A 57,671-nucleotide genomic window follows, 5' to 3' on the forward strand; every position below is an offset into this window, starting at 1 on the left:
GGTGGGCGCCGTGCTGGTGCAGGGCGAGGAGATCATCGGTCTGGGCTGGAACCGCAACATCACCCTCAACGATCCCACCGCGCATGCCGAGATCCAGGCCCTGCGCGCGGCAGGCGAAAAGCTGTCCAACTACCGTATGACCGGCGCCACCCTCTACGTGACGCTGGAGCCGTGCGCCATGTGCGCCATGGCCTTGGTGCATGCCCGCATCGGGCGCGTGGTTTACGCCGCAACCGACCCCAAGACCGGCGCCGCCGGCAGTGTGTTCGACACGCTTATCTCCGAGCGCCACAACCACCGCATCCAGGTAGACGGCGGCCTGCTCGCCGAAGAATCGTCGACGATGTTGCGCGAGTTTTTCCGCTCGCGTCGTTGAGTCCACGCATCCCGCCGATGGGGAAAGCGAGCGCTCTGCAGTCGCTATAAGCGCTAAGGGCTAGAGCCGCAGGACCGGGCGACAAACGCAAGCACACCCGGGCCACGGGTCTTTGTCCATCTCACCGAAAAGTGTCAGACGGCTGGGCTATGCTTGGCAGTCATGGACGATGCTGCCAGGGGGCGGAAGCATGGGTGTTGCGTTGACTACGGAGCAGGTGTTGGCGCTCGCGCCGGACGCCGCTTCGGCCAAGGCTGCGGCAGGGCTGACCGGCACAAATCATTGGGTCCTGCTCGGCGGTGACGACGATGCGGTGTGGGGAGAGTGCAAGGGTAGCGGCGCCAAGCCCTACCAGACCCAGGTCGATCTGGCCGCGTTGCTGTCGCGTTGCACCTGTCCCAGCCGTAAATTTCCCTGCAAACACGGCTTGGCGCTATTGCTGCTGTACGCACAACAGGCGGCGGGATTGCCGCGCGCCGATCGCCCCGCGTGGGTTGGCGAATGGCTGGCGTCTCGCAAGGAGAAAGCCGAGAAGAAGGAGCAGGCGGCCAAGGCTCCGGTCGATCCCGTCGCTGCTGCTGAGGCGGCGCTCAAGCGCGAAGCAGGGCGCTGGAAGCGGATCGAATCCGGCTGTGCCGATCTGCAACTCTGGATCGCTGATCAATTCCGTCGCGGCCTAGCTAGCTTCGGGCCCGAACAGCGTAAAGAGTGGGCCGCGATGGCCGCGCGCATGGTGGATGCGCAAGCGCCAGGGCTTGCACAGCAGCTGCAGGACGCGCTGGACGCCATGAGTGCCGGTTCGAGCCGTCAAGATGAAGCGATCGAACGGCTTGGCTTGCTGCAATTGATCAACGAAGGGGTGAGCCGACGCGAACAGTTGTCGCCCGAACGCCTCGCTGACTTGCGTGTCGCATTGGGCTGGCCGCACGACAAGGAGGACGTCGTCGCCGGATCGGATACCGTCGAGGACGACTGGCAAGTTTTGGGACAGCTGGTGATCGCGCGGGACGAGCGCTTGAACGAGCGCCGCATCTGGCTGCATGGCCGCGAAAGCGGCCGTTATGCGCTGTTGTTGGACTATGCCCACAACAGCAAGGGTTGGGAGTCTTACTGGAGCGAGACGAGCTACCGGGCCCGGCTCAGCTTCTATCCCGGCACGATGCCGCTGCGCGCCGTGGTGACCGCCCAAGCGCCATCACCGGCGCAGGCCTGGCCCGGCGTGTCGCTGGAGCATGCGATCGAGCAGGCTTCGCATTGGTTCGCCGCCAATCCCTGGCAGCCGCAGGTGCCGATGCTGCTGGCTTCGGCTACGCCGGTGCTGCAGGAAGGAGGCTGGATGCTGCACACCGCCGCCGGCACGCTGTCCCTGCGCACACACGAGTCGTCGGCATGGTCGCTGCTCGCCTTCAGCGGCGGACATCCGGTCAGCGTGATGGGTGAATGGGACGGTCGGCGGCTACGCCCGCTCGTCGCCCAGCATCCTGTCGAGCCGACGCGCCGCTGGGCGTTGGTCGGCGAGGAGGTTGCCACATGAGCGCGCCGTGGATGAAACAAGCTCTGGTCGGCGTGGATCGCGCGCCATCGTTTCAGGTCGATAGCGAGGTTGCTGGGCTACTCGATGCGGTGCTGGCACAGAGCGACGATCCAGCGCTCGCTTTCAGCCGTGCCGCGGGAATCATGACGGCCTGCAGGTTGGCCGCGGTGACACTCGATCCCGCAGTAACTCCGCCCGTGCCGGCTGTCGGCGATGCCGGTGAGCTGACCCAGGAACATCCGTGGTTCCCCCTGCTCGGGCCGTCTTTCGTCGAAGGCCCGGTGCGTCTGCAGCATGAGATCTGTGAGCGCGTGGCCGCGATCCGTGCCTGCCTGCCTGCGCCGTTGCTGCCGGTGGCACTGGATGCCGGCAAGCGCAGCCAGACGCTGCGGACCGCGCTGCTTGCCGCGATCGGTCAGCGCGGTCGCTGGCTGGCGCAGTTCAATTCCGCCTGGCAGTTCGCCGTGGATGGCGCAGGCGAAGTCGACGCGTCGAATGATCGCCGTCTGTGGGACGAAGGCAGCCTCGCGCAGCGGGTGGATTACCTGCGCCGTCAACGCGCCATCGATGCTGCGCAGGCGCGCGATCTGCTGCAAGCGCAGTTCGGTGAGCTGCCGGCGAAAGAGCGCCTGGAACTGGTCGCGGTGCTGGCGCAGGAGTTGGGCAAGGCTGATGAAACACTGCTGGCTTCGTTGTTGTTGAAAGACCGCAGCCGCGACGTTCGGCAGCTCGCCGCCCGCCTGTTGGCGCAACTGCCGCAGTCGGCGCACGCACAGCAACTGGTGGCGTGGCTGCAGCCTTTGCTAGCGCAGAAGCGCGGATTGCTGGGGCGCAGCTGGCAATGCGATGCGCCCACGCAGGCCGATCCGGCCTGGGCCTCTGCTGCTATCGACGCCACGCGTCCGCAGCACGATTCGCTCGGCGAGCGAGCGTGGTGGCTCTACCAGCTGGTTCGGCAGGTGCCTCTATCGTGGTGGACATCGCACACCGGAATGAATGCAGCCGAGCTGCTCGCCTGGGCGGCCAAGGGCGACTGGAAAGCGGCGCTCTACCGCGGCTGGCACGAACGCGTCGACGCGGCGGATCGCGACTGGATCGAGGCGATGCTGGCGTCCCGGGATCGCGAGTTCGGCTACGAGATGTCCGGACTCCTCGCGATGCTGCCGATGGCTGCGCGCGAAAAACACTGGCCGCGCACATTGGATCAACTGTCCAAGGACGGCACGCTTGTCGAGATCGTCGCCTCCTGTGCGCTTGGCGAAACCCTTTCCGCCGACTTCTCGCGTGCGCTGCTCGCGGATCTACACACCTGCGTTGAGAATGATCGCCTGCGCTACGACTTCGGGCTGCGCGCCCAGCTGCCCGAACTCGCGGCGCTGATGCATCCCGACGCCCTGGCGGAATGGCGCTCGCCGTCGCTGCGCGGGGACGAAACGCCGGCCCAAGCCGAAAGCATCCGTGAATTCGAACGCGTCGCCGCCGTGCGCCGCACGCTGCATGCCCACCATGCACGCCCACCCATCCTGATCGATCCGATACCGGAGCCGCGATGAGCACTGCCGTACTGCGCCAACATGCCGAGCACCAATTCGCCGAAGAACTCGATGCCATCAAGAAGGTGGACAACCGCCAGCGTCCGGCCAACTGGCATCTGTCGCCCTGGGCGGTGGTGACCTATCTGATGGGTGGCCGCCTCGACAACGGTTTCGAGGTCAGCGCCAAGTACATCGGCAATGCACGCCTGATGGAGATCGCCGTTGCGACGTTGGCCACCGACCGGGCGCTGCTGCTGTTCGGTGTGCCGGGCACGGCCAAGTCGTGGGTATCCGAGCATCTCGCTGCGGCGATCAGCGGCGACTCGACACTGCTGGTGCAAGGCACCGCCGGCACCAGCGAAGAGCAGATCCGCTACGGCTGGAACTATGCGCAGCTGCTCGCCAATGGCCCCAGCGAAAAGGCCCTGGTCGCCAGCCCGCTGATGCAGGCCATGCGGCTGGGCAAGATTGCGCGCATCGAAGAACTCACCCGCATTCCCGCCGATGTGCAGGACTCGCTGATCACCGTGCTGTCCGAGAAGACCTTGCCCATTCCCGAGCTGGGCTCGGAGGTGCAAGCCACGCGCGGCTTCAGCGTAATCGCCACCGCGAACAACCGCGACAAGGGTGTCAACGAACTATCTAGCGCGCTCAAGCGCCGCTTCAACACCGTGATCCTGCCGGTGCCGTCCAGCGAGGCCGAGGAAATTTCCATCGTGGTCAAGCGCGTCGCCGAGCTGGGGCGCGCGCTGGAACTTCCGGCGGAGCCGCCGGCGCTCAAGGAAGTCGCGCGCATCGTGCGCATCTTCCGCGAGTTGCGTAACGGCCAGACCGAAGACGGCAAGGCCAAGCTCAAATCACCCAGCGCCACGCTGTCCACGGCGGAGGTGATCTCGGTGATCAACAACGGCATGGCCTTGGCCGGCCATTTCGGCGACGGTGTGCTGCGTCCGGCCGATATGGCCTCGGGCATGCTTGGCGCCGTGGTCAAGGACCCGGTGCAGGACCAGGTGGTGTGGAACGAATACCTCGAGACCGTGGTGAAAGAGCGTTCCGAGTGGAAGGACTTGTATCGCGCCTTCCGCGAACACGCCTGAGGCGTGGCTATGTCCGACGGGGTTTCCATCTACGGCATTCGTCATCACGGGCCGGGCTGCGCGCGCAGCCTGCTCAAGGCCTTGCAGGCCGCGCCGCCGGAGTGCGTGCTGATTGAAGGGCCGGCCGGTTGCGAGGTTTTGCTGGCGCATGTAAATGACGCGCAGCTGCAACCGCCGGTGGCTTTGCTGTCGCATGCCGTCGAGGATCCCCAGCGCGCCGTCTTCCATCCCTTCGCCGTGTTTTCGCCGGAATGGCAGGCCATGCAATGGGCCGTGCGCGCCGGTGTGCCAGTTCGCTTCATGGACGTGCCGCCCAGTGTGACGCTGGCTTGGCAGCGCCAGGCCAAGGCTGCCAGCGAAGATTCCGCACCATCGGCGCCGACAACGGAAGAGGGCGATGACGTCGCAGCCCCTGAGATCGGTGACGACGCTGCAAGAGTAGCGACACCGGACGCCAGCGACGACGTGCCGCACGACCCGCTCGACTGGCTCGCCCGCGCCGCCGGCTACGAAGACGGAGAAAGCTGGTGGAACCACATGGTGGAGGAGCGCGGCGACGGCGAAGGCCTGTTCGAGGCGATCGCTCAAGCCATGACCGAACTGCGCGAGAACGCGCAGCTCAAGACGCGGCTCGATGCAGGGCAGGAAGCCATCCGCGAGGCGCACATGCGTAGCGTGCTGCGCGAGACGCGCCAGCAGGGGTATCAGCGCATTGCCGTAATCTGCGGCGCCTGGCATGTACCCGCGATCGCCGCCAAGACCACGGCTGCCGCCGATCAGCGCCTGCTCAAAGGTTTGGAAAAACTCAAGGCGCAGACCACCTGGGTGCCCTGGACCTACCGTCATCTCAGTATGCGTAGCGGCTATGGCGCGGGCATCGCATCGCCCGGCTGGTACGACCATCTCTGGCACAACGGCGGCGCCGACATACGCGCCGTGGCTTGGTTCGCCCGCATTGCGCACTTGCTTCGCGAGCACGAACTGGATTGTTCGTCGGCGCACTTGATCGAAGCCTCGCGTCTCGCCGACACGTTGGCTGCCTTGCGCCAGCGACCGGCGCCCGGGCTGGACGAACTCAATGAGGCGACCCGCAGCGTGATCTGCAATGGCGACGACGCACCGATGCGCCTGATCGCCGAGCGCCTCATGCTTGGTGACGCGCTAGGCAGCGTGCCGAGCAGCGTGCCCACCGTACCGCTGCAGCGCGATCTGGAAGCGCAGCAGAAACGCCTTCGGCTCAAGCCCGAGGCGTTGTCGCGCAAGCTGGATCTCGATCTGCGCAACGGCACCGATCTGCAACGCAGCCATCTGCTGCATCGCCTGAACCTGCTTGGCATCGGCTGGGGCGGGCAGACCGTGTCTGGCCGCTCCGCGCGCGGCACGTTCCACGAAGTGTGGGATCTTGCCTGGGAACCGCATTACGAGGTCGAACTGATCGTCGCCAGTCGTTACGGCCATACGCTGGAACTGGCCGCGACAGCGTGTGCGGTGGAGCGGGCGGGCAAGGCTGATCGCTTGCCCGAGCTGGCTGCGCTGATCGATCGCGTGTTGCTGGCCCATCTCTCCGGCGCGGTGCAGGCTGTGGCCGCTCAGCTGGAGGCGCGCGCCGCCACCGATGCGGACCCGCTTGCTCTGCTCGGTGCGCTGCCTGCGCTGGCCAACGTGTATCGCTATGGCAACGTGCGCAAGACGGACGTGGCGCAAGTGGCGCATTTGTTCGACGGCATGCTGCTGCGCGCTGGCCTCGGTCTGCCACTGGCGCTGGCTGATCTCGACGGCGAAGCAGCGGAAGCCGCACGTACGGTCGTGTTGGGCGCCGACCGCGCCGTCGAGCTGCGCCAGGGCGAAGCGCAGACGCAGGCGTGGCAGCGTGCGCTGCGTGTCGTCGCCTTGGCCGAGGGCGGTACGCCCCTGCTGCGCGGCTTGGGCACGCGCCTGCTACTCGATGCCGGCGTCTTCTCCACCGATGAAGCGGCACAGCAAATAAGCCTGAATCTTTCAGCAGGCGCGGAACCGCTGCAGTCCGCGCAATGGCTGGACGGCTTTCTTAACCGCAACGCCGCCGTGCTCCTGCATGGCGATGTCGTGTGGCCACTGATCGACGCATGGATCTGCGGTCTGCAGGACGAACACTTCATGCGCGTCGTGCCACTGGTGCGGCGCTCCTTCGCGCAGTTCGAGGCCGCAGATCGGCGCGATCTCAGCCTGCGCGTCAAACAGCCCGCTGGGCAGCGCGCCGCCGCGGCCTCCGTGACCTGGGACGCGGCGAGAGCCAACCGAGCCCTGCCCATGCTGCGCGAACTGTTGGGGATAGCCGATGGACGCTGAAAACCGAGATGACCAAGTCGTGACGACTACCCGCGCCGAACGCTGGCGACTGGTGCTCGGCAGTGAGGCCGAGCAAGGCTGCGGCGCGCTGGGCGGCACGCTGCGGGAGATGGATGCGGCGATGGCCGCGCTCTACGAGCCGGAAGGCGAGCATGGCTTGAAGCGCCGCGGTGGTCGCGGCGCGTCGTCGCCGAACGTGGCGCGCTGGCTGGGCGACATCCGCAAATACTTCCCCTCGTCGGTTGTGCAGGTGATGCAGCGCGATGCGCTCGACCGCCTCGACATGCGCCAGCTGCTGCTCGAGCGCGAGATGCTCGAAGGCATACAACCCGACGTGCACATGGTCGCCAACCTGGTGTCGCTGGCCAGCGTGATTCCTGCCGGCACGAAAGAGACGGCGCGCATGGTGGTGCGGCAAGTCGTCGACGAGCTGATGCGCAAACTGGAAGAGCCGATGCGCTCTGCCGTCACCGGCGCGCTCGATCGCGCGCGCCGCAATCGCCGTCCGCGCCATGCCGAGATCGACTGGCAGCGCACTATTCGCGCCAATTTGCGCCACTGGCAGCCGAGCCATCGCACCATCATTCCGCAGGAACTGATCGGCTTCGGGCGCAAGGCACGCCGGCCGCAGCGCGAAGTGGTGCTGTGCATCGACCAGAGCGGATCGATGGCGGCCTCGGTGGTGTACTCCAGCATCTTCGGCGCCGTGCTGGCATCGCTGCCCGCCGTGTCCACCAAGCTCGTAGTATTCGATACCAGCGTGGTCGACATGAGCGAGCAGCTGGACGATCCCGTCGATCTGCTCTTCGGCGTGCAACTCGGCGGCGGCACCGACATCAACCGCGCGGTGGCCTACTGCCAGGAGCTGATCCGCGAGCCGCGCAACAGCATCCTCGTGCTGATCTCCGATCTCTATGAAGGCGGAGTCGAGGAAAAACTGCTGGCGCGCGCGCAGGAACTGGTCGCCGCTGGCGTGCAGTTCATCACTCTGCTGGCGCTTAGCGACGAAGGCCGCCCCGCCTACGACAAGGCGCTGGCGGCGAAGCTGGCCGCGCTCGGTGTGCCTTCGTTCGCCTGCACACCCGACGCCTTTCCAGGCCTGATGGCGGCGGCCATTCGCCGCGACGACATCAACCAGTGGGCATCGAGCCGCGGCATGGTGCCGACGCGGCCGCAGGAATAGCCATCTGCGGCCCGAGCGAAGAGCTGTTCATCCCTATAGGGCCCGATCACTCACTATGTGGATCATGACGCGAATTCCACCTGCCTAGGTGCCAAATAGGCTCAGTGTCGCGCCGATGGAGAGTGTCGAGTGAGCGTGGCCCAGCCAAGGGTGGGCAGGGGACGGATCGTCGCCCAGCGATTGTTCGATATCGCCTACGCGATCGACCTCGATCGGGCCGCTCTTCTCTGGCGCGGCCCATCGGATGGCGAACCCGCACGGCGCTCGGCACACGGGGCTACACCGGCGAAGACCATCGCCTTCGATGTGCCGCCACTCCAGCTATCGCTCGGTGCTGTTGCGGTGACCATCGATGGACAGCCTAGAACGGCTGCGGCGACCGCGCGCCTTTACGACTTTGGTGCCGTCACGTTATCGGTGTCGCTTGTCATCGCCGACCTGCCATGGCCGGATGTCGTGCAGTTGATTAATGCCGTGGATCACGCGATCGGCCTGGGTGCGTCGACGGATCTGTGGGCTCGATTGCTGGAGGATCTTTGCACGCACCTTGCGCCTGCGCTGACGCGGCCTAGCCAATCAACGGTTGAGGAAGACTATCTGCTCGCTATCGTCAATGGCTTCGATCAGCCGTTGACTGCCACGGAGTTGCAGGAGCGAGTGGACCTGGTGCCCCTGCTATCCGGCGAGTCCCGCGCGCTGGCGGATTCGACTCGAAAGGAGTTGCTTGGACAACGATTTTCCTATTACGCGGATGACTTGGTGGTGCTTACCCCGGATCGAGCGTTCATCTATGAACCTACGGGTGATCCAGGCGTCGTGGATGTGCTGGAAGTGGCCAACGCGCAACTGCTTGAACTTCGTTACTACGATGCTTTGCTCAACGATGAGCTGCCGCGCATGTACGACCTCGTGGCGCAGACGCGGCGGGCGCTCAACCTGGTGGCCCCGCGCCGGCTGGCGGACCTGGCGCGCATGCTCTACACACTCGTCGCGGAAGTGACGGAACTGACAGAAAGGGTGGACAACGCGCTACAGGTGACCGAGGACGCTTATCTGGCTCGGGTCTACACCGCGGCGCTGGAGCTTCTGCGTGTACCGGCGATGGGGGCCTCGGTGGATCGCAAGCTAGCGATCATCCGCGACACCTATGCGGCCCTCTACGACGAGGCGTCAGCCAGCCGGGCCGGTCTGCTTGAGCTGACGATCATCTTGTTGATCGTGGTGGAGATCGTGCTGGCGGTCATACGCCCCTGAGCAAGCCCTACGCAATAAACGCAAGCGCCTCAGCACAAGACATCTCGACCTTGAGCTGGAGCAGAGCATCCGCCCGCGTGCGCCCCAGGTTCACGGCAGCCACCGGTTTGCCTTGGCGTGCGGCTGCGTTCACGAAGCGGTAGCCCGAAAACACCATTAGCGAGGAACCCACCACCAGCACGGCATCGGCGGCGTCCATGCCGCTCATCGCCGTGGCCACGCGATCGCGCGGCACGTTCTCGCCAAAGAACACCACATCAGGTTTCAGCAGGCCATCGCAATGAGGGCAGGGAGGTATGCGGAAGCGAGAAAAATCCTGTCCTTCCAGGTCGGCATCCCCGTCCGGTGCATCAGCCGCGTCCAGATGCGCCCAGTCCGGATTCAACGAGAGCAGCCGTTCTTGGAATTCGGCGCGCGGAAAGCGCTGCTCGCAGCTCATGCACCGCACCAGGTCAAGGCGTCCATGCAGATCGACCACGTTCCGGCTGCCGGCCGCCTGATGCAATCGATCCACGTTCTGGGTCAGTAGCAGCTCGACCTTGCCAGACTGTTCCAGCCGCGCAAGCGCTTGGTGCGTCGCGTTGGGCCTGGCACGGCCAAAGCGGCGCCAGCCGACCATGCTGCGTGCCCAGTAACGCTGGCGCGTGCTCGCTGCGCCCATGAAGGCTTGATAAGTCACCGGCTGCGCCCGCTTCCAGCCGCCGTCCGCATCGCGATAGTCCGGAATGCCCGAGTCGGTGCTGCAACCCGCGCCGGTCAACACGAACAGGCGTCGATGGGTGTGCACGAAATCCTGCAGGTAGGCATGGGCGGTATCGAAGGTAGGGATGTGCTGCATAAGCGGTTTGAGTCTGTTCAAGGTTCCCGAGACGATACGCCGTGCAGGCGTTGGTAGGAGCGTAGCCTACGTCGCCGCACTCAGGCGTTTTCGCGGTGGCTGGGACACTCATTGTTCGGCAAGCATCACCCGATTGCGGCCGGCTTGCTTGGCTCGATAGAGCGCCTTGTCCGCGAGCACGTAAATATCATTCGAAGAACTCCCGCCCCGATACTCCGCGATCCCGCAACTGAAGGTAGCGGTGAACTCGCGCTCGATGCTCGCGTACTGACGTACTTGAGAAAAGGCATCACGCAGTTCGTCCAGCAAAGCCGCCGCACCCGCTGCTTTGGTGTTAGGCAGGATAATGCCAAATTCTTCGCCACCGATACGGCCGACGATGTCCCCCCGGCGCAAGCGTCGCTTGAGCAACTCGGCAAGGCTCTTCAAGACGCGATCGCCGATCAAGTGTCCATACGTGTCGTTGACCTGCTTGAACAGATCCAGGTCGAGTTCGGCGAAGCAACAGAAACTCCCCTGCCTTGTAGACCGTGCGATCTCCGTGGCCAGGCGGTCCTTGGTCGCGGCATGGTTGAGCAGGCCTGTGAGACTGTCCCGTTCGACGTGCGCGCGCAGCACGCGATAGCGCCGCAGGCGGATAGAGACGGCAGAGATCAAATGCTCCGGTGCAATGGGCTTGGTGAGAAAGTCGTCGCCACCGAGCCGCATGGCCGTCAATTGCCTGCTGGTGTTGCTTTCCGTCGACAGGAAAACGATCGGCACCAGAACGTAGTTTTTCAATTGACGGACCACCGCGGCGAGTTCCGCACCGGTGCACCCGGGCATGTACATGTCCATCAACACAAGATCCGGCTTGAAGTCATCCAGGTGGGCCAGGATGGCCATGGGATCGGTAGCCACTTCCGTGCTGATCCCCGCCGATTGCAAGGTAAAGGCGTGGTGTTCGGCCAAGGGGCCGTTATCGTCCACGATCAGTACCCGGTAAGGCTCGGGGGGGTGATCCCTGACCAGTTCGTCCAGCTCGCCGACCAGGGCGCCGATGTCGATCGGCTTCATTAGGTAAGCGGCCGCTCCGGCCCTGGTCGTTGCAAGTCTTGCGGCCAGATCGTTGCGTACCGAGAGAAAGATCACCGGGGCCTGGAGTCGCTTGGCCGCCGACATCTTCACGATGGCCTCGGGGCCGGCTAGTTCACCTTGCGGAAACACGATGTCCATCAGTACGACCGCCAACGAATCATCGGCGGGGGCCTCAAGGAGTTTTTCCGGCGTTTCGAAAGTCCTGACCGTGTACCCGAAGTGGCCAAGCTGCAGTGCCACATCGAGCGCCAGCTCGGTATCGTCCTCCACCAGATAAATAAGCTTCCTCGCAGCGTCCGGCGTCACTCTCGCAGGCAGTGCTGGGGTGGGTATCCACTCAACAGGGGTGCGCGTCTCATGGCCGAGAGCCTCGACCAGCTTTGCCGCGGTGTGGTTCTCTTCGGTGTTCAGCACTCTCCCGGCACAAAGGGCGCCGTCGACGAGTGTCTCCAGCTGTCGTGCCGCGGCAGACAATCCCGGATAACCGAAGGTGGCGCCGGAGCCAGCCAGTCCGTGAGCGAGAAAGCGCAAGTTCTGCAGTTCACCGTCGACGTCGCCGTTGCGAAACGTTTGCTCTATCAAGGCGAGTTTATCGGGAAGTTGGCGCGCGTAATTTTCCCGCAGCACGCGCAACTGCTGGGCAATATCAGGCGTGGTGCTCATGGCCGCGCCTCGTCCAGATACGTCTTCCAGATGCCATGCAACGTGGTGGACAGAGTCATCGGATCGAAAGGTTTGGCGATGACATCCACCGCACCGAGCTGCCGATAGTGCGCCACCTCGGCGTTCTGCACTTTGGCCGTCATGAACACCACCGGTGTTTTGCTGAGCGCTGGTAACTCACGCAGCGCGCTGAGCGTGGAGGGGCCGTCCATGCCCGGCATCATCACGTCCAGCAGGATCAGATCGGGATCGAACGAGGGCGCGGCGTCGAGCGCCTCCTGGCCGGAATTGCATACATGCAGCTCGAAGCCCCCCACCGCCTCAAGTGCAATACGGGCTACCGCCTGGATATCCGGTTCATCCTCCACATAGAGGATGCGCTGCAGGGATTTATCGGCCACGTCTGTTCTCCGTCTATCGGGTCCCGTCATGGGTCTTGCTGGCCAGGCTCTGGATGACAGCCAGCAGCTCTGGGTTCGTGACATGAGACTTCACCAGCGTCGCGGCGACCCGGCCGGACTCCGCAATGGAAAGCTCGCTCGCGGAGAACACCAGCACCGAAGGTCGCGGCACCAATTGCTCGATGAGCGGCAGCAAGTCCCAACCGGAGCGATCCGGCAGCGTAAGATCCAGAACCACCAGATCGTATCGAGCCGTGGTCAGCAACAACGACGCCTCCTGGAAGCTGGCAGCGCTGCTGAACTCGGCCACCTCCGCGCACAGCGACGCCACAATTTGGCGCAGATCCGGATCATCTTCGACATGAAGCACGCGGCTCTTTCCACTGGTGCTGCCAGTGATTCCTTGATGGACGGCTTTGAGCAGCCGCTCCTGGTCGATCGGCTTGGCGATCCAGTCCACCACGCCCAACCCATCGCCCTCATTGGGTCGGCGAGTGCGGCGCAAATGGCCCGACACCACCACCACGCACAAATCCTGAGTGGCGGGATCGGCACGCAGCTCGCGCAAGAACGCCCTGCCATCGAGGTCGGGCAGCTGGATATCGAGAGTCAACACGGCGAAATTCTGTTCCGCGAGCAGCCGTCGGGCGGTCGTCCCGTCATGAGCGGCCACGGCGTCGTAGCCGGCCTGATCGAGCATCATGCAGAGCAGGTTGGCGACATCATGGTCGTCCTCGCAGACCAGGACTTTGGGGCGCAGTGAGGCGACCTTCGGGATCGGGGCGAGCGGGGCGGGGGCGACTTCGGTCCATTCCGGCAGATCGACATGGAAGGTGGTGCCTTCTCCCACCTGCGTCGTAAATCCGATGGCGCCGCCCATGGCCTCCGTGATGGCCCTGGAAATGGACAGCCCAAGGCCTGTACCGCCCTTCGTGCGTGTGTCGGACGAGTCGGCCTGGGAAAACTTTTCAAACACCTTGTGATGGAACGATTCGGGGATGCCCGGCCCACGATCAGTCACCGTGACGCGGATCGATCCGCTTTCACGCACTATCTGCATATCCACACTGGCGCCGTGCGGCGAGAACTTGGCGGCGTTGCCCATCAGATTGGTCAGCACCTGCATCAAGCGGTCGGCATCGACCCGAACCCGTGCGTCTGGCAGCGGTGCCGTCAGCGCAAAAGACACACCGAACTTCTCCGCATAGGCACGATTGGCCACCATGGCCTGCTCGACCAGCGGTTGCAGCTCGTGCGGCTTCAGGTCGAACTGCATATGGCCGGACGCTATCTTTTCGATGTCGAGGATGTCGTTGATCAGCCGCACCAGCCGTTCGCTGTTCTTGCTGGCGAGATCCACCAACGTCTTGGTCTGACCGGAAAGGGCGCCGCCCACGCCGCCCGAAAGCAGGCCCAGCGATCCCATGATGGAGGTCAACGGCGTGCGCAGTTCGTGACTCACGGTAGAGATGAACTCGTTCTTCATGCGCTCTACCTGCTTGCGCTCGCTGATGTCCTCCAGCGTGCCCACGTAGCCGAGCAACTGATCGCCATTGCGCATGGCGGCGGTTTTGCAACTCACCCACGTGGTTGAGCCGTCGTTGCGCAGGAAATGGCAATCCGCCGTAAACGTAGCGTTTTGCGCGACCGTCTCTCGCCACTGCGACATGACGCGGTCCTGGTCGTCCGGATGGATGCCCGAATTCCACGGCTTGCCGCGCATCACGTCATCGGAGTAGCCGGTAATCTGCTGGTACATCTGGTTGACATGCAGGCAGTGTCCCTGTGCGTCCGTAACGAACGTGCCCAGCGGAGAAGCCTCATCCATTGCTGAGAAGCGTGCAGTGCTCTCCATCAGGCTTGCCTCGACCTGCCTGCGTTCCTCGATCTCCTCAGCAAGCCCGCGGGCATATCGGCGCTGCTTGCCCAGCACCAGGCCAACCCCTGCAAGCCCCGTCAGGGCGACGAAAGCCAGCAAGCCGAACGCTTGCAGCAGCGACTGTCGCGACGCCGCGGCTAGCGGGGTCACCGGGCGGATCACTTCCAGCACGCCGCGCACATCGCCCACCTTCCAGTCTTTCTTGGGGCTGGCCGGATGAGAGTTATGGCAAGCGATGCACTGCGGCAGCATGCGGTCGGCTACCGCGTAGCGAAACACCTGTTGGCCCTGGTAGACATCGAAGCGCCCGATCGGCCGGCCGGGATCGCGCAACAGCGAACTGAGCGCGTCGCGTTCGAAAGCATCGTGAGGTCCGCCATCCTTGCGCCAGGGGAAGGGGTAGTTGCTATAGAGCCGCACCTTCAAGCCCGAAGCGTGCTGGCTCAGGCGCTGGCCCAACTCGATCGTCAGCGTGGCCGGAAGCGGGATGGCGGCGTCTTTTTGCTGATAGTCGTGAGTTACTTCGATACCGTGCCCACGCACCCGCTCCACCACATCGGAGGTATACAGAGCACGCAATTCCGACATCGTTTCGGACTGTAGCCGCGCGCCTTGCTCGGCCAGGGTGGCAACCAGCTTCTCCTGCAGGTGGCTCAAGTACCAGAACGTCACCCCGGTGACCGCGACCACAAGCGTCGTCAATACCAGCACGATGTGTTCGAAGACGAACCGGACGACGACATTCTTCCCAGCGGTCTGAGAGCGTGCTTGTGCGTCCAATTCAGCCCCCTTGTTGCAGGAATTGGCAATCGACTCAGTTCGCTTGGCCGGCCGACGTCTTCAATGACGACATGCTCATCCGACGGTTCCGAGAGCAGCACATGCCTAGCGAGCAATCTCCCCTTTAGGACAGATCGCTTCATGCGAGGGTTTCCCGCCAAGAGAACGCGGTAAGGCGCCTTAGGTAAGGTCTGAATAACGTTCGATCGTCTTCCGGCGAACGCCGGAATCAAGTACCTATGACGCGTCATCCAGTCACTGGATGACCAGCTTCGAGGTTGCCGGGACGACGAGCTATTCAGGCCATCCTTGGTTCCTTGCATTCTTTGCATAGCCCAGGTCGAGGCTTTGTGAAGGTAGCTTGCACAAAGCTTTCGATGGCTGTGCGAAAGAGAGATGGCAACGAACATCCAACGCCGCACCTTAGCGGCGAATCTCAGCTGTGCGAGTTGTTTGCTCCCTCCTCTGCTTGCGACGCAAGCGAGTCCCGTGGGATAGGGGAGGGTCGGGGAGGGGTGAGTACTTGAGAAAGCGCCGCGGGAGAGGTTTTCGCGAGGGCTCCCCCTCCCAGCCTCCCCCAGCCGGCAAGGGGAGGAGAAAGCCGCGCCAGCTGAGACGCGACGCGAATCAGAACGCAGCATGACCGATGACCCATAGCCACCACTGCGAGGCAATGGCAACGTGTGCGCCCGCTGGTTGCAGGATCCTGTTCAATGAAACGGTTTTGCGCGTGGGTCATGCTTGCGGCTTCAGGTCTTGCTCTGGCCGATGGCCGGCCACCACTCTTCGATGCGTTCGACATACAAGTGCCATGGTCGCCGGCACCGGTGACGATCGCGGGGAAGACGCAGCTTGTCTATGAAGTTCATCTGTCGAGCTTTGCGGAAGACTCGTTGGTGCTTGAGCGCGTCGACGTCGTCGACAAGGACCATGGCAAGACCGTTGCCAGTCTTGAGGGAGAGGCGCTTCGGCAGGCACTGAGGCGTCCGGACCATCCGGCGAAGGAAAGCGATCTGGCGCAGATCCCTGCAGGCGTACGCGCACTGGTTTATCTGTCCGTGCCGGGCGATGGTCTTGCAGGGCATCGCATCGAAGAGCTGATTACCTACCGCATGCCGAGCGGTAACGAAGCCACCGTGCATGGCGGTGCGTTCACTGTCGGCGAGGTAGCGCCTGTGAGGCTTGGGCCTCCCTTGCGCGGCGGTCCGTGGACGCCGATTTACAGCGCTGACTGGCAACGCGGGCACCGTCGCGTGCTGTATGCCGTCAACGGCAAGGTCCATGTTCCCGGACGATTCGCCGTCGACTGGATCAAGGTCGACGATTCGGGAAAACACGCCCGCGGCGATGGAGCGAGGCCAGCCGACTGGTTCGGTTACGGTGAAGACGTGCTCGCGGTCGCCGACGCCACCGTGGTCGATGCGAAAGACGGCATGGCCGAACCGGAGCGCGTTTCCAGTAGCAACAAAGTGCCCATGGAAAACGCGAGCGGCAACTTCATCGCGCTGGATCTCGGCCAGGGTCGCTACGTGTTCTACGAGCACCTGAAACCCGCCAGCATCAAGGTTCACTTGGGCGACAAGGTCAAGCGCGGACAAGTCATAGGGTTGCTCGGCTATACCGGCAGCACCACGGGTCCGCACCTGCATTTGCATGTCAGCGACGGCAAGACGCCTCTCGACGCGGAAGGGTTGCCCTATGCCTTCGATGCGTTCGATCTGCTTGGCGCTTACGCTTCGCCGCAAGCATTTGGCGATGGACAGCCGTGGGTGCCCATTCGCGAAAAAATCGAGAGACGAACGGCCGAATTGCCCGCGCCATTCTCGGTGGTCAACTTTACCGCTGAGTGAGCGTTGTCAGCTCGACGGCCGTGCCAAGACACAGCTGTTGACGAGGGACTTCGAACTCGAAGCCGGAAAACATGCCGATGGCAATGCGCCGGCGATCGAGAAATTCAGCGGTATGACAATCAGGTCTAAAGGAATGGCTAATGGGTAGTCGAACGTTGTTGAAGATGGGTGCTTTCCTGCTGGCCGCTGGCATAAGCCTGGGCGCTAGTCAGAATGCCAGTGCGTGCAATGTGCCGGCGCCATTGGGCACGATCGATCCCCCGGGGTTCTATGATGACCCTGCGGGTTATGCGCAAGCGGTCAAGCCGATGCGCGCTTTCATCTCGCAGTTGAATCAAGCGGCAGATGCAGGCCAGTGGTCTTGCACGCTCGACCTGCTGCAAGGCTGGGCCGGCGGCAACGCGCTGATGGGGCCCATCACCGGATACCAGGGCTACTACGAGCGCTCCTGGGCAGGGACGGATTTTGCATTGGTGCTTCTGCGCATGCCGCAGGGTGTTCGCAATGCGAATGCGAGCCGGGTTGCCGCCATTACGCCGTGGCTGGAAAACATCGCCGTCGCCACGCGCGATGCGGACGCGATCAATCACCTGCACAACAATCTCGTGTACTGGGCTGGCCTGAATCTGACGGCCATCGGCACCATTGCCCAGAAGCCATACCTGATCGACGCCGGGCTTGCACGCGCACGCGAAGGCATCAACGACATCCAGCCGAACGGTTCGTTGACGCGTGAGGTGGCACGTGGCGATCGTGCGCTCCACTACCATACGTTCGCGCTGATCCCGCTGGTCTTCACCGCCGAACTTGTGAAGGGGCAAGGCATCGACCTTTATCAGGAGAACGGTAACGCCATTGCCCGCCTGGCCAATCTGGTAACCAATGCCGTTATCGATCCTTCCAGCTTCGCCAAGATCACCCCGATCCCGCAGCAGCTATTTCCCTGGACGTTCCAGGACGAGCTTTCGTGGATGGAGCCCTACTATGCGCGCACCAAGGACCCGCGACTGCCGGCGCTTATCGCACCGCGCAGGCCCTTCAGCGAGTGGCGTCTTGGCGGTAACGTGACGGCGACCTGGGGTGTTCCGCTGTCGCCGTGAGTTTCAGGTTAAGAGGTGAGCTGGGGTGCGTTCGCGAACCCCAGCTTACCGAAGCTCGGGTACATGGTTCGTCGCATAATGGCTTGTCATTGCCGTAACGCCTCGGAGGCGTAAGCGCCATGATCAAGCACATCATCCAGAACATCACGTTCAACGCCATCTTCATCTTGTTGCTGTTTGTTCCAGCGGGCACGCTGGCTTGGCCGCAAGGGTGGATCTTCCTGATCCTTTTCGATGGATGCAGCATCGCGACCGGCATCTGGCTTTCGAAGGTCGATCCGGCGCTGCTCGCCGCACGAATGAAATCGCCTTTCAGCCCCGAGCAGCGGCCACATGATCGTCGGATCATGGCCGCACTGATGGTGGTCTTCTGTGCCTGGCCGGCCTTCATGGGGCTGGACGCGCGCGGCTTGGGCTGGTCGCATACGCCGCTATGGGCGCAGGCCATCGGTGCGGTGCTGATCCTGATCGGCTTCTGGGCATGGAGCCGTGTCCTTCGCGCCAACAGTTTCGCGGCCGTCACGATCCAGTTGCAGCCAGAGCGCGGCCAGACCGTGATCTCCACCGGCCCTTATGCCTACGTACGCCACCCGATGTATGCGTTCACCTTGTTTCTGCTGGTAGGGGCGCCGCTGCTGCTCGGGTCGCTATGGGGCCTCATGGGCATCGTGGTCACCATGCCGCTGATGGCCCTGCGGGCGCTGGGCGAAGAAGCCATGCTGATGGACGGGTTGCCGGGCTATCGCGCATACGCTGAAAAAGTGCGTTATCGCTTCGTGCCCGGTATCTGGTAGCCGAACCCGCATCGTTCCCCGAATGCATTGCTGGCCTTGGTCACGGCGATGACGACGGCGTTCGTCTTGTCAGTATCTGCGCAATGAATACGTATGCATTCACTGGTTGCTGCAGCGCGATGCTACCTACGATGCGATGCACTTCCAACCGAATGAGGCAGGCCCGAATGAAACGTTCGAAGATCCTTGTCGCACTGTTCGCGTGGGCCGGCCTCGCTGGAATGCCCTTCATGCCGGCCCGGGCGGCCATCGACAGCATGAGCCTTGGCGCGAGCTACAACGCGCAGAAGACCAGCATCACCTTTCGCATCTATTCTTCGCAGGCTACGCGCATCGCGCTCTACCTTTATGCGAGCGGTTACGGCGCGCAGGAGTCGGCCACCTATGTACTGACGCCGGTCGGCGGCGGTGTGTGGTCGGTGACGGTTCCGGTGTCGGCGATACAGGCGGCGGGCATCACCGGACCGGTCTACTACGGCTATCGCGCCTGGGGACCGAACTGGCCGTATGACGCGAGCTGGGGCAAGGGCTCGGCGGCCGGATTCATTTCGGATGTCGATGCCAATGGCAATCGCTTCAATCCGAACAAGCTGCTGCTGGATCCTTATGCGCTGGAGATGAGTCAGGATCCGCTCAATACGTCCAACCAGAACGGCAACATTTTCGCCTCGGGCCCCGCCAACCGGAACACCGACAGCGGCATGTATGCCCCCAAGGGCATCGTGTTGTCGGCGAGCGGGCAGGGCACCGGCATCAAGCCGACCCGTGCGCAGAAAGACGATGTCATCTATGAGGTGAACGTCCGTGGGTTCACCAAGCAGGACACGAGTATTCCGGCGGCCTATCGTGGCACGTATTACGGTGCGGGGCTCAAGGCGGGTTACCTGGCCAGCCTCGGTGTTACGGCCGTGGAGTTCCTGCCCGTGCAGGAAACGCAGAACGACGCGAACGATGTCGTGCCCAACTCGAGCGCAAACCAGAATTACTGGGGCTACATGACCGAGGACTACTTCGCCCCGGATCGTCACTACGCCTATAACAAGGCAGCAGGCGGTCCGACCGCCGAGTTCCAGGCGATGGTGAAAGCGTTCCACGATGTCGGCATCAAGGTGTACATGGACGTGGTCTACAACCACACCGCCGAAGGCGGCACGTGGGCCAGCAACGATCCCTCCACCGCAACCATCTATTCGTGGCGCGGGCTGGACAACGCGACGTATTACGAACTGACTTCGGACAACCAGTACTTCTACGACAACACCGGCATCGGCGCGAACTTCAACACGTACAACACCGTCGCGCAAAACCTGATCGTCGACTCCATGGCCTACTGGGCCAACGCCATGGGCGTGGACGGATTCCGTTTCGATCTCGCCTCCGTGCTAGGCAACAGCTGCTTGAACGGTGCCTATCAATCGGCTGCGCCGAATTGCCCAAACGGCGGGTACAACTTCGATGCGGCCGATGCCAACGTGGCGATCAACCGCATCCTGCGCGAATTCACGGTGCGTCCGTCGACGGGTGGTAGCGGGCTCGACCTTTTCGCGGAACCTTGGGCGATCGGCGGCAATTCCTATCAGCTCGGCGGTTTCCCGGTGGGCTGGTCCGAATGGAATGGTGTCTACCGGGACACCTTGCGCCAGGCGCAGAACGATCTGGGCACTATGCCCGTATCCATCGGACAGGAGGCGACGAACTTTGCCGGATCGTCCAACCTGTTCCAGGGCAGCGGTCGCTCGCCGTGGAATTCGACCAACTTCATCGACGTGCATGACGGCATGACGCTCAAGGACGTCTATGCCTGCAACGGCTCCAACAACCATCAGTCGTGGCCTTACGGTCCGTCCGATGGCGGAACCAGCACCAACTACAGCTGGGATCAGGGCATTTCGAACGGCTCGGGCACGGCGTTCGATCAGCGCCGTGCCGCGCGCACCGGCATGGCATTCGAAATGCTGTCGGCGGGCACGCCGCTGATGCAAGGCGGCGATGAATACCTGCGCACGCTCCAATGCAACAACAACGCCTACAACCTCGACTCCACCGCCAACTGGCTCACCAATAGCTGGACCACCGATCAATCCAACTTCTACAACTTCGCGCAGCGACTGATTGCGTTCCGCCGGGCGCACCCGGCGTTTCGTCCGGCGACCTGGTACACCGCCAGCCAAGTCGTGTGGTATCAGCCCAGCGGCGCGGTCGCTGACAGCAACTACTGGAGCAATACCGGCAATCACGCCATCGCCTACACCATCGACGGGCCTTCGCTGGGCGATACCCATGCCATGTACGTCGCGTACAACGGCTGGTCGGGCAACGTCACCTTCACCTTGCCGGCACCACCTTCCGGAACCCAGTGGTACCGCGTCACCGATACGTGCAATTGGAACGATGGCCCCGATACGTTCGTCACTCCGGGCAACGAGGCGCTGATTGGCGGTGCGGGCAGCACGTATGGGCAATGCGGGCAATCGTTGTTGCTGTTGATTTCGAAGTAATCGCCGAGTTGCGAAGCAACAACTCCCTCTCTTTGCCTTCGCCTCCTCTCCCTTTCGGGGAGAGGATTGAGGTGAGGGGCGGGTGCTCGCGATAGCACTCCTACTTCGTCACCCCTGCGAAGGCCGGGGTCTAGTGGCGTTGCCGCTTCGATGCTCCATTGTCGCGACCTGGCCGCTTATGCAGCGGGCATTCCGACTCGCTGCCGCGAGCCGGGTCACTTTCTCTTTGCTGGCCCACGCACCCGCAGGAGCGGGTGCGAACAGCGCAGCTGGCCCGAAGGGCGGAGGGCATGGATGCCCGGAGTAAAGAGAAAGTAACCAAAGAGATAATGGCCTCAGAGCAGGCGGTGGGCTCTGTAGCTGCGCGTTTTCCAGTGTCAGGCGTCTAGATGGCTTCTCCCTTTTCATGCTCTTCCTCAAAGGGGAGAGGCGTGTCCTGTGTATTTCGAGGCGTCGATGTGAGCATCGGTAGGAGCGCACCCTGTGCGCGAAACGCGCCCGATAGGGCGCGCGCTTGGGAAGCAGCACCGCTTCATAAGCGGCCAGGTCGCCATGGCGCATCGATTGTCGCGAACACAGAACACATCCCTCAGCAACCACGCCCTCTCGAGCTCCTCAAACACCTTGAAGGGGATGGCTCTTAGCCCACGTGTGCGTCCCCGTCATCACTGGATACAGGATGGGCCTGAAGGAAGTGAACGTCTTCGCATAGGTGTCCGTCGAAGCGCTTGAGTATCCGGCCATGGGCGGCAATGACAGCCTCGACCTACCCTGTAGAGAACGGATGTTTCCTGCGTTCACAATTTCATCACCAAGCGAACATTACGTTTGCCTGACGAGATGATTCGCGATAGGGCCGTTCTCTACACGCGCCATTCGCATCTACCGCGGCACTATCTCGCCTTTGCACGTCGAAGCATCTACGGGGGCGTTCAGATGCGACATTCGGCGGGCTATCGATCCTTGCTGCATTAGCCCCGTCATGGCAGGCGATTATGTCGCTCGCTGTGGTGTTTTCCTTGTTTTCATCGCATTGAGCGTGCATTCGCGATGAGCGGCGCGGTTGGTGCGATGGCCGGACGGCATAACACCGTTGATCCAGGGTGTTGGTTGGGAACATATCGCAGATAACCCACTGAGCAGGAGTAAATCGCATGAGCAGCACAGAGCAGGGGATGAGCGGCCATAAGAGCAACGTTGGCGCGATGGGTGGCAGCATCAGCCCCCAATACAATCAATTCATGAACATCGTTTTTACGGTGAGCGGCTCTACAACGGGGCCGCAGGTCACCATCAATCTGGCCTCGAAGAACGCGGGTTTCCCCATCGCTTTTACCACGGGGAATGCGGACGATCTTTCGAACGGCCTGATGGTTTCCATGAACACCCCGGGTGCTCTTCCGATCTCACAGGTCAACGTATTGCCGCAGAGCCTCGTGTTTCAGACGGCGTCCAGCGGCGGCGGCAATCAATGGTCGTTCCAATTGCAATGCTTCCTGGCCGGCGAGTCGGGTTTGCAGAATTTCACGTTGGCGGCGAATACTGATCCGAGCGTGACGATTTCCGCTTCACTCAACGGCGGCGCGTCAACGCCAGTCACCAAAACGCCCGCCCTATTCCAGTGGAAGCCCCTGCAGAGCTGATAGCGGTTGCGCGACAGCTCGATGACATGGGCCATGGATGGCCCTTCACGAAGCATGCGCAGCAGGTGTTCGTTTCGACAGTCCAGTGCGCAACAGAAGGCCATACCCGAACAGGAGTACATGGCATGAGCAACACTGAGCAGGGTTTAGGCGGCGGCAAGAAGATTGACGTCAGCGCGGCGAACGTGAATGCCAGCACCGAATACGAGCAATTCAAGCCCATCCAGTTCGTTGTGAGCGGTACGCAGGAGGGGTGCGAGATTGCCGTCAATTTGACCGACCTGGGCCAGGGCTATCCGGTCGAATTCAGTTTGGGTGGTCAGAGCGGATACTCGGCTGGACTGCATCTCTCGATGACTTCCCCTGGGACACTTCCGCTCGCAGACGTCATGGTCGTGCCGAACCAACTCACTTTCCAGACGGGTTCCAGCGGTCATGGCAAACCATGGTCGTTCCTATTCAATTGCTTTCTGGCCGGCGAAGCTGGCGTGCAGCAATTCGCGCTGTCCTGCTTTGCCGATCCGAGCGTGACCGTTCTCATGGAATTCGAGGGTCAGAAGAGCTATACGCTCTCCAACGTGCCCACCATTTTCTCTTGGAATTAATGAAGGTGTGCCTGTTCGCACGGCCAGCGTGTCTCGCCGTGACGGAAGGCGCCACGTGGATACAGGAATGCCTCGGGGGGATGCCATGCAAGCTGCGCCGACGTATCAGATTGCCTTCAAATTTCAGTTCAAGCAGGGCTTCACTCAGCCTCAGCAGGTACAGATAAACATCGTCGACTCGAACAATTTCGTGATGGTGAACGGGGAGCAGGTGCAATTGCAGCCCTATCTGGCGCTCTATACGCCACCTCTGTCGAACTTCAACATCTCGAAGCAGCAGATGTTCCTCAATATCGCCAATGGCGAAGGGGGCGAGGGCATGCAAGGGCTGGCCTGGGCCACGTTCACGAGCGGAAGCAGCGCCCAGACGTTGACCCTCAATCTGCAAGCGCAAACCGGTCTGATCAGCACAACTTATGCGGTGCTTGGCACCTCATCGAGCGGGGTGTTGAGCGCCGGCCAAAACATCATTTCGGTGAGCCAGTGACCGTCATGGGTGACCGCAATAGAGGGCCGAAGCACAAGGCCATACCCAAGGTGGATGAGCCTGCCGACGTAGCGAACTCGTCGGCTGCCGTCACCGCGGCTTCAGCCATGCCTGAGCCGGTCGAACCATCGCCCGACCAAGCGACTGCCGTGGGTGATGCGCCGGTGGCCGAGGCGGCTGAAACGGGCGCACCTGCTTCGATTGCGGCGGCCTCGACCGTGTCGGATCAGGGCCCACCGCTGCTCGACCGGGTTACTGCGGTGCACGCCGCGAAGATCGCCACGAAGATCGCTACGGCAGTGCGCGATTTTCCGCCGCTGACGAGGGCGCAGAAGGAGCATCTTCGCTCGCAGTTGGGAGAAGACACGCTGGACGCCAGTCTCTTTCAGGCCGACACGGCGGTTCCTTTCCAGCCATTGAGCATCGTGCTGCAAAACGTGCGTGCCAACAGCAAGGTGTTTGTCACCATCCGCGGCGATCAGACCGCGGTGTGGAGCGGAGGGGATGGCAGGGGCCTGGTCGGTCTCAGCTTTTCGTCGACGGGCGACCCAGCGTTGTACCTGCGCAATTTTTTGATCAATGCGCGGGAGTTTTTTGTGCAGACCTATAACGATAGCCAGGAGATTCGCGTGCAGCTCTACGTGAGAACCGCGCAGCCCGATTTGCGCGGGCGCGTGGATCTTCCTCCTGGTGCCGTAGCGACTCTGCAATCGAGCACCGACCGAACGAGTGTCGTGGGCTTGAGTGCCTTCGCCATCGATCTCTGAGCGAACAAGGACCGAGGATCGTGTCCCACACCTTGATTCCCGTCATATTGCAATTTACCAACGTAGCGAACAACTCCAATCTCAGCTTCACTTTCACCACGCCGGGCGTTCGATGGTCGCTGGGCAAGGGCATCGGTGACAGTCTGGGCTTTTCCTACAACGTGACACCGGACGGCGTTTACCAGCCCGTTCCGTGTTTGCAAGATGTGTCGTTCAACAACGACGTGCTGTCCCTGCGCACGTCCAGCCAGGCGCCGACCTTGTTCGGCTTCACCCTGACGCTGTTCCTTGAGGTCGCCGACGATGCCTCGTTCCTGACCGGGTATTGCACGCTCAATAATGAAGCGGTGGTGTACGGCTACCTGGGCAACGAGCGCCCGGTGCTGTGGCGCAACGGACGCATCAGCGCGGTGATCCAGCCGCCTTCAGTCAGTTACCGCAGCGTGCTGTTCAATATCGAGGGACTCAAGCCTGGCAAACAGGTGGATATCGAGCTCAATACCGACCCCGACTACGGCAAGGTGTCCTGGGTGCTGGGGCCGGGACATGGCAATGCGCTGGGCATTGATTTGAGCAGCAACGATGGCGGCAGCGTGCCCTTGTCTATGCTGTCCTACACCAAGAACCACATCGTGATGCAATCGCCGACGACCGATGGGGGAGGCGGCGCGACCAACCTGGTCTTGCTGGCCTACGTGTCATGGCAGCCCGATGACGTGCGTTATCTCTATTTGAGAGTGGTCGGCGACCCGGATGTTTCGGTGTACGCACAGGTCGGCACGCGCCAGCCGCAATGGGTGAGTCCCGGCTACACCTTGTTCACCCTGTAGCCGGGCCGCTGATGTCGATGCCGCCAAATCCATCTTCGCCAAACGCCGAAGCAGCGCCGCCGCCGACCAACGACAGCGGCCAGGTGGTGCGCTGGGTGAGCGAATCCTTGCGCAGCCTGGTGCGCAACAACATTCCGTTGTTGTCGGCTGAATCCGCCGTGGTATTCGATTCGCCGGCCGAGATCGAAGCTGTCGGCGAAAACAAACTGTCGCTGTACCTGTATCAGATCGAACACAACGTATGGCTGCGCAACCTGCCGCCCAGCCTGAGCGGTCGCCAGCTGCAGCCTCCCCGCACGCAAGTGACGCCCGCCCCGATGGTGGTCGATCTGGTCTACATGCTGGTGCCTTACGCGAAGTCGGCGGAGACCGAGCTGGTGCTGGCCGACCAGCTGTTGCGTCTGTTCCACGACATCCCGATATTGCAAGGCCCGTTGCTGCACCCCGGCTTGCGGCAGACCGGCAACGAGCGCATCGATATCGTGCCTCGCGACAACTCCATCGAAGCGCTGCGCGATCTGTGGGCGGGCTTCAGCGGCAAGTCCTACAAGTTGACCAAGCTCTACATGTTGTCGCCCGTACGCATCCCGACTGGCCGGCCGTTCGAGACGGACATCGTCACCGAGACCGAGTTGTCCATCGTCAATACACGGCCGTTGCCACCGAACTTCAACAGCGGGGCACCATGTACCACCGTCTGAACCGTCTGAGCGCCGTCATCGAGCTATGGGATAGCCACCGCGACCAGCCAGCACTCGGCGCCGCACCGCGTTTTCGTTTGAATGGCGTGCCCGCCGATCCCATCGCCAAGCCCGATGAGCGCTATGTACTGCTGGATCTCGCACCGGGCCGTTATGCGCTCGACGTGCTGACGAAGGCATTCAAGCCGCTCCAGATCCCTTTCACGGTGACTGCTGCAGGGACGCCGTTTGAAGCATGGCTGTCGTGCGCGCTCGAGCCGGGGCCGCTTTATGTTTACCCGGCTTACACGACCCTGATTCGCGGCCGGCTCGGCTCGGCGGCGCCCGGTGAGGTGACCATCAGCGCCGAGTACCGCTCGGCTCGCGGACTCCCGCGCCAGGTGGCGACACGCTGCACGCGCGATCAGGTTTACACGCTGGCATTGCCGGGCAAGCTCGCCAATCCCACGCAGGTCAGTTTGCGCTTCGTGGCGGCCGGCGGCGGCAGCCGCGAGCAGACCATCGCGGTAACGCCGGGTACTACGCAGCGGGTCGATGACATGTTTGCGAGCTGACAGCGCAGGTCTATGGGACGGGCGCCTCGAGAAGCTCGAGGTTTCCAGAGATTGAATCAACCATCGCGAGGAAGAGGATCGTGCCCAACTACCAGCATCCCGGTATCTATATCGAAGAAGTACCGGGCACCCGCAGCATCCAGGGTGCATCGACCTCCGTCGCCGCCTTCGTGGGTGTGACCGAGAAAGCACCCACCACCACCTTGCCCACGCCGACGCCGACACTGGTCACCAGCTGGAACGCCTACACGCGCCTGTTTGGCGGCCTCATCTGGTACGGCATGACGCCGTGGGCGGTGTATGAGTTTTTTCTTGAGGGCGGCACCGCCTGCTACATCGTGAGCGTCAACCAGACCAGCACCGGCAACGGCGCGCAGGCCACGGCCACCGTGGACAAAACGACGTTCAATGCGGCCAGTTCAGGCCTCTGGGGCAACAGCTTGCAGGTTTATATCTGCAACAACACAGCCACTCCCAGCAGCAACGGCAAGACCACCTCGACGCCGGTATTCAACTTGCAAGTAGTGGTGGCGGCCTCGGTCATAGACGGTGCCAGCAGCACGTCCAGTCTCGCCACCCAGATGCTGGCTGCCTATGTGCAGCAGAACGGGCTGACCTCAGGCCCCCTCAGCAACAGCAGCAGTGGTAATGGCACTGGCAATGGCACCAACTACTACGTGCTGGAGTCGTTCAACGGTTTCACCGACACGGGCCTGAACTTCACCGGCCGCATCAACGCGAACTCGATGTTCATCCGGGTGGCGACCACCGACGGCAAGCGTCCGTCCAATACCCAGTCGCCCTCGGCTTTCACCGGGGGCCAAAACCCCACCTGGGATCTCTTCGGTGGGGTAAACACGCTCAAGACCGTGCAGGGACTGAGCCTGCTGGCGGTGCCCGATACGGTCACCATCACCGACAGCAATGGCAATACCAATGCGGTGAAGCAAGGCCAGATGATCAACCAGGGGCTTGGGGTCTGCCAGGAGCTGAGCAGCCTGTTCTATGCCGCCGACCCGCCGTATGGGCAAACCGTGTCGAACGTCGTCGCGTTCAAGACCGGCACGCTGCAAGGCAGCTCGGCGATCAATTCCAGTTACGGCGCGCTGTACTACCCGTGGACGTGGATCTTCAACCCGCTCAGCAACACCAATGTGCCGATTCCGCCATCCGGGCCCGCGTTGGCGCGCTACGCCTATACCGATGGCTCCGTCGGTGTCTGGAAGTCGCCAGCCGGGGTCAACGATGGCGCCATGCGCTCGGTGGTGGCGCTGGCTCTGCCGCTGACCGACTCCGATCAGGACCAGTTGAACCCCAACGGTATCAACACACTGCGCAACCTGATCAATTACGGCAACGTCATCTACGGCGCGCGCACCGTGTCGCAGGACACGCAGTGGACCTATGTCAGCGTGCGCCGGCTCTTCATCTTCGTCGAGCAAAGCCTGAAGAACAGCCTTCAATGGGTGGTGTTCGAGCCCAACGACCAGGCGCTGTGGGCGGCGGTGACACGCGACGTCTCCGCCTTCCTCACCACGTTGTGGCAGCAAGGGGCGATGTTCGGTGCCACTGCGCAGGAAGCCTACTTCGTCACTTGCGACGCATCCAACAACCCACCGGAGACACGCATGCTCGGCCAGCTCTACATCGACATCGGCCTTGCGCCGGTGTACCCGGCCGAGTTCGTCGTCATCCGCATCACGCAGAAGACCGCTGGCCCGGATTCGGGCAGCTGAGCTGGAGCGATACATCGATGAGCACCCCACTTGGCTGGAGCAACTAACCCATGGTCACGCAACTTACCGACCCCTTCCGCGGCTTCCGCTTTCGCGTCGAAATCGCCGGTATCCAGGTCGCGGCGTTTTCCGAAGCCAGCGTGCCGGACATCAATGTCGAAACCGTCGACTATCGCGAAGGCACCGATCCCATCTACAAGCGCCCCTTGTCGGGGCTGACCAGCTATGGCCACCTCAGTCTCAAGAAGGGGCTGACCAGCGGCATGGATCTGTACAACTGGCAGCAACAGGTTTCCCAGCTCGGCTCGGGCAGCCCCAGCGCGCAAAAGAACATCACGTTGGTGCTGATGGATGCCGATGGCAGCGAGAAGGTGCGCTGGAATGTCATCAACGCGTGGCCTGTGAAATACGAGACCACCGGGCTCAACGCCAGCAGCAGCGACGTGATGGTGGAAACGCTGGAACTGGCGATGGACTACATGAACCGCATCAAGTGATGACGGGCGCACGCAGCTTTTCTCTACCGAGGGGGACACCATGGACGTGATCAGTACGGAAGTCGAATTCACTCTGCCGATCGGCTATCGGGACAGCGACGGCACCTTGCATCGCCAGGGTGTGATGCGGCTCGCCACGGCCGGTGACGAAATCCTGCCTTTGAAGGATCACCGCGTGCAGGCCAATCCCAGCTACCTGGCGATCATCGTGCTGTCGCGCGTGGTGGTGAAGCTGGGCACCTTGGAGATGATCAATACCAAGGTGATCGAGGACTTGTTCTCTGCCGATTTCAGCGCGCTGCAACAGCTCTACAACCGCATCAACCAGGTCGATGACGGCGGCGCCTCCACGCTTGCCGAGGAGGTCGGCGCACCGATGGGAAAGTCGGAAACGTGGCCGCGCCCGATCAGCTCTACGCAGAGATAGCGTTCATCGCCTACCACTTTCACTGGTCGCTCGACGACGTGCTGGCGCTCGAACACCGCGAGCGCCGTCGCTTTTGCGAGCACATAAGTCGCATCAACAAAGCGATGAGCGCGGACGATACGCGGCGCAGCCTCGATCTGGAGGGATGACATGGCACTGGGCATCAATGCTGCCGCGGCGGCAGTGCAGCGCTTGGGTAAACACCTTGACCCTTTCAAGGCCTACAACTTCTTCGTCGAAGTGGAGAGCATCCTGGTGGGCGGCTTTACCTCCGTAAGCGGGCTGGAGTCGAAGATGGAGGTACACACCGTGCGCGAGGGCGGGGTGAACGACAAAAGCTACAAGCTGGGCGGGCCGGTGACCTACAGCGACATCACACTGGAGTCGGGCATCACCGCGCTCGACCCGGTATGGCTGTGGTACCAGTCCACCTTGCAAGGCAATATCAAGCGCAAGAACGGCTCGATCTACCTGCTCAACGACATGGGCATTCCCTATGTCTGGTACGACTTCTACAACGCGTATCCGATCGAATGGCAGGGCCCCAGGCTGGATGCCAGCCAAACGCTGGTCGCCACGCAGCGCTTTGTACTGGCGCACGAAGGGATCAAGAAGAGCCTGGCGGCAACGGCTTATGCCGCAGCGGCTGGTGCGGCCAGCGCAGCGGGAGTCATCTAGTGCTTCGCACCGTCGCCATGACGCGTCCGCTGCAACGGCTGCGTGTGCGTGCCGGGCGGGGCATGCGCTTCGCGACGCATGGGTCTTTGCTGAGCGCGGCCGGCGGTCGGGTGGCGTTGTATTACCTGAGGATGGCATCGCAGTCGATGCAGATGCCGTATCGCCTGATCTGGCAGGGGCGGGTGCTGCTGGCGTCATCGACACGCATGTTGCGTATGCCCCATGCGTCTCTTGGCAGGCCAGAGCGGGATTTGCGCTTTGCAAGGTTGGCCCCTCACCACACGATTCGACCGCGCGCACTTGCTCCCTCTCCCCTCCGGGGAGAGGGTTGGGGTGAGGGGCGGGTGCTCGCGATGCCATCTCTACGTCGTCACCCCGGCGTAGGCCGGGGTCCAGTGGCGTTATCGCTCGGTTGTCGCGTTATCGCGACCTGGCTCGCCTGCCGCGGGCTTTCGAACCGCTACCGCGGTCCGAGTCACTTTTCTTTGCTTGCCCAAAGAAAAGTAACCAAAAGAAAGGGCACCCCGGTTTCGCGCTCTACGGGCTTTGCCCTCCGAGTCCGTGAGGTCTGGCCGGGCTTTTCGACACGACGTCCCTGTCGTGTCGAAAAGGCGCAGGCGTCCATGCCTGCGCCCCCTGCGGGGCCTTATCGTCCAGCCCTCACCGCTGCACAGGGGGCCCGTCACGGGCTCGCTGCGCATCGCCTCGCTGTTGCTCCCTCTCCCCCTGCTCTTATTTCTCTTGGGGGAGAGGGTTGGGGTGAGGGGACGCTCTTGCCTCAGTCTTTGCAATTACTGCGAAGCTTCTCTTCGATGTTTGCCGCACAGACAAACGTCTTCGCAAGGTTGCCCCCTCGCCTCAATCCTCTCCCCGAAGGGGAGAGGAGGCCACGCTCGTCACAGTTCAAGGTCTTCGCAAGATGGTTTGGGCAGCGCGCAGACACTCCCTCTCCCTCAAGAGAAATAAGAGCAGGGAGAGGGGGGTGGGGTGAGGGGGCGCTCTTGCCACAGTCTTTGCAATTACTGCGAAGCATCTCTTCGACATTCGCCGCACAGACAAACGTCTTCGCGAGGTTGCCCGCTCACCTCACTCTGCTCCCCGCAGGGGAGAAGAAGCATTGGAATGGGCTCCCCGGAGGGGAGAGGAGGCAGGTCTCGTCACGCTTCAAGGCATTCGCGAGAAGGTTTGGGCAGCGCGCAGATGCTCCCTCTCCCCCAAGAGAAATAAGGGCAGGGGGAGAGGGCCGGGGTGAGGGGCCGGGCTTGCGACAGTCTCCGTTATTACCTCAAAGCCGCTCTTCGATGTTTGCCGCACAAACAGAGGTCTTCGCGAGGTTGGCCCCTCACATCACTCCGCTTCCCGCAGGGGATAGGAAGCATGGGTTTGGGCTCCCCACAGGGGCGATGACAAATAGCATCACCGTCTTCGCCGATGCACCGCAGCAGCCTTCCGCCGCACTGATCTACCGCAAATCTCCGGTCCAGGCTCCGGTCGATCTCGGCCAGCAAGTCAAACGCATCGAACAGCACGTCACCCGCAAGGTCGTGCATGAGATTGCGCAAGCCACGCCGTGGCGCGGCCATATGGAGAAAGCGATGTTGACGCCGCGCATGGTGCACGAGCTGGCCGAGCAGGTGGCTGGTTTGATGACGCGGCATTCCTCGCTTGAACGTTACCGGCGGGGGCTGTGATGCTGGAGAAAGCGAAGATCATCGTGCAGCCGACCGCCAAGACCATCCCGGTGATGTACAACCCCACCGAGTTGTCGCTCAACAAATCGGTGGTGGTGCAAGGCGAGGGATCGAACATCCAGTTCCAGCGCGTCAACGACGACGACCTGGTCGTGAACCTGTTTTTCGATACCTACGACAGCAAGACCGACGTGCGGCGTTATACCGACGAGATCGCCGCGCTGACCAAGCCCACCGTGGGTACCGGCGTGCGCAAGGAGCCGCCGACGGTGGTGTTCTCCTGGGCCGGCGCCCTGTTCACCGGTTTGATCGTGCGCCTGGAACAGAAATTCACGCTGTTCCTCGAATCCGGCGTGCCGGTGCGCGCCGAGTTGACGGTGACTTTCAAGTCGGTGCTCACCCCCCAGCAGGACCTGGCCGCACGCGGCTATTTCAACTGTCGGCAGTTCTGGACCGTTGCGGAGAACGACCGGCTGTATCTGATCGCCGAGAACACCCTGGGCGACCCGGCGTTATGGCGCTTGATCGCCGATGCCAACGGCATCTATGACCCGCTGAACTTCCCCACGCCGGCCGATATCGGCAAGACGCTGGTGATCATCGACGTGCACGGCGAGTCGTACACACCGCCGGCGAGGGTGTGAGCATGTCCAACGACGCGCGCGCGGAAACCGCTGCCTTCCAACTGCTGCTCAACGGCAAGCCGCTGCCGACGAGCCTGTTGGCCGCCGTGCATTCGGTGGAGGTTTCCAACGAGATCAATGTGCCTGGCATGTTCAGCTTCAAATTCAACATGCTGTCGCAGAAGGGCAATTGGCAGGGCGCTGACCTGGACACGTTCAAGCCCGGGGATAAGGTGAGCATCCAAATGGGCATCGGACAGCCGAAGCCCCTGATCACCGCGCAGATCTATTCCATCGATCCCCATTTCGATGCCTATTCGGTCGCCACCGTCAGCGGCTTCGACACCATGGCCAAGCTGCGCTTCGGCAATCACACCAAGATGTTCAAGGAGCGCAACGAAAACCAGATCGCCACGGAAGTGGCCGAGTCGTCGCGGGTGCGCATCGAAACGCCCGGTTCGCCGGTCACGCTCAATGCCTGCGTGTGGCAGCGCCAGCAAACCAACTACCGTTTCCTGTTGAGTCGCTGCGAGCTGCTCAATTACGAGCTGGTGGTCAACGACATGACGGTGCTGTTCCGGCCCAGCGCGGAAGGGCTCAGCCCGGTGAAGTCGCTGGCCTTTCCGCGCGATCTGAAGCGCGTGAGCCTGCGCCTGCGTGTGCCCACCGAGGGCAGCACCGTGCAGATGCTCGGCTTCGATCCCGCCACCAATAAGGTGGTCAGCGCGCAGAGCAACCCCAACTTGGTACGCGCGCGCATGGGTGGCAGCGAATCGGGCTACGACTTTATCGATGCCTTTCCCAGCGCCGCCATCACCGTCACCGACCCGACCCTGACCACGGTGGAGGCGCTGCAAGCGCGCGCCAATGCGGAATTCATGCAGAACCTCAATCGCTTTATCGAAGGCGACGCGGAGCTGGAAGGCGACCCAACGCTGGTGGCCGGCGTGAACATTCGCCTCACTGGCCTGAGCCAGCGCTTCGACGGCATCTATTACATACGTTCCAGCAAGCATAGCTATGACGACAGCACTGGCTATCACACGACGTTGCAACTACGGAGGACGGGCGCATGAGCATGGATTTTCCGAAACCCCAGGCCCAGCCGGGGCAGCAGCTGGCCGGCGTGACGGTGGCGCAGGTCAATCGCACCGACGATCCCAAGGGCATGGGCCGGATTACTGTGAACTTCCAGATCGACGGCGCGCGGATCGAATCGGATTGGTTGCAGGTGATGAGCTTTTACGGCGGCCCGGATTACGGCGCCTTTTTCCTGCCGCGCAAGGATGAGTCGGTGCTGGTGGCGTTTGCCGACGGTGACATCAACCAGCCGTTCGTGCTCGGTACGCTGTGGAACGGCGGCATCAAGCCGCCGGTACAAGGTGCTGCGCGTCAGCAGGATGTGCGCTTGATCAAGACCAAGCAGGGCAAGCAGCTGCTGTTCGACGACAGCAAGGATGGTCAGCTCACCCTGATCGACGAAAAGCAGAACAAGGTGCAGATCGACACAGCCAACAATCGCATCGTGGTCGAGAGCAAAGGCGAGGTCAGCATCACTGCGGCCGGCAAACTCACATTGAAGGGCAGTGAAGTGGTGATCCAGAACACGTCCGGCTCGGTGAAGCTCGATTTGACCGCCGCCAGCTTGCAGGCGAGCGGCGGACAGAGCATGAAGCTCACCGCCACCATGATCGAGATCAATTGACGCGACGGAGCATCGAGATGGGCAAGCCAGCCGCACGTTTCGGCGACAGTATCGTCAACGCCGCCGATATCCACATTGTCCTGATCCCCTCGCCCGGCGGGCCGGTACCCACGCCGCAGCCTTGCCCGTTCAACGGCAAGATCACGCTCAGCGTCAGCACCAATGTGCGCATCAACGGACGCCCGGCCGCACTGCAGGGCTCGATGGCGCAAAACATGCCACCGCACATACCGCAGGGCGGGCCGTTCCAGGTGCCGCCCACCAATATGGGACGAGTGATCCTGGCCAGCACCACCGTGCGCATCAACCGCCGCGGCGCGGCGCGCGCGGGCGATTTTTGCGAAACCTGCCACGACATACCGCCCGCGGGGCCGCAGGCGCCCATGCCGTTGGTGGTGGTCACCGGCGTGCCGAACGTGCTGATCGGATGAGGCTGATCTTATGGGGCTGATCTTATGGGGATGATCGGATGAGCGCGATCCGCAACCAGGGCGATGACTTTCTCGGGCGTGGCTGGGCGTTCCCGGTGCAGGTGCAGGGTGGGCGCGTGGTCTTCGCCGTCGACGCGGAGGACATCCGCCAGGCGATTCTGCTGATCCTGCAAACGGCGCCGGGCGAACGGGTGATGCTGCCCGCGTTCGGTTGCCGCATCAACGAACTGGTGTTCGCGGCTGGCAACGCATCCACGCTGAGTCTGGCCCAGCTGTATGTACAGGAGGCGCTGGAGCAATGGGAACCGCGCATCCAGGTGGCCGGCGTGGCGGCCAGCATCGACCCGCGCCAGCCCAACTGCATGCAGATCGCCGTCGATTACCTGATCCGCGATCGCAATCGCCCGGACAACCTGGTCTATCCGTTTTACCTGAAGAGCTGATCGTCGAAAGGAGTGACACGATGAACCTGCACAACCTGCCAAACAACAACGATGCGCACGACGAGTTGCCTGGCGATACCGCGCGTACGCCCAGCCGCCTCGAGCAGCGCCTTGCCGTACTGCGCCAGGAATACGAGGCCGGCCAGACGCAACTGCGAGCCCTGGAGCAACGCTCACGCGACCTGCAGAACACGATGCTGCGCATCCATGGCGCGATCACGGTGTTGGAGGATTTGCTGGCGGAGGAATCGGCGCAGCCGGCTTGATGCAGGCCATGCGCAGCCATGACTGATGCCATGAGCGATCCCATGCTCGACCCCATTCTTGATTTTCGCAGCGCCGAGCAGTTCTTCCAGCAGGCGCTGGCGCTGGCGCGCGCGTATACGCCGGAGTGGACGTCGCCATGGCCTACGCAAGAGCCCGACGCCAAGGACGTCAACGAAGATCCAGGGCTGGTCCTGCTCAAGCTGTTCTCGCTGCTGGCGCGCTATATCGGCGAGATGGAAAACCAGCTGCCCAACCAGCGGCAGCTCGCTTTCTATCAGTTTCTCAATCTGCAGTTGCGCTCGCCGCTGGCGGCCCAGGCGGCGCTCACCTTCACGCTGCAAGCCGAGCAGCCGCCGTGCGAGATACCGGTCGACAGCGCGGTGCTGGATACCGTCACCCAGGAGATCCGCTTTCAAACCAACAAGCCGCTGCTGGTGGTACCGGCCACGCTGAGCGCCTTGATGACCATGATTCCGTCGCAGGATCACTACATCAACGCATTCGACGCACTGGGCTCGGGGCGGTCGGTGCCGCTGTTTCTCGCGCAGGAAGACGATGCGCTCGAAATACCGCTATCGCACTGGTTCATGCTGGGCGATCCGGAGCTGTTCAAGCCCGATCCCGCCTTGCAGCGCATTGTGGTGAACCTGACCGGGGTGCGGCTCGACCCCGCGTATTTCGAACAGTGGGCGGATGGTGCGCTCAATCCGCTGGCCGCCACCGTAGTGGGCACGCACAGCGGTTTGCAGCTCACCGTGCAGTTGAACCAGCCGCCCACCGCCCCACCGCTCACCGTGGCGCAATTGGAGAGCGAGCTGTATGCCGCGGACGGGCGTGACAGCGGATTCACGGCCGACGCGGACGCCGCCGCGCAGCCGCCGCAATACTGGCTGCTGGTGCAGCCCGCGCCGATGGTTCGGGTGATCAATGCGCTGGAGAGCCAGCTGCCGGTGATTACCGGCCTGAGCTGCACCTTGTCGGGCGACGCCATCCCGCCCGAGCAGGCCGCCTCGGGTCCGGTACAAGTGAACATCCGCAACGGCGTGTACCCCTTCGGCCAGACACCGGCCGTGGAGGACGCTTTCTACGTGCGTTCCGACAACCTGTTCGCGCGAAAGGGCGCTGAAATCAGTCTCAACTTCGTGTTGAGCGACGTGGCGACGGACTACCCGGTGACATTGTGCTGGCAGTTCTGGGACGGCTCGGCCTGGCAATCCTTCAATGCGACCGCGGCCCAGATCAGCACCTACCGCTTCGTCGACACCACCAACGCCTTGCGCAACAACAACCCGAATGGCCCGACCAGCGTGCGGTTCCTGTGTCCGGACATCCAGCCCACTACCGTGGCCGGCGCCGAGGGGCGATGGATACGCGTGGTGATCACGTCGGGTGGCTACGGTGACATCGGCGGCATCACCACCCAGGGCGTGAGCGCCACTATCGACGCCATCCCCGACTCGATTCTTACCGCACAACAGAAGCAGCAGGTCACGGCGTATCTCAACAACGTGGAGGGCGTGAATTTCTCCTATAGCTACACGCCGAGCAGCTATGCGCCGCCTTATATCCAGTCACTGCTGCTGAGCTATGCCTACACCGCCACGCCCAAGAACCTGTGGACGTACAACGCCTTCGCCCTGAGCCGCTTCCTGTTCAGTCCGTTCAAGCCGGTGGAGGATCGCTACACCTGTTGCTACCTGGGCTTTGCACCGGAGGATTTCAGTCGCTACACGCTGGGGCGCACGCTGACCTTGTACTTCTATCTTTCGCAGGAGTACGCCGATGGGGCGCCGGCCCTGCCGTGGGAGTACTACGACGGTTTGACTTGGCGTGCCCTGTCGGTGGATGACGGCACGGCGGGCTTCACCCGCTCGGGCATCGTCAGCTTCATCGTGCCGGACGATATGCCTGCGGTCATGCTGTATTCGCAACAGGCTTGCTGGTTGCGCATACAGAACCCGCGTCCGCGCCAGAACGTATCGGTGTACGGCGTCTATCCCAACACGGTGATGGCCGGCAATCGCAGCACCGTGCTGGACGAAACACTGGGGTCCAGCAACGAGCAGCCTGCCCAGGTATTCGAGCTGAGCTATACGCCGGTGCTGACTGGGTTGGAGCTGGACGTCGCCGAGCCTGAGGGCATGGAGCCGGCCCCGTCACCCGACGGAAACGACCTGGCGCTCACCGTGACTCCGCCCAGCACCACGGCGCAAGCCAGCGGCACGGTGTTGCGCCGTTGGCAACAGGTGGACACTTTCAGTTTCAGCGGACCCACCGACCGGGTGTACACACTCGACAGCGAGAACGGCCTGGTGACCTTCGGCGATGGCTACAACGGCATGATTCCGCCGAGCGGCTACAACAACATCATCGCCACCCGCTACCAATACACCCAGGGCCTGACGGGCAACGTATCGGCGAATCAATTGACCGTGCTGCGCCCTGGCTACAGCGCGATCGCCAGTGTCACCAACCCGGCGCCGGCGCTGGGCGGAGTAAACGGCGACAGCGTGGACGACCTGCTGGCGGCGGCACCGCCCCAGGTAAAGGCCAACAACCGCGCGGTGCAACTGGACGATCTCGATACCTTGGCGCGTGCCGCGAGTCCGGCAGTAAGCCGCGCCCACGCGGTCGTCGCCGCCGACGGGCGCATTGCCGTCGGCGTGCTGGCGCTTTCGCAAGCGCCGCAACCTTATGCGCCGCCCGCGTTGCTCGACCAGGTGGCCGTCTATCTGCGCGCGCGCTGCCTGGCGCCGCTGGCGCCGCGCATCTATTGCCGCGAGCCCGATTACCTGCCTATCGAGGTGGTGGCGCAGGTAACGGTGAACGTGGCGCCGGATCAACGCAATGCGGTACAGCAGGATCTGGCCCGCCAGCTGCAAGCCTTTTTCCAACCGGTATTCGGTGGGCCGGGCGGGCAGGGCTGGGCGTTCGGCCAGACCGTACAAGCCGCCCAGGTAAGTCGCTTGCTGCGCAGCGATCCGCGCGTCACCGGCGTCGTCGGCCTGGCCTTGAACGGCGTGCAGGGTGGCGACATCGCGCTGGCGCCCAACCAGGTGGCTGCGGCCGGCAGCGCGAGCGTGCTGGCTTACACCGTGGCCCTGGCGAGCTAGCGCGATGAGCTTCGAACTGCCCGACCTCGACACCCGCAACAGCGCTGTGCTGCAAGCTGAGCTGATCCGGCGCATTCCCCAATTCACGCGGCTGTGGACGGATTACAACGAATCCGATCCCGGCATCACCTTGCTGCAATTGCTGTGCTGGCTCGGCGAGTCGCTGCTGTACCAGACCAACGCTATTCCGATTCAGACGCAGCAGAATTTCCTGCGCGAAGTGCTCGGCCTGGCGTTCACATCCAACACCACGGATTACAGCAAGGCGGCTGACAAAAACTACGACTTCGCGTTCCAGAGCTTGCGCGCGGTGCTGGGGCAGGTGGAGGCGGGCACGCCGTTGAATCGCGCGCAATTGCAACATGCGGTGCTGAACTATCTGGCGACGCCTTATCTGGCGTTGTCCTGCGACGACGTGCAGACCCTGGCACTCGAAACCAACCAGATGATCGCTGCACAGCAGGCCAAGGCCGGCAACCCCACGCCCGAGCCCTTGCTGGTGAAGCGCGCCGACGCGCAAGTAAGCGACGAAGCAACCAGCGTGTACATCCTCAGCAATGCGCTGTGGGCCTACCAGCTGCCTGCTTACCCCAACACCAACGTGCCCGATGCGCAGGGCGGATTGCAGCGCGTGCTGTTGCTGCAAAAACCCTCCGGCAGCGCAGCGCAAGCCGCTGCCCAGGCCCAGAGCCAGCTCTTGAGTCAGGTGAACACCTACCTCGCGCCGCGCGTGCTGCTGGGCAGCCGGGTGAACGTGGCGCCCGCGCAACTCACCGAAATCAACCTGAGCGTGGCGGTGCGCTGCCCACCGTATGCGGTGTTGAGCGTGGTGCTCGATGCGCTGCTGGCGAGCCTGTTCGCTTATTTCAAGCCGGATACCTGGACCTATGACCAGCCACCCTTGCTGGAAAATCTGTCCTTGCTGATCGAGCGCGTGCCTGGTGTCTCGGCGTTGGAGGACATCGAACTCAGCTATGCACCCACGGCGCAGCTGCCGACCTATGCGCAGCTCGGCGTCAACTTTCTGATCGCCGACCTGCCGTCCGGCCCACCCGCCATGCTCTACCGCGGACTGCCGCAACTGCGTTCCCTGGAGATCTATGCGAGGAGCGCCTCGTGAACGAACCCGCCCAGCTGAGTTACCTGCGCTATCTGCCGGCGGTGTTCGCCAAGTCCGACGCTGGCTTTCTTGGGCACTATCTGAAGATCTTCCAGAAGCTGCTCAGCGGGCTGAACGACGACACCCTCGACAGACGGCGCGGCATCCAGGAACTGCTCGCCGCCGGAGTGGTAGGCAACTTGTTCTACAGCCGTTTCAGCTTTCTGTTTCCCGCGGACGACCAGGCATTCATTCCGCCCATTTCCGGGCTGCCCACGCCCGAGCGCGATGAGATTCTCACCGAGTTCAACCGCTACATCGGCGTGCCGGCGCCGCACAATCCCCTGCAAGGTCATGTCGCCGCGGCGGGCGCGGGCGCCAACGATGGGCTGGCCGACTTCACGGCCTGGTTGAACGAATTCCTCAGCTGGCTGGCGAGCTGGGTGGACCTGGTGCTCGACCAGGCTTGGGAGCTGGACAAGAAGCGCCGGGTGATCGCCGAGATCATGGCGCTGTACCGCCTGCGCGGCACGGCGCAGGGCATGAGCATGCTGCTGAATCTGCTGCTCGATCTCCCGATGACGACTGTGCCGTGCTACGTGCCGGGCAGCGTTACGCCGTCTCCTACGGGGACGTTGAGCGTGAATGTACTAAACCCGACGCCACCCGCCATCAAGGTCAACGGGCAGGCTGGTGCACCCGGCACGTTCACGCTGCGCTGCGCCTACCAGCCCGGTATGCCGCTGGTATCGGGCTATGCGCCCTGGCTGTTCCTGGTGCAGGTGTGTTTGCCGGCGTATGCCGACCCGACCCTCGTGCTCGCCCCCGCGGGCGTGCAGCAAGTGCAGACGCTATTGGCCCAACTCACCACCTTGCTCGATGCGCTCAAGCCGGCCGCCAGCAGCTACCAGCTGCAGATATTGGGCGGCATGTGTCTACAAGCGTATCCCAGCGATCCACCCGTTCAACCGGCCCAGCCCAATCCGCCGCAACTCTCCGTCAACGCCGTTCTAAGCACGCAGATGCCATCGCCATGACACAGCCAGCCGCTTCCATTCCGCAGAACGTCGCCTACACCTTGCTGTACCAGGACGGCATGTTCCTCACCGCCAGCGAAATGAGCCTGGCGCAGACCTATTTCGTCAACTGGCTGCAATGGCAGAACCAGTTCTTGTATACGCCCGGCGTCCTGAGCGGTCTGTTGGTGAGCAACCCCAGCGGCAATACCTTGAGCGCGACCACCGGCGCGGGCTTCGACTCGGCCGGGCATTTCGTGATCCTGCCCGATGGTGGGGGCAACACGATCACCGTATCCCCCAACGCCACCAACCCCAGTTTCGTCGGGCTGGTCTACCCCTCGATACCGCCGCCGGTGGCGGACATGCCCTACACCGTCAATTGGGCGGGCAGCCTGCAGCTGGCCAACACCGTCGACTCGCTGCCGGCCAACAGCATCCTGCTGGCACAGATCAACATGACCAGTACCGGCGGCATCGACTCCGTGAAAGATATGCGCACGGCAGTGACCAGCCGGCTACCTGCCGTTCTCACTGTGGACGAGGCGTACGTCACGAAGGCTGCACTGCCATCGGCGCAGAGCCGCAATGGCGTGGCCGGCGTTTCGGGTGCCAAGTTGCGCAAGCAGGGGGACAGCGTGCCGACGGTGGTCTATTACAACGAGCAACAGACGGCGGCCTTCGACCAGATCCCGCATGTGCTCGTGACCGTACAGGGCAACCTGCCGTACGCCACGGCGGTGAGCGAGATAGGGCCGGAGAAGTTCACCCTGACGCTGACTGCCGTGCTCGCACCAGCCGCGGATGTTGACGACCCCATTCACGTGAGGTGGCTGGCTTATGTCTGACCCCAATAACCGTCCGCCCATCGCCCGCACGCATTATTTCTCGGGTGAGTCGCTGCTCACCGCCGATTTCCAGTGCGAGCAGCAATACAACATGGAAATGTTGGCGCTGCTCAACAGCAGCCTGTGCACTTGGGGCATCGCCAGCGGGCTGGAGGTGACCTGGCAGCCGGGCAGCAATCAAGTGGGCGTGAGCGCAGGCATGGCGATCGACCAGTTAGGGCGGCAGATCGTGCTCACCACTAGCCAGGTGTTGAAATTCGAAGGCGTGCCGGCCAATTCCAAGATCTACCTGACCATTCGCTACCACGAAGTGTTTGCCGACTACAGCGTGGAGAGCGGCGTCGCCGGCTACAAGCGCATCGTGCAGCAGCCAGTGCTGGAATACGCGCTCAGCCTGCAAGATCCGGGCATCAACATCTTGCTGGCCGTGGTGGACTATTCCTCGCAAAGCAGTATCGATGCACTGACCTATAGATCCGGCCAATACGAACGGCGTTACGTCGGCTCGCGGCTTGGCGTGGTGGAACTGGTGACGGAACACGGTATCCACACGCAGCCGTCCGCGGACGGCCAGGCCGATGCGCCGTGGACCGGTGTCCAGCTGAAGGCGCTGAAGGAAAGCAGCGGCCAGGGCGATTATCTGGAGGTGCTGGCCACGCGCAGCCACTTCGGCGGCATGCTCACCACGCGCGGCAATGCGGGTGTCGGCGTGGACCAGCCGCAGGCCAACCTGCAAGTGGAGCGCATCATCAACAAAGGCACCGGCACGCTGGTAACGCGGGGCAGGTTGCTGCGCTTCCAGCCGGCCATTTACCCGCCGCTGCAATCCGGCGACATCGTCGTTCCGGAATTGCCAGTGGGTGCGGCGCCGCTGCTACCGCGCCAGGCCGTTATCGACATCGCCACCGGCATTGGCGAGTACCAGATGAAGCAGGCTTTCCAGCAGGATCTGCTGCTGCCCAGCCGCTACAACTACGTCCGTTCGACCCTGGTGCGCTTTTCCGCGGGAACGCCGGTAGGCGACCTGCTCAGCATCGAGGTCGACGGCACGGTGGGGTTGGGCAAGCAATCCGCCGTGCAGAGTGGCGTGCCGGGCCCCGCCGCATTGAGCATCACGGCTGACCGGCGGGTGGGCATTGCGCTCAATTCGCCGGCCACGTCGCAGGCGGCACTGCAGGTGAACGGCGACGTGCTCGCCAGCGGCAAGGTAACGGCGCAATCCTTCGAGGGCAACGGCAGCGGGTTGAGCGACCTGCCCATCCTCAGCTACTGGACCAAGCAGGATGTCGCCTCGACGTACAGCAGCATCTACTACAACTCCGGCAACGTCGGTGTGCAGGTGTCCGACCCGCGCGCTTCGCTCTGCGTAGGTACCGGCCCCGGTTTTATCGGTAGTGGCTCCGTTACGGCCGATAAGGACGAAAAGACCCAGCTCAACGGCAACCAGACCGCGTTCAAGGCCCAAGTCAGCCCCGGCGACAGCATCGTCCTGGGCAGCCTGCAGCAGCAGGCGCAGCAGATCAAAACCATCACCAGCGACACCCAGCTCGAACTGCAGAAACAGTTCGCCGTCATTCTTCAGCTATCGGCCTACAAGTCGAGCAGCGATGCCGCCGGTGCCGGAGCCAAATCCGGTACAGGCACCGTCAGTAGCAGCGGCACCACCATTACCGGCGTGGGCACCAAGTTCACCCAGGATCTCAAGCAAGGCGACTGGCTGCTGATCGAGGCATTCAAACCGACGACCCCATTGGGCTATCAGAGCCAATGGCTGGTCACTGAGGTGAAGGACGACCATACCCTGATAGTGACCAATTCGGCGTCGGACAAGCCGATTCCAGCCAATGGCTCGGCCTATATGGTGTCGCGCACGCTGATGGGCATGTTTCAAGCCAATGCCGATACCAGTGCAATGAACAGTGCAACGACTGGTGCGCCTCCGGCGACTCCGCCGCCTCCCGCGATGCTGTTGATAAGCAATGGCCCGTACGCGAAGACAAACGGCTTTGCGGATAACACGGTAGGTATTAATTACGAACTCGGCAAGCTCGACCCCAGATATGCGCTGCAAGTCAACGGCGATGTGAACTTCAACGGCAGCAGTACCTTCGACAAGCTGGCAGCCAATCAGCTGACCGTCAAACAATGGGCCAGCATTACCGGCCCGGGCAACGAAGGCACCGTGCTGGCCGCAGGGCCGAACGCGGCCACACCGTTGTTGAGCGTGACGCAAAACAATGTCGTGGTGGGCACCGGTACCGGCGGCAAGAGCTCGCTCGAGGTGAGTGGCGATGTAAAGGCGACCGGCAACCTGATCGCGGGCGCGCAGTTGCAAGGCGCGAGTGCGAACGTGACGGGTTCGCTAACAGGCGGCGCGCTGTTCGCCAGCTCCATGCTCGTTACCGGCGTGGGGGTCGACAAGAACGGTAATGTGACCCTGTTCGGCAACCGCGCGCCCATCCCCATCAGCACCAGCAACAACAACCCCAGCGGGCAGGCTGTGACGGATGGCTACATCGTGGCCAGCATCGGTACCGTGGACCCGAATTTCAAATCCGACTTCGCTGGCATGCTCACCTGCCAGACGAGGTCGAGCACCGGCGTCACCAGCACCAATTACGCGTCGGCGAGTACCATGCCGGTGGCCGTCAAAGACGGCAAGAAGGGCAGCCAAACCTTCTTTCTCCCGATATTCGGCACGCTTTGCGTGCCGGTGCGCAAGGGCGAGTTATGGTCGCTGCTGTTCGCCGTCGAGACGCAATGGAAGCCCGCACCTAACGTCTCAGCGTACTGGGTGCCGCTGGGGCCCTTGAATGGTGGAACCAACAATGCGCTGGACAAATCGCCGATAGCACCTGCGGCGCTGAAAGCGGAGGGCGCCACTGCGCCATCCGCCGATGCCTTGTCGCAAAGCATCGAGACGCTGCGCCAACGCCTGGCCTCGGGTGGTTTGCAGCAATCGTTTCGGGCCGATGCGCAGCAGGCGATCGACCAGCGGGCTGGCGATCTGGCGCGAGTCCTCGGCGACGCAGTCAAGGTTCCCGCCGACCCGGCAGCGCGCGAGGACTTCGGTCAGAGCGTGCAGAAGTTCGTGTGCGCGGCCGACCCAGCTCTCGCCGAACTCAATCGCAGTGCTGAGCCGCAGCATATCGATGACTTCATCGAGAGCCTGCAGCGCACCACCGGCCACCCGTTCACGGCACAGAACAAGACCGTGCTGGCAAACGATCTGCGCGCGTTGCTGGCGATCGCCTACGACGTTGCCAATGTTAACGACCAGAAGCGGGTCAGCGATGCCTACACCCAATTCCTGCAAGACCTGCAGAAGGCGGCCGGTGTCAGTTTCGACTCGCGTCAGCAACGCCTTTTGACGCACGCCTTGATGCGAGTGGTAGGGGGTGGTGCGGCACTGGAGAATGACGATGCCACGTAAGCCCGCCATCATGAGAAGACGCCGTCACTGTGTCGCAAGCCGGCTCCCTCTTCCCTCCGGGGAGAGGGTTGGGGTGAGGGGCGGGTGCTCGCGATGACCTCTCATTGTCGTCACCCCGGCGAAGGCGTCTAAATGCCACCCGTCGCGCCAGCCTTCATCGACAACACCGCCTTCCTGGGCGAGTTGTGCCGTTATGCGGACTTGTTGATCGAGCGCGCAACGTCGCAGCGGCAGGCCGCGCCTGCGACGGACGCGCAAGGGCCGCTGGCGTTGCGTCTGCGTGCCGCGCGGGCGCAGCAGGCACGCGAAGTGGATACCGCACTGACCACGGCATGGCAGCAGCTCGAAGGCCGCATGGAAGCCACCGTCGCGCAGGATCTCTTCATCCCCTGGATTCATTTCGCACAGCTGTTCCAGCTGACGCCGCTGGAGCAGCAGCTGGTGTTGATTGCGCTGTTGCCGGATATCGACGCCGATTACCGCGCCGTGCTGGCGGAGCTTTCTGACGGCGAGAGTGTGACGGAGCCGAACCTGCCGCTTTCTGCCGCTGCCCATCTGGTGGGTGGAGAGCGTGCGGGGCTGCAGTCCGCCTTGCTGATCGACAGCGCGCTGCGGCATTGGCACGTACTGGAACTCGACCCGTTCAGCGACGTGCTTCGTCTGGCCGGCGGCTTTCGGCTCGATCCCGTCTTGGCAGGGTACTTATGCGGACGTGCCGCGCCGCAACTCCGGCTCTACGAAACCTTGCCTGCGTTGCCGTCGACGGACGCGCTTGCCGATTTGCTGATCGACGCCGGGTCGCGCCAGCTGGCCGAGCGCTTTGTCGATCGCTGCGGCGCAAGTGCGCCCCCCGATGCGGCTTTCGTACTGCAACTGCAGGGGCCGGATGCCCGTTTGCTGGAGCGCTTCTGCGCGGCCATCTTCGCGCCGCTGCGCATGGGTTGCGTGCGCGTGGATGGCGGCCAGTTGCTGGGCCGCGATGGAGCGGCGGGACGCGCGGCGATGCTGGAGAGTCTGCGCCTGTTGTGCCGTGATGCGCTGTTGTGCAACCGGGTGCTGGTGCTGAGCGACTGCCAGCGCCTGAGCGGCAACGCAGCGGACGACGAAGCGCGCGCCCTGTTCGCCGCGATGCTGGATACGCTGCTGGAGAGCCAACGCTACGTGGTCGCGCTCAACGGTCCGGCGCGAGTGTTGTCCGAGCATGCGCATCGCTTCGCACCGCACCCGGTGACGCCCTTGCTGATCCAGGTGCCGATGCCCGATGCCGATTTGCGCCGGCGCATCTGGCAGGCCGGCGCACGGCGTCACGCGATGGTGCTGTCCGACACCTTGCTCGACAAACTGGTGAACAGCTACCTGTTCACCCAGACGCAAATCGATTCGGTGCTGAAAGAGGCCGACAGCCGACAATGGCTGGACGGCGACAGCCCAGGGGAAACGCTGCTGCTGGAGGTCTGCCGCGACGCCAGCGTCACCGAGCAATTCAGCGTGGCGGAAGAGGTCAAGACGCGCTACCGCCTGGACGACATCGTGCTGCCCGCGGCCACGCGAGGCTGGCTGGAAGAAGTGCTGCACTATGCGCAGAACCGGCACCAGGTCGTCGAAGACTGGGGCTTCGATCGCCACAACCCCAACAGCCGCAATCTGTGCGTGTTGTTTTACGGACCTTCCGGCACCGGCAAGACCATGGCCGCTTCGATCATCGCGAACGAGCTGAATCTCGGTCTGTATCGCGTGGACCTGGCCAATGTCATGAGCAAGTACATCGGCGAAACCGAGAAGCACCTGGCGCAACTGTTCGACCAGGCCGAATCCATGAACGTGGTGCTGTATTTCGACGAAGCGGAAAGCCTGTTCTCCAAGCGCACCGAAACCCACGACGCGCACGACCGCTACGCCAACATCCAGACCGGGTACCTATTGCAGCGGATCGAGACCTATCCGGGCATCGTCATCCTTTCCACCAACCTGCTCAAGAACATGGACCAAGCCTTCACGCGGCGCTTCAAGTTCATGATCGAGTATCCGTTTCCCGGCGTGGCACAGCGCCAGCTGCTATGGCGTAAGGCCTTCCCGCCCGATGCGCCGCTGGCGGACGACGTGGACTTCGAGCTGCTGGCCGACAAGGCGGCCCTGAGCGGCGGCAACATCAACAACATCGCCTTGCGCGCCGCGTTCTATGCGGCGGCTGAGAAGAACGCGGTGGGGATGAATCACTTGTTGCGCGCGGTGGAGCGGGAATACGACAAATTGGGCAAGGTGTTTGCGGCAGGGGATTTTGCTTGGAGTGTGGACGATTAGAAGCGAGGAGTGAGTGTTGAGAAGTGAGGAGTGAGAGAAAAGCTCTACTGAATGGCGCCGAATCTGAGCTAGCGAGCTGTTTGCTCCCTCCCTTGCTTGCAGGGGAGGGCTGGGGAGGGGTGAGTACTTGCGAAAGCCTTTCGGGAGAGGCTTTCGCAAGTGTTCACCCCCTCCCGGCCTCCCCCTGCAAGCAAGGGGAGGAGAAAACCGCACTCGCTGAGATTCGGCGCGAATCAGGAAAGCTTTTGCTTTTACTCACTGCTCTTCACTCACTCCTCGCATTTACCAGCGGGGGATTAGGTGGTTAGTCATTCCATAGGCATCCGAGGTGTGAGAGGACCACGCGGGCCGGCGCCTGCTCAGTGCCGCGCGCCGGTGGAGTCCGGGTATTTGGCTGCCCTGCCACCCGGACTCCACTACGCGTCGGGAGTCATGCAACGGGCGCCTGCTCCCAGTGCGGGGCAGGGCTTGCCTGCGGATTTGCGCGGCGGCGTCGAATCGCTCTCCGGTATGGACATGAGCGGCGTGCGCGTTCATTACGCATCGCCCTTGCCGGCGCAATTGAATGCGCTGGCCTACGCGCAGGGAACGGACATTCATCTCGCTCGCGGTCAGGAAAAGCACTTGCCGCATGAGGCCTGGCATGTGGTGCAGCAGATGCAGGGCAGGGTCAGGCCGACGATGCAGTTGGCGGGAACCCAGGTGAATGACGATGGAGGTTTGGAACGCGAAGCCGACGTCATGGGGGCAAGGTCCATGACCGCCGCAACACGTGCGGTCGGTCCGCTAGCGCAGGCCAGTCCCGCCGCCGGCGCGGCTCAGTGCAAATTTGGCGATGTCGCGCAGTTGAGCATCATGTCTCGATGGAGGTGGGGGGATTATTTCCGAGGATTGCCTAACAACCAGCGGATATGCGACGCGATCGACACCGGCGAACTGCGCACGACGATCGAGGATGTAACGAACGCGCATGGGAGGGTCACCAATTGGATCATCCGCTTGCACGCCTATGCCAACAATGCTTGGGGAGCGATCGGCTCGGTCACCATTGACCGGTCGCAGGTGCAGGCGCCGGTGCAGGGTCCACTTCTTCCTGGCGCCGCCCCGCTTGCGCCCATGTACGACAATCGGGTGCTGACCTTGCATACCGCGGCGCCGGCGGGTGGAAATGCCGGTGTGGCTACCTATTTGTTCCCGGCTGTATTGGGCTGGATCGATCGCAACCTGCGCGGCGTGCAAGAGATCAATATGAACCCGGCCGGCGGTGCCGCATCGAAGTCGGTCATGGCGGAGCTCGGCCAACGGTTGGGTGATCCCGCTGGGCATCTCAATGCCGTCGCTTCCAGAAACGCCAGAAAGAACGCCGAAACTCAGGCCCGTCTTGCTGCCGCACAAGGCGGACCGGCGGTGGTTGGCATCGGCAGTGGAGCGGGAGTCAATGCCTTGAATACCTGGGATACGCGTCTGAATGACGAGCACATGGACGATTTGATATCGCTGGACCAGACGCCGTACACGGGTCTCGACATTCAGGCTGACGGCATGACGTTGGCTGGTACCGTGGACCCCAACGACATCAACAACATGCAACTGACTCGCGATTACTTCGCCAATCGCATGAACGGGCCGATTGCCGATCCCATCGTCAATGCCCTGCACCCGGCTGCGCATTACTTTCAGGCAGCCGCAGCGCTCACCAATGGTGCTATAGCGGCTGCACCTCGCGCAGCGGCTCAGACCCTTCGCATGGCGAGGCTCACCAGCCGCTCGGGGGCGCTTGGTATCGGTGGAGCTTTGGACGCCGGATACCAGATCCGGATGTCGGGCAATGCGTTGGCGCGCGTGCTTCCCCATGCCATTCAATAAGAAGTGACAACCCGACCATGCGGCCTCTCACCAGAAACCGTGCACGAAGTCATGTCGTGCCCCCTTCGAAACCGCTGCAAGCCCGAACTGCGAGAACACGCACCGGTGCTGTGCTTGCACCATTGATGGCGCCCGCGCATACCGCCCACCTCGCCAGCTTGCCAACGGGACTGCACTACGCGGCAAGCACGCTGCAACGCGCACCGGCCGTAGCGTCTGCATCGCAAGGGCAGGCACTGCCGGATGGGTTGCGCACGGGCATCGAGTCGCTCTCCGGCATGGATATGGGCAGTGTGCGTGTGCATTACGCCTCGCCCTTGCCGGCGCAATTGAACGCGCTGGCCTACGCACAAGGCTCAGACATTCACCTGGCGCGCGGCGAGGAAAAACATCTGCCCCACGAGGCCTGGCACGTGGTGCAGCAGAGTTCGGGTCGCGTGAAACCGACCACGCAGGCCCAAGGAGTGTCGATCAATGACGACCCCGCGCTCGAGCGGGAGGCGGATGCGATGGGCGCTCGTGCCTTGCAGCTCAAGACGGATGGTCGCGATAGCCGCGCGCCCGGCCGTATCGGCGGCGGACAGAAAATCGTCCAGCGCTATCTGATAGTCGGCGGATTCGACCATACGAATGATGTAAAAACCAACGGCGCTGACATCGACACCGAAACTGCCGCTGTCATGACGTTGATGTTAAATGCGGTTGCACCTGCTCACCATGCGGTTGCACCTGCCCACCATGCGGTTGCACCTGCCCACCATGCGGTTGCACCTGCTCACCATGCGGTTGCACCGCTTGAAAACACGGCTTATCAATTTTTACGGGCAGATGATCGCGGCCTGGTCACCCGACAGTTGAAAAAATGGATAGAAGACAATCAAGGCGCCAAGGGCGGTGCGAGCAGAAACGCTGCTTTTGGTCGTAAGCAACAAGCCCGTGTCTATACCAACTACCGCGATCTGGCGATGGCGATCTATGGCTGGGTTTCATCGAAAGAAGGCCGGCGTCAGGAAAAGCGCCTGGCAAATCAGGTTTATGCCAGCCCGGTCGTTGAGGACCACATCAATAACGTGTTGCGCCGTATTGCTGTATGGATCGGCACGCGAGCGGGCAGCGCAAATATCGTCAACGAACTCGATACGGATATTCCGGAAGATAGCCCTTGGGCCGACTATGCGAAATGGTTCAATCATGTCCGCAGTGCGGACGGACGTCCTATACCGTCGCGTTTCTACCCTGTCCTCCAGGCCCCCGAGAACTACTCGATGCGCGACAAGATCGCGACCTTGCACGATGTGATGAAATATTTCATGGAAGATAGCGGGACGCATGGCCAAGGTTTGCTCGTTGAAGGCGCTGGCGGCGGGCGCCCTTCATTTCTCACTTTTCAGGGTACAACTCTTGGCGGAAGAGCCGTATACATTCGGCCGAATAGCTCAGTCATTCTTCGCAATGCTTTGGCACGAGAACTGGCCACTGGTAAATTCATAAGGCCCGCCAATGAAGAGCAGCACGCCAGTTACACCTATGCCCGTACTCACCATATTCCCATGTGGGCCAGGCACTCCTTTACCGCTGCGCGCATGATGCGATTAGCCGAGCAAGCTGGCGCGAATGCGGCGCAAGTCCAGGCCGTCGCACACGCGACAATGGCGTTCTGGCGCAAGGATTACGACCATCGCGATGTCCCCTATCACACCATGCATGAAATCATGGATTTCATGCCGCATTTCGGTGGCGCCTACAATCCACTCACGCGCTATGAGGACATGCACACCGCCATCGATTCCCTCCCGCCGCTGATGGCCAGGTTGACCGTGATCGCCACTTCCGCCAATTGGAATGGCAGGGCTAGATTCAATAGAGGCAATCAGGCGCCTGAATCCATTGTCGACATACGCAACGAATTAGCCAGCGGAAACGCGAATGTGGACAAACTTCTACGGATCAAGAATCTGATCAGAGACAAAACCGGGTTCAGCCTTTTGAGGACGGCAACAGCCCGAAATTTTTATACCATCCTGGCGGGGATACCCGACAACGTGAATCTGTATCAGCAGGGCGGCACCTCCGCCAGGGTCAAATCGGAGATTGCCATTCAACTCAGCGTCGTACTGCGCGGCCTGCGGGCGTTTAATCCGTAAACGGTAGAGAGGATGCCACCATCGAAGGCCCGTACGATCACGTGACCGACAAGATCAACAACCTGATCGGCATCCATCTCGGCCAGTTCCTCACCGAAGAATGCGGACCGTGGGTGGAACGGCTATGGCAGAACGGTACGCTGGCCTATGCCACCAGCTTCCGCGTCGATACTCGCACAGGGCGGCAAACGGCCGACGTGAACTATCAGCAGCCGATCGACTACCTGCTGACCATCGTGGGCCGTGTACCGCAATTCGACGAGCTGGAGCAGGGCACCTTGGACCGGTCCGGCGTTCGTTTCGAGGAGATCGACTGATGCACAGCGTGGGTCACTCCGTCGCCAAAAAAGTAGATGCCGAGACGTCGCCGGCGCCCCTCACGATGCAGCGGGTCGCCGTGAATGTCGCCAGCGTGCCACCGGGGCTGCATTACTCGCCAGGTGTGGTGCAGCGTGCGCCGGCCGCAGGGAGTGGGCAGGCGTTACCGGATGGCTTGCGCGCAGGTATCGAATCGCTTTCGGGCATGGATATGAGCGGCGTGCGTGTGCATTACGGCTCGTCATTGCCTGCGCAATTGAACGCGCTGGCCTACGCACAAGGCTCGGACATCCATCTGGCGCGTGGCCAGGAAAAGCACTTGCCGCACGAAGCCTGGCACGTGGTGCAGCAGAGCTCGGGTCGCGTGAAACCGACCATGCGTATGGGCGGCGTCAACATCAACGACAACGCCGGGTTGGAACGCGAGGCCGACCAGATGGGCGTGCGGGCATTGCATGCGGGTCGTGCTGCCACCGACGCTAACTATCGCCCCCTTGCGATGCAGGGGGAGCCGATCTCGCAGCGCGTATTGATCGACGGGAAGGACATCAAGCCCGATGCGACGGGCGAGAACGAACAGATCCTCAGCGACGCGCTCGATGCCATCATCGAAGCACAAGAGGGCACATTGGCCGACCCCGACAGCTGGGTATCCCGAGCTGCTGCGATCAATGCCGAGCTTCAGCTCAACGGCACCACGCCAGCGGTGCTCAAGGAGATCGAAGATTTCTACAAGGAAGCAGGCGAGTTGAATTTTCTGGTCAACCCGGTGCTGCGTGAGGCGTGGCAACGCTGCCTGAATGCAACCTCCAACAAAACGAGCTATTCCGCGGTTGGCGGCAAGTTCAAAGACAAGCTTCCGGACGTGCTTCATGAGATCAGTGTCGACTTTCCGGGGCTTGCCGCCAAAACGAAACAGGTACCGACCATCAAGGTGAACAAGGAACACATGGTCAACAAGGGCGGGGCGCACAAAGGATCGCAAACTGCCCACGAAAACCTGATGTTCGCCGCGGCGCCACCGATCGGCGCAACGGAAACCCTGTCCGAATTCCATAAGCAATTGCATGCGTTGAAGCCGGGTACGGGACAGATCAACTACAACGCACTCGACGATGACATTCGGACGATCATCGAGGATGCACAAATGGATTACAGTGCGGACGGCATGGGAGACCTCGTTTAGGGATGCTCTGATCTATTCAACGTAGGTGTCACCGCTGTGTCAGCTCGCCTGCGTTGAATAGATCAGAGCATCCCTACACCACGCATATCAGGATCATGATGACTACGGTTACTCCCGTCGATGCGGCGGCAAGAAAATCACGCTCGGAAGCGCATCTCGTGCAGATGGGCATTCCTATCGATCCATCCTCGCCGCCGTTGGAACTGTCCGCATCGGTGCGTCCGCCGGAAGCCATTCCGGCGCGCGCCATCTGTCTGTGTCTCTGTGCCGCCAAGGCCGAGGGTCTCGATCCGGCGACCGTGGCCTCGCTTGTCACCAACTTTCATGTTGGGCGCTACCTGCGCCCGCCCGAAGTGGAGTTTCTCTATGGAACGGCTGATGCAAGCGATCAGGTGAACCGGTTCCAATGGGGATACGAAGCCTGCTGGGCGCTGCTGTGGGTGTTGGGCCGCCTGGAAACGCTGGACGACCCGGTGGCACGCTGCGACCCGCAACAGGCTGCCAGGATCATCACCACGTCCGGCTCGATAACCGGATTGATCGGTACGCTGCGATCGAATGACGAAATTTTCGATGTTGCCGATCTGACCCATCGCTTTCTCGACGCGTGCCGACAGGCTGGGCCACCTTACGAAAACTTGCCCGGTGAATTGATTTGCCCGGTGGTGTACCAGCGCCAGCTCGCTTTCCAATGGCTGCTCGATCCCGCGGGTACGCGCTGGGAAGAGATCATTGTGCCGATATGATCCCGCGTTTGAAGCGCAGCGCGGGTCACCCCACCGCCAAAAAAGCAGATGCCAACACATCGCCGGCACCCCTCACGGTGCAGCGGGTCGCCGTGAATGTCGCCACCGTGCCGCCTGGGCTGCATTACTCCCCGGGCGTGGTGCAGCGTGCGGCAGCCACAGGAGGGGGGCAGGCGCTGCCAGGTGGTTTGCGCACGGGTATCGAGTCGCTTTCGGGCCTGGACATGAGCGGCGTGCGCGTGCATTACGGCTCGCCGTTACCGGCGCAATTGAACGCGCTGGCCTACGCACAAGGCTCGGATATCCACCTGGCGCGCGGCCAGGAAAAGCATTTGCCGCACGAAGCCTGGCACGTGGTGCAGCAGAGCATGGGCCGGGTGAAGCCGACCATGAACCTGGGCGGCGTGAACATCAACGACAACGCGGCCTTGGAGAGCGAGGCGGATCAGATGGGCGCGCGGGCCTTGCAGTGCAAGGCATCCCCTGGCGTGGCGCCGCCAGTGCACGAGGCAGCGGGCGGCAGTATTCCTGCAACCGTCGGCCAACGCAAAGTGCTGAGGCAGTCCAGCGGAAAATGGATTTCCAGTTACGACCCCTACACCGTGTTCAGCACCCAGTTCAAAGCGAGCATTTACGACAAGAAATTGAGGGCCGGAGGCCGTCCCAGATTATCCAGCCGTGTGCCGACGCTGTATTCCTATACGCATATCAAACCCCACAACAAGCTGAGCAGCGTACCCCAGGGCCCGCATGTGGCAGCGCATCGACTCACGCTCACCGCGCTACAGAACACCACGGACGTGGACGGCGTGGAAGAAATCTTTGACGAGCAGGTGCTCGCGCCCGACGATGTGGACGAAGTGATGGAAGAGGAAGCGCCAAGCAACGGCTATAGCACCCAGATACAGCCGCGTGTCGATCGCTACGTCACGGACTACCGGCAGATCTATACCTCGATAGAGACCGAACTGGCCAAGACCACTCCCGACCTGATCACCCTCAAGCATGGCGTGAATACCCTGATGAACATGGACCCCTATGCCACCTACGGCTGGAAGACGACCAAGCCGGCTTCCAAGAAACACACCAAGGGCAAGGGTGAGAATGTCACGTCGCCCACCTTCAGCGATCTGGTGGACAACCCGCCCGGGAATTCGATTTCCAATACCGACGCTTTCGATTCCTTTGTGGACTCGCGGAAGGATCTATTCAATGCGCATTTCTGAGAATCGGATTAAACCACTGGGTGCAAGGCTTTGATGGCAGGCAATGAAAGATTCCAATGGCATATCAAGTTAAATCGTTACTGGTGACCGCCCCACCTGATATGCGGGTTGATAACGACCAGCTTACCGATTTTCGTCCGTTCCGCCCCACCAACGAAGTAACGAAATCGCGATCGTGTTCAATCTTGATCGTTGGGTCGTACGCCGTGAATGGCGAGTCAGCCATGGAGATGATGTAGCCCAGAGGAGCATCGCCTCCGCCAGGGAACTCCTGGCGAAATGGTGGACCCGAGGCGTTTTGGCCGCTCTTGGCGATGTCATCAAACGTTTGCCCTTCTTCAGGGTGAACGTTGCCATTGATACGGAGGCGTGTGCGCTTCACAGTTTGTTCCAGGCGAAAGTCGCTTGGCGAACAGGGGCTTGGGATAACGCCGTAAAGTTGGATATTCGCCCCTGCACGGTTGTGGGTATCAAACGTGCCGCCCGTTCCCGGGTGATCATAGAACCCGTGGCCCGCCAAATCCGGGGTATAGCTATCCATTGTCAGCCCACCCAGGAATGCCCCTGATGTGAGTTTGTGCATGCTCATTGGTTGTTCGCATGAATCAGATTTCCCGGATGCGGGTGCCTGCGTTGCGCCCCCTCCCGAGGGCAGATCGACAATCTCTTCGGGCCCACCGAAGGTGGAAATGTCGACGTGCGAGACCTCTCTTGTCGTTGGCGCCTGAATGGGGCGAAGCCGTAGCGTGCCAAAGTCGTGAGCAACGGGGGTTGCTCCTGGTTGAGCCGATCTCGGCGGCTCAGGATGCACGGGTATACGGCTTAAATCGTAATCGAAACAGGTAATTCCAGCGGCGGTAGAGTCCCCTTTTACATCTCTGGCATTTGCTTCTGACAGCCGCTTTACGGATCGGCGTTCTTCCAGGCAGGGCCGAGCGGGCGGCGCAGTCATGGTAGATCGGGTTTTCGACATCTGTTCGAAAGTTCGCATAGCCAATCTCCCTTCGTTTGATTATCGATACCTAGCGCCTGATGGAAATGCTTGCTGCGAGCGATGCGTCACACCTGCCAGGTGAATATTTTTCATAGCGTGAAGTGTGTGGGCGAATTCAACTGCGAAGCGCAACGCGTTGAAGATATTGGAATCTCACGCTGGATATAGATTCTTGTGGAGCGCGCCGTCTGCTACACAACCAACGGCACTGCCTTGAATAGCGGATGGACGCAGGTTCCGTGTGTCAGGAGGAGCTTGGCACGATTTTCCGTTCCACTGCGAAAAAACACTGAATTCACCCCATGTTGATTGCGACGTTGGTAGAGTTTTTTGCTGGCATCGCTGAAAAGTAGAGACACGGGCTTACGCATGCTCCTCGCATGCCGTGATTCTTATATTGCTCGTACTCAAGTCAGGCGCCGCTTGCTGCTGCAAGCGCGCAGGGGGTGCGCGTAAAGCGTTCAAGAACTCGTATTTGCTGACTGACCGTTGCCGAATACGGCCAGGGGAACCTCATTCTGTGGAGCACGGTGTTGAGCCGACGCGCGCCAGAACGGGAGGCTAGCTTGCCCACGTTGCCCCCAGGCGGGTCGCTGCTTGCGGTCAGCGGTGTCACCGGTGTGACGCACTGCCGCGAAAGTGGATGGATCGCGCGCATGGACGGCTATTTGAATCGGTCTACCTGGCGCAAGTTACATCTATCCACGGATGCAAAAGCCGCTCAGGCGAGCGTGTTGCCGTACGCGGTGTTGAATTGTCAGTTCCGCCGTACGAAGGCGCGATGCCATGGCATGAGTACATGCATGGCGCGAAAGGATGTAACTAGGCCATCAAAGCGATGGCGCGATGCTGCCGACAGAAATGGGAGACGCGTAACAACTGCCTTCGCGGTCACTCACCGAGGGCCGCACACGCCACTACGAGACGCTCACCAATCATCGCTTGTGGCTCGCCGCTGTATCGGCGTGCAAGCGACCGTGGCAGAGATCTGCGTAGTTCGCCGCATGTCAGTTCCTGACTTGGGCGGCACGCTTTACCCAGGAGCCTGCTCACTATCTCCGCGTAGCTCGTGGAGATAGTGAGCGGGCTCTTGGGCCTCACAGGCCATCGGTATTGGCCAGGGCTACCTGAAAAACCGGAGGACACCTGATGAACGATAAGTCCGTAAGGAAGGGTGCCAACACGGCACACACTGTCTTGGGGCAGTCAGCGCTCCAGACTCTCGGCGGGCCGGGCATGCCGCCCGACCTCGCTGCCATGGGAACCCCACCACCTCCCTCAAGTCCCGGAGCATCCTCGTCAACCGAGATAGGGACGCCAGGAACGCCACCACCGCCTTCAAGTTCCGGTGCGTCCGGCGTATCACCCGCAGCGCTGGGCAAGGGAACACCAGGAACACCGCCACCACCTTCAAGTCCCGGCGCGTCCGGCATATCGCCCGCTGCGCTGGGAAAGGGAACACCAGGAACACCACAACCACCTTCAAGTCCCGGGGCTCTTGGCACATCACCCGCAGCGGTGGGCAAGGGAACACCGGGAACACCACCGCCGCCCTCAAGTCCCGGGGCTCTCGGAGCGTCGCCTGCCGCGCTCGGGAAGGGAGTACAGGGAACACCACCATCACCCTCAAGTCTCGGAACTTCCGGAGCGTCACCCGCCGCGACTGGGATAGGAACGCCGGGAACGCCACCGCCCCCCGCAAGCCCCGGAACGCTCGGAGCGTCCAGTGCCGCGGCCGGGATGGGCGCGCCGGGAACAGCATCGCGTCCCTCTGCTCTAGAAGGGCCAGGCACGTCACCGGGCACTTCAAACCAGGCACCTTCGGCTCATGTCTTGGCGAAGTATGGGGAAGAAGGGCAGCCAGGACAGGCCGCACTGGCAGCACTTGGGCCTTACACATCAGCCGGCAGTACGGCGAACTTTGACGTCTACTACGACAGCAGCTTGGGCGCGTCAGGAACGCATTTGGCCAATGCCGTGCTCGCGAACTGCGAGCGGGACTTCACCCAGATGCGGCAATGGTTTGGAGGCATCAATGCGGGCAGGTTCAGTGTCTATATCGACCCAGGCAGCTTTGGTGCCTATCACGCGAACTGCGCGGCGACGGAA

Annotated in this window: 48 protein-coding genes (2 of these 48 running past the window's edge); 43 read left to right on the forward strand and 5 right to left on the reverse strand. The window is 62.2% G+C overall.

Annotated features, from left to right (window positions below):
* From tadA to OUZ45_RS02310, 7 genes are all read left to right on the forward strand, one after another.
* Window positions 1-376, forward strand: the 3' portion of a protein-coding gene (gene tadA / locus OUZ45_RS02280) for a tRNA adenosine(34) deaminase TadA (RefSeq protein WP_266168276.1). Its footprint begins 113 nt before the window's first position; 376 of the gene's 489 nt are visible here — the last part of the coding sequence; its start codon lies off the left edge, out of view; it ends in the stop codon at window positions 374-376.
* 190 nt (window positions 377-566) lie between these two features.
* Window positions 567-1,910: an SWIM zinc finger family protein gene (locus tag OUZ45_RS02285; protein WP_266168277.1), complete on the forward strand. Its 1,344-nt coding sequence runs from the start codon at window positions 567-569 to the stop codon at window positions 1,908-1,910.
* Window positions 1,907-3,463, forward strand: coding sequence for a DUF5691 domain-containing protein (locus tag OUZ45_RS02290; RefSeq protein WP_266168278.1), 1,557 nt, complete (start codon window positions 1,907-1,909; stop codon window positions 3,461-3,463). Before OUZ45_RS02285 ends, OUZ45_RS02290 begins: the two co-directional genes overlap by 4 nt.
* Window positions 3,460-4,542: an ATP-binding protein gene (locus tag OUZ45_RS02295; protein ID WP_266168279.1), complete on the forward strand. Its 1,083-nt coding sequence runs from the start codon at window positions 3,460-3,462 to the stop codon at window positions 4,540-4,542. Before OUZ45_RS02290 ends, OUZ45_RS02295 begins: the two co-directional genes overlap by 4 nt.
* A 9-nt stretch (window positions 4,543-4,551) precedes the next feature.
* On the forward strand, window positions 4,552-6,870 hold the full coding sequence (locus OUZ45_RS02300; protein ID WP_266168280.1) for a DUF5682 family protein: 2,319 nt from the start codon (window positions 4,552-4,554) through the stop codon (window positions 6,868-6,870).
* A gap of 19 nt (window positions 6,871-6,889) precedes the next feature.
* Window positions 6,890-8,053, forward strand: coding sequence for a vWA domain-containing protein (locus tag OUZ45_RS02305; protein ID WP_266168281.1), 1,164 nt, complete (start codon window positions 6,890-6,892; stop codon window positions 8,051-8,053).
* A gap of 129 nt (window positions 8,054-8,182) precedes the next feature.
* Entirely contained in the window at window positions 8,183-9,307 is a 1,125-nt protein-coding gene (locus OUZ45_RS02310) for a hypothetical protein (protein ID WP_266168282.1), read from the forward strand.
* Between the two features lie 7 nt (window positions 9,308-9,314).
* Here the strand turns inward: OUZ45_RS02310 and OUZ45_RS02315 are convergent, their stop codons facing one another.
* From OUZ45_RS02315 to OUZ45_RS02330, 4 genes are all read right to left on the reverse strand, one after another.
* Window positions 9,315-10,145 carry an NAD-dependent protein deacetylase gene (locus tag OUZ45_RS02315; RefSeq protein WP_266168283.1) on the reverse strand — a complete coding sequence of 277 codons (831 nt, stop codon included), beginning with the start codon at window positions 10,143-10,145 and terminating at the stop codon, window positions 9,315-9,317.
* A 108-nt stretch (window positions 10,146-10,253) separates the two neighbouring features.
* Window positions 10,254-11,885, reverse strand: a complete 1,632-nt coding sequence (locus OUZ45_RS02320; protein WP_266168284.1) for a diguanylate cyclase — start codon at window positions 11,883-11,885, stop codon at window positions 10,254-10,256.
* Window positions 11,882-12,286 carry a response regulator gene (locus tag OUZ45_RS02325; protein ID WP_266168285.1) on the reverse strand — a complete coding sequence of 135 codons (405 nt, stop codon included), beginning with the start codon at window positions 12,284-12,286 and terminating at the stop codon, window positions 11,882-11,884. Before OUZ45_RS02325 ends, OUZ45_RS02320 begins: the two co-directional genes overlap by 4 nt.
* A gap of 13 nt (window positions 12,287-12,299) precedes the next feature.
* The gene (locus tag OUZ45_RS02330) at window positions 12,300-14,945 is read right to left on the reverse strand and encodes a response regulator (protein ID WP_266168286.1); all 2,646 of its coding nucleotides are present in this window, start codon (window positions 14,943-14,945) and stop codon (window positions 12,300-12,302) included.
* Between the two features lie 713 nt (window positions 14,946-15,658).
* Between OUZ45_RS02330 and OUZ45_RS02335 the strand changes: the two genes are divergently transcribed.
* From OUZ45_RS02335 to OUZ45_RS02505, 35 genes are all read left to right on the forward strand, one after another.
* Window positions 15,659-16,795 (forward strand): M23 family metallopeptidase, encoded by a 1,137-nt coding sequence (locus tag OUZ45_RS02335; RefSeq protein WP_266168287.1) that lies wholly within the window; start codon window positions 15,659-15,661, stop codon window positions 16,793-16,795.
* 140 nt (window positions 16,796-16,935) lie between these two features.
* Window positions 16,936-17,895 (forward strand): alginate lyase family protein, encoded by a 960-nt coding sequence (locus OUZ45_RS02340; RefSeq protein ID WP_266168288.1) that lies wholly within the window; start codon window positions 16,936-16,938, stop codon window positions 17,893-17,895.
* Window positions 17,896-18,014: 119 nt separating this feature from the next.
* Window positions 18,015-18,689, forward strand: a complete 675-nt coding sequence (locus tag OUZ45_RS02345; RefSeq protein WP_266168289.1) for a methyltransferase family protein — start codon at window positions 18,015-18,017, stop codon at window positions 18,687-18,689.
* Between the two features lie 167 nt (window positions 18,690-18,856).
* Window positions 18,857-21,187 (forward strand): isoamylase, encoded by a 2,331-nt coding sequence (locus tag OUZ45_RS02350; RefSeq protein WP_266168290.1) that lies wholly within the window; start codon window positions 18,857-18,859, stop codon window positions 21,185-21,187.
* Window positions 21,188-22,341: 1,154 nt separating this feature from the next.
* A complete protein-coding gene (locus OUZ45_RS02355; protein ID WP_266168291.1) occupies window positions 22,342-22,830 on the forward strand; it encodes a hypothetical protein in 489 nt (162 codons plus the stop codon).
* Window positions 22,831-22,955: 125 nt separating this feature from the next.
* Complete coding sequence (locus OUZ45_RS02360; protein WP_266168292.1) at window positions 22,956-23,435, forward strand: hypothetical protein; 480 nt, start codon at window positions 22,956-22,958, stop codon at window positions 23,433-23,435.
* Window positions 23,436-23,520: 85 nt separating this feature from the next.
* Window positions 23,521-23,922, forward strand: a complete 402-nt coding sequence (locus tag OUZ45_RS02365) for a hypothetical protein (RefSeq protein WP_266168293.1) — start codon at window positions 23,521-23,523, stop codon at window positions 23,920-23,922.
* Between the two features lie 5 nt (window positions 23,923-23,927).
* Window positions 23,928-24,689 carry a hypothetical protein gene (locus OUZ45_RS02370; RefSeq protein WP_266168294.1) on the forward strand — a complete coding sequence of 254 codons (762 nt, stop codon included), beginning with the start codon at window positions 23,928-23,930 and terminating at the stop codon, window positions 24,687-24,689.
* Between the two features lie 20 nt (window positions 24,690-24,709).
* Window positions 24,710-25,519, forward strand: a complete 810-nt coding sequence (locus tag OUZ45_RS02375) for a hypothetical protein (protein ID WP_266168295.1) — start codon at window positions 24,710-24,712, stop codon at window positions 25,517-25,519.
* Window positions 25,520-25,530: 11 nt separating this feature from the next.
* Window positions 25,531-26,220, forward strand: coding sequence for a Pvc16 family protein (locus OUZ45_RS02380; RefSeq protein WP_266168296.1), 690 nt, complete (start codon window positions 25,531-25,533; stop codon window positions 26,218-26,220).
* Entirely contained in the window at window positions 26,205-26,774 is a 570-nt protein-coding gene (locus OUZ45_RS02385) for a hypothetical protein (RefSeq protein WP_266168297.1), read from the forward strand. The genes OUZ45_RS02380 and OUZ45_RS02385 overlap by 16 nt, the downstream gene beginning before the upstream one ends.
* Before the next feature lie 80 nt (window positions 26,775-26,854).
* Entirely contained in the window at window positions 26,855-28,510 is a 1,656-nt protein-coding gene (locus OUZ45_RS02390) for a phage tail sheath family protein (RefSeq protein ID WP_266168298.1), read from the forward strand.
* A gap of 50 nt (window positions 28,511-28,560) precedes the next feature.
* Window positions 28,561-29,007 carry a phage tail protein gene (locus OUZ45_RS02395; RefSeq protein ID WP_266168299.1) on the forward strand — a complete coding sequence of 149 codons (447 nt, stop codon included), beginning with the start codon at window positions 28,561-28,563 and terminating at the stop codon, window positions 29,005-29,007.
* A 40-nt stretch (window positions 29,008-29,047) separates the two neighbouring features.
* Window positions 29,048-29,434, forward strand: coding sequence for a hypothetical protein (locus tag OUZ45_RS02400; RefSeq protein WP_266168300.1), 387 nt, complete (start codon window positions 29,048-29,050; stop codon window positions 29,432-29,434).
* Complete coding sequence (locus OUZ45_RS02405; protein WP_266168301.1) at window positions 29,401-29,583, forward strand: DUF6760 family protein; 183 nt, start codon at window positions 29,401-29,403, stop codon at window positions 29,581-29,583. The genes OUZ45_RS02400 and OUZ45_RS02405 overlap by 34 nt, the downstream gene beginning before the upstream one ends.
* Before the next feature lies 1 nt (window position 29,584).
* Window positions 29,585-30,112 (forward strand): phage tail protein, encoded by a 528-nt coding sequence (locus tag OUZ45_RS02410; protein ID WP_266168302.1) that lies wholly within the window; start codon window positions 29,585-29,587, stop codon window positions 30,110-30,112.
* Window positions 30,113-31,515: 1,403 nt separating this feature from the next.
* A complete protein-coding gene (locus OUZ45_RS02415; RefSeq protein WP_266168303.1) occupies window positions 31,516-31,803 on the forward strand; it encodes a hypothetical protein in 288 nt (95 codons plus the stop codon).
* Complete coding sequence (locus tag OUZ45_RS02420) at window positions 31,803-32,447, forward strand: CIS tube protein (protein ID WP_266168304.1); 645 nt, start codon at window positions 31,803-31,805, stop codon at window positions 32,445-32,447. Before OUZ45_RS02415 ends, OUZ45_RS02420 begins: the two co-directional genes overlap by 1 nt.
* A gap of 2 nt (window positions 32,448-32,449) precedes the next feature.
* Entirely contained in the window at window positions 32,450-33,502 is a 1,053-nt protein-coding gene (locus tag OUZ45_RS02425) for a phage late control D family protein (RefSeq protein ID WP_266168305.1), read from the forward strand.
* Window positions 33,499-34,131: a phage baseplate assembly protein V gene (locus OUZ45_RS02430; RefSeq protein ID WP_266168306.1), complete on the forward strand. Its 633-nt coding sequence runs from the start codon at window positions 33,499-33,501 to the stop codon at window positions 34,129-34,131. The genes OUZ45_RS02425 and OUZ45_RS02430 overlap by 4 nt, the downstream gene beginning before the upstream one ends.
* A 17-nt stretch (window positions 34,132-34,148) precedes the next feature.
* Window positions 34,149-34,562, forward strand: coding sequence for a PAAR domain-containing protein (locus OUZ45_RS02435; RefSeq protein ID WP_266168307.1), 414 nt, complete (start codon window positions 34,149-34,151; stop codon window positions 34,560-34,562).
* Window positions 34,563-34,600: 38 nt separating this feature from the next.
* The gene (locus OUZ45_RS02440; RefSeq protein WP_266168308.1) at window positions 34,601-35,005 is read left to right on the forward strand and encodes a GPW/gp25 family protein; all 405 of its coding nucleotides are present in this window, start codon (window positions 34,601-34,603) and stop codon (window positions 35,003-35,005) included.
* Between the two features lie 20 nt (window positions 35,006-35,025).
* Window positions 35,026-35,271, forward strand: a complete 246-nt coding sequence (locus tag OUZ45_RS02445) for a hypothetical protein (protein ID WP_266168309.1) — start codon at window positions 35,026-35,028, stop codon at window positions 35,269-35,271.
* Window positions 35,272-35,289: 18 nt separating this feature from the next.
* Window positions 35,290-38,385 (forward strand): putative baseplate assembly protein, encoded by a 3,096-nt coding sequence (locus tag OUZ45_RS02450; protein ID WP_266168310.1) that lies wholly within the window; start codon window positions 35,290-35,292, stop codon window positions 38,383-38,385.
* A 4-nt stretch (window positions 38,386-38,389) separates the two neighbouring features.
* Window positions 38,390-39,505, forward strand: a complete 1,116-nt coding sequence (locus OUZ45_RS02455) for a hypothetical protein (protein ID WP_266168311.1) — start codon at window positions 38,390-38,392, stop codon at window positions 39,503-39,505.
* Window positions 39,502-40,521 (forward strand): phage tail protein, encoded by a 1,020-nt coding sequence (locus OUZ45_RS02460; protein WP_266168312.1) that lies wholly within the window; start codon window positions 39,502-39,504, stop codon window positions 40,519-40,521. The genes OUZ45_RS02455 and OUZ45_RS02460 overlap by 4 nt, the downstream gene beginning before the upstream one ends.
* Entirely contained in the window at window positions 40,518-41,348 is an 831-nt protein-coding gene (locus tag OUZ45_RS02465; RefSeq protein ID WP_266168313.1) for a hypothetical protein, read from the forward strand. Before OUZ45_RS02460 ends, OUZ45_RS02465 begins: the two co-directional genes overlap by 4 nt.
* Window positions 41,341-44,781: a hypothetical protein gene (locus tag OUZ45_RS02470; RefSeq protein ID WP_266168314.1), complete on the forward strand. Its 3,441-nt coding sequence runs from the start codon at window positions 41,341-41,343 to the stop codon at window positions 44,779-44,781. Before OUZ45_RS02465 ends, OUZ45_RS02470 begins: the two co-directional genes overlap by 8 nt.
* A 132-nt stretch (window positions 44,782-44,913) precedes the next feature.
* On the forward strand, window positions 44,914-47,082 hold the full coding sequence (locus OUZ45_RS02475; protein WP_266168315.1) for an ATP-binding protein: 2,169 nt from the start codon (window positions 44,914-44,916) through the stop codon (window positions 47,080-47,082).
* A 432-nt stretch (window positions 47,083-47,514) separates the two neighbouring features.
* Window positions 47,515-48,948 (forward strand): eCIS core domain-containing protein, encoded by a 1,434-nt coding sequence (locus OUZ45_RS02480; protein ID WP_266168316.1) that lies wholly within the window; start codon window positions 47,515-47,517, stop codon window positions 48,946-48,948.
* Window positions 48,949-49,058: 110 nt separating this feature from the next.
* Window positions 49,059-51,092 (forward strand): eCIS core domain-containing protein, encoded by a 2,034-nt coding sequence (locus tag OUZ45_RS02485; protein WP_266168317.1) that lies wholly within the window; start codon window positions 49,059-49,061, stop codon window positions 51,090-51,092.
* Window positions 51,093-51,133: 41 nt separating this feature from the next.
* Complete coding sequence (locus OUZ45_RS02490) at window positions 51,134-51,409, forward strand: hypothetical protein (RefSeq protein ID WP_266168318.1); 276 nt, start codon at window positions 51,134-51,136, stop codon at window positions 51,407-51,409.
* Window positions 51,409-52,596: an eCIS core domain-containing protein gene (locus OUZ45_RS02495; RefSeq protein ID WP_266168319.1), complete on the forward strand. Its 1,188-nt coding sequence runs from the start codon at window positions 51,409-51,411 to the stop codon at window positions 52,594-52,596. The genes OUZ45_RS02490 and OUZ45_RS02495 overlap by 1 nt, the downstream gene beginning before the upstream one ends.
* A gap of 98 nt (window positions 52,597-52,694) precedes the next feature.
* The gene (locus OUZ45_RS02500) at window positions 52,695-53,342 is read left to right on the forward strand and encodes a DUF4272 domain-containing protein (RefSeq protein WP_266168320.1); all 648 of its coding nucleotides are present in this window, start codon (window positions 52,695-52,697) and stop codon (window positions 53,340-53,342) included.
* Complete coding sequence (locus OUZ45_RS02505) at window positions 53,339-54,568, forward strand: eCIS core domain-containing protein (RefSeq protein WP_266168321.1); 1,230 nt, start codon at window positions 53,339-53,341, stop codon at window positions 54,566-54,568. The genes OUZ45_RS02500 and OUZ45_RS02505 overlap by 4 nt, the downstream gene beginning before the upstream one ends.
* Before the next feature lie 64 nt (window positions 54,569-54,632).
* Here OUZ45_RS02505 and OUZ45_RS02510 read toward each other — a convergent pair whose 3' ends face one another.
* Entirely contained in the window at window positions 54,633-55,157 is a 525-nt protein-coding gene (locus tag OUZ45_RS02510; protein WP_266168322.1) for a hypothetical protein, read from the reverse strand.
* 2,238 nt (window positions 55,158-57,395) lie between these two features.
* Between OUZ45_RS02510 and OUZ45_RS02515 the strand changes: the two genes are divergently transcribed.
* Window positions 57,396-57,671: the 5' end (the start) of a PLL family lectin gene (locus OUZ45_RS02515; RefSeq protein WP_266168323.1), read on the forward strand. It continues 1,458 nt past the right edge of the window; only the first 276 of its 1,734 coding nucleotides appear in the window; its start codon is at window positions 57,396-57,398; its stop codon lies off the right edge, out of view.

Origin of the sequence: Dyella subtropica, assembly GCF_026283965.1 — a bacterium.
Lineage (GTDB): Bacteria > Pseudomonadota > Gammaproteobacteria > Xanthomonadales > Rhodanobacteraceae > Dyella_D > Dyella_D subtropica.

Excerpts from the sequence above, each read along its gene's own strand:
- OUZ45_RS02285 (WP_266168277.1), top strand. The coding sequence starts at position 567 with ATGGGTGTTGCGTTGACTACGGAGCAGGTGTTGGCGCTCGCGCCGGAC.
- OUZ45_RS02290 (WP_266168278.1), top strand. The coding sequence starts at position 1,907 with ATGAGCGCGCCGTGGATGAAACAAGCTCTGGTCGGCGTGGATCGCGCG.
- OUZ45_RS02295 (WP_266168279.1), top strand. The coding sequence starts at position 3,460 with ATGAGCACTGCCGTACTGCGCCAACATGCCGAGCACCAATTCGCCGAA.
- OUZ45_RS02300 (WP_266168280.1), top strand. The coding sequence starts at position 4,552 with ATGTCCGACGGGGTTTCCATCTACGGCATTCGTCATCACGGGCCGGGC.
- OUZ45_RS02315 (WP_266168283.1), bottom strand. The coding sequence starts at position 10,145 with ATGCAGCACATCCCTACCTTCGATACCGCCCATGCCTACCTGCAGGAT.
- OUZ45_RS02320 (WP_266168284.1), bottom strand. The coding sequence starts at position 11,885 with ATGAGCACCACGCCTGATATTGCCCAGCAGTTGCGCGTGCTGCGGGAA.
- OUZ45_RS02335 (WP_266168287.1), top strand. The coding sequence starts at position 15,659 with ATGAAACGGTTTTGCGCGTGGGTCATGCTTGCGGCTTCAGGTCTTGCT.
- OUZ45_RS02340 (WP_266168288.1), top strand. The coding sequence starts at position 16,936 with ATGGGTAGTCGAACGTTGTTGAAGATGGGTGCTTTCCTGCTGGCCGCT.
- OUZ45_RS02345 (WP_266168289.1), top strand. The coding sequence starts at position 18,015 with ATGATCAAGCACATCATCCAGAACATCACGTTCAACGCCATCTTCATC.
- OUZ45_RS02350 (WP_266168290.1), top strand. The coding sequence starts at position 18,857 with ATGAAACGTTCGAAGATCCTTGTCGCACTGTTCGCGTGGGCCGGCCTC.
- OUZ45_RS02355 (WP_266168291.1), top strand. The coding sequence starts at position 22,342 with ATGAGCAGCACAGAGCAGGGGATGAGCGGCCATAAGAGCAACGTTGGC.
- OUZ45_RS02360 (WP_266168292.1), top strand. The coding sequence starts at position 22,956 with ATGAGCAACACTGAGCAGGGTTTAGGCGGCGGCAAGAAGATTGACGTC.
- OUZ45_RS02365 (WP_266168293.1), top strand. The coding sequence starts at position 23,521 with ATGCAAGCTGCGCCGACGTATCAGATTGCCTTCAAATTTCAGTTCAAG.
- OUZ45_RS02370 (WP_266168294.1), top strand. The coding sequence starts at position 23,928 with ATGGGTGACCGCAATAGAGGGCCGAAGCACAAGGCCATACCCAAGGTG.
- OUZ45_RS02380 (WP_266168296.1), top strand. The coding sequence starts at position 25,531 with ATGTCGATGCCGCCAAATCCATCTTCGCCAAACGCCGAAGCAGCGCCG.
- OUZ45_RS02385 (WP_266168297.1), top strand. The coding sequence starts at position 26,205 with ATGTACCACCGTCTGAACCGTCTGAGCGCCGTCATCGAGCTATGGGAT.
- OUZ45_RS02395 (WP_266168299.1), top strand. The coding sequence starts at position 28,561 with ATGGTCACGCAACTTACCGACCCCTTCCGCGGCTTCCGCTTTCGCGTC.
- OUZ45_RS02400 (WP_266168300.1), top strand. The coding sequence starts at position 29,048 with ATGGACGTGATCAGTACGGAAGTCGAATTCACTCTGCCGATCGGCTAT.
- OUZ45_RS02410 (WP_266168302.1), top strand. The coding sequence starts at position 29,585 with ATGGCACTGGGCATCAATGCTGCCGCGGCGGCAGTGCAGCGCTTGGGT.
- OUZ45_RS02415 (WP_266168303.1), top strand. The coding sequence starts at position 31,516 with ATGACAAATAGCATCACCGTCTTCGCCGATGCACCGCAGCAGCCTTCC.
- OUZ45_RS02420 (WP_266168304.1), top strand. The coding sequence starts at position 31,803 with ATGCTGGAGAAAGCGAAGATCATCGTGCAGCCGACCGCCAAGACCATC.
- OUZ45_RS02425 (WP_266168305.1), top strand. The coding sequence starts at position 32,450 with ATGTCCAACGACGCGCGCGCGGAAACCGCTGCCTTCCAACTGCTGCTC.
- OUZ45_RS02430 (WP_266168306.1), top strand. The coding sequence starts at position 33,499 with ATGAGCATGGATTTTCCGAAACCCCAGGCCCAGCCGGGGCAGCAGCTG.
- OUZ45_RS02435 (WP_266168307.1), top strand. The coding sequence starts at position 34,149 with ATGGGCAAGCCAGCCGCACGTTTCGGCGACAGTATCGTCAACGCCGCC.
- OUZ45_RS02440 (WP_266168308.1), top strand. The coding sequence starts at position 34,601 with ATGAGCGCGATCCGCAACCAGGGCGATGACTTTCTCGGGCGTGGCTGG.
- OUZ45_RS02445 (WP_266168309.1), top strand. The coding sequence starts at position 35,026 with ATGAACCTGCACAACCTGCCAAACAACAACGATGCGCACGACGAGTTG.
- OUZ45_RS02450 (WP_266168310.1), top strand. The coding sequence starts at position 35,290 with ATGACTGATGCCATGAGCGATCCCATGCTCGACCCCATTCTTGATTTT.
- OUZ45_RS02455 (WP_266168311.1), top strand. The coding sequence starts at position 38,390 with ATGAGCTTCGAACTGCCCGACCTCGACACCCGCAACAGCGCTGTGCTG.
- OUZ45_RS02465 (WP_266168313.1), top strand. The coding sequence starts at position 40,518 with ATGACACAGCCAGCCGCTTCCATTCCGCAGAACGTCGCCTACACCTTG.
- OUZ45_RS02470 (WP_266168314.1), top strand. The coding sequence starts at position 41,341 with ATGTCTGACCCCAATAACCGTCCGCCCATCGCCCGCACGCATTATTTC.
- OUZ45_RS02475 (WP_266168315.1), top strand. The coding sequence starts at position 44,914 with ATGCCACCCGTCGCGCCAGCCTTCATCGACAACACCGCCTTCCTGGGC.
- OUZ45_RS02480 (WP_266168316.1), top strand. The coding sequence starts at position 47,515 with ATGCAACGGGCGCCTGCTCCCAGTGCGGGGCAGGGCTTGCCTGCGGAT.
- OUZ45_RS02495 (WP_266168319.1), top strand. The coding sequence starts at position 51,409 with ATGCACAGCGTGGGTCACTCCGTCGCCAAAAAAGTAGATGCCGAGACG.
- OUZ45_RS02500 (WP_266168320.1), top strand. The coding sequence starts at position 52,695 with ATGACTACGGTTACTCCCGTCGATGCGGCGGCAAGAAAATCACGCTCG.
- OUZ45_RS02505 (WP_266168321.1), top strand. The coding sequence starts at position 53,339 with ATGATCCCGCGTTTGAAGCGCAGCGCGGGTCACCCCACCGCCAAAAAA.
- OUZ45_RS02510 (WP_266168322.1), bottom strand. The coding sequence starts at position 55,157 with ATGAGCATGCACAAACTCACATCAGGGGCATTCCTGGGTGGGCTGACA.